Origin of the sequence: Parasphingopyxis sp. CP4, from assembly GCF_013378055.1 — a bacterium.
Classification (GTDB): domain Bacteria; phylum Pseudomonadota; class Alphaproteobacteria; order Sphingomonadales; family Sphingomonadaceae; genus Parasphingopyxis.
In genome coordinates this window covers 1,022,692-1,079,124 of sequence record NZ_CP051130.1, presented here as the reverse complement: position 1 = coordinate 1,079,124, position 56,433 = coordinate 1,022,692, and the positions used below count along the sequence as shown (strand labels likewise).

The following is a 56,433-nucleotide window of genomic DNA, read 5'->3' as shown; positions in this document are numbered from 1 at the left end:
CTTGACTGGATGGTCGAAGAACCAAGCATGTCGAAAGCGAAGATCAAGATCCTGCTCAACCTCGCATTGATCGCCGCCGATGCACTGGTGCGCGGCGGTACCTTGCTGGTCGGCGCAGAGGGCGGCGAAATCGTCGTGCGGGCCGAGGGAGACCGGATCGTCCTCGATCCCGAACTCAAAACGGCTTTGCTGGGCAAGACCGAAAGTGAATCGCTTACGCCGCGCGCTGCGGCGGCCTGGCTCGTCCATGTCCTGGTGAGCGAACGATCGGGCGAGGTGCAGGTCTCAGAACCCGAGGATAATGTCCTACTTTTCGGGGTAACCTTCGCCGCTTAGCGCGACCGGTAAACGACATCTTAACCAACAAAGCGCATCAGGGTCGTCTGGCGACTTTCCTGGATGGGCTTGATGGACGAACTTCTCGCTGAATTCATTGCAGAAACCCGAGAAATGCTCGGCACGATTTCGGGCGAAATCGTCGCATGGGAAGCCGATCCGACAGATACCGAGCGCCTCGATGCGGTTTTTCGCTTCGTTCACACCGTCAAAGGCAGCTGCGGATTTCTGGATCTACCGCACATCATGCGGATCAGCCATGAAGCAGAGACAGTCCTTTCGGAGCTCCGCAACGGCAAACGCGAGCCTACCTCTCAGCTGGTCGGCGCGATCCTCGCGATCATCGATCGCATTGGCGATATGGCAGACGCGCTCGAACGCGGCGAGGAAACAGACACGGCAATTGATGACGCATTGATTGGTGCGCTGAACGGCAGCTCCAGCTCGATTGAGGTGAACCCGATTGAAGCTGAGGCACCGCAAACCGAGGTATCGGAAGTCAAGAATCCGGCCCGCAGCATCCGGGTGCCGCTCGAGCTGCTCGATCGATTGATGGGCGGTGTTTCCGATCTGGTGCTCGCAAGGAACGAACTGTCGCGCCAGATCCGTCGCGCACAAGGCGATGACCAGATCGACACGGCCTTTGATCGCATGTCTACATGCGTCGCAGAGATGCGCGACGCGATCACCTGGGCCCGTATGCAGCGGATCGAGAGCTTGTTTGCGGCTCTACCGCGCCTGGTTCGCGATCTCTCCGAAGAATTGGGCAAGTCGGTGACGCTGGAAATTGACGGGACGGATGTCGAGCTTGATCGCGAAATGATCGAGATGCTGCGTGACCCGCTGACCCATATAGTCCGTAACGCGCTTGATCACGGTATCGAGGCGCCAGATGAGCGCGCCGCCGCAAACAAGACCGATGAGGGCGTGCTGCGCATCGCTGCGCGCCAGTCCGGTAATCAGATTCAGATCAGCATCAGCGACGATGGTCGCGGCATCGACCCTGAGAAACTCAAAGAGCGAGCGATCAAAACCGGCACGCTGGCGCGCGAAGACATTCGATCCATGACGGACAACCAGTTGCTGGATCTCGTCTTCCAGCCCGGTCTGTCGACTGCAGATACGGTCAGCACGATTTCCGGACGCGGTGTTGGCATGGACATCGTCCGTTCCAATGTCGAACGGATCGGCGGCACAATCGAGGTTGAAAGCGAGCTGGGCCAGGGGACCAGCTTGTCCATGCTCGTCCCGCTGACACTCACCATCATTCCGGCATTGGTGTTTGGCATTGGTGAACAGCGCTACGCAATTCCACGCTCCAGCATCGAAGAGATTGTATCCCTCAAGAAAGATCGCGCGCGCCTTGAAGAACTGGGTGGAACGATGATCGCCCGGGTGCGTGATGCGCGCCTGCCGGCAGTCCGATTGGCCGAAATATTCGACATCGATAGCGCGGTAGGCGAAGCGAGCCAGGATCAGCATCTCATTATCGTTCGATCCAGTCGCCGCGAACGTTTTGCGATCATGGTTTCAGCGGTTTTTGATCATGAGGAACTGGTTGTGAAACCAGCCGCTCCGGGCATCATGGGTACCGGGGTTTATGCCGGCACAACCTTGCCGGACAACGGATTGCCTCTGCTTCTGCTCGATATCGCAGGGATCGCGTCGATCGCTGGTCTGCGACTGTCGCAAGCGTCACTGGCAACCGAGGACGAGAGCGCAGCACCCGAGAAAATTGAGCGTCCCGACGCGCTGGTCTTTATGGATCTCGATGGTCGGCGCCGGGCGGTGCGAATGGCATTGGTCGAGCGGATCATCGATGCCGATGTGTCCAGCATAGACGAACGGGCCGGCCTGCTTCGCCTGGTGAAAGATGGTGAAACCATTCCCGTTGTGGCCAGCGCACCTTTGCCAGAGAGTGGCATGGTTCGCCTCCTACGTCTGAGCGATGGCACCAACGCGATTACCTATGCCATTGCACCTGGCGCGGCTGACGTTGTGCCGCTGCCCGTTACGTTCGAGCCAGCAGCCCGACCCGGGCGTATCGCCGGTGTTGCCGCTCAAGGGGACGAAGCGGTCGAGCTAATTGATGCCCATTATCTATTTGCCGAATTTGCCGGGGGAGCACCGCGTCAGGAAACCAAGCCGCGCTGCGTTGTCGTCGGCGGCGACGATCACTGGCGGCATGAATTGCTCGCCCCGCTGATCGAGATGGCCGGCTATGAAGTCAGTTTCGACGCAGATGAAACGGCAACCTTGGTAATCGATGCCAGCGAAGCCGATGCGGTGTCCAGCAAACAGGCGGACAATGTCGTCCGCTTATCCTCCGATCCTTCGCCCGGCGCTGGTCGCCTCTACCGCTATGATCGCGCGGCGATTGCTGACGCACTGCAAAAGGCAAGGGGGTAACAATGGATCGTTTGTACCTGATTGCGGAGGCGGGTGGAGAGCATTTCGCAATACCCGCAGAAGCTGTGGAATCTGTGGTTACCGCATCAGATGTGGTTCCAGTTCCGCTGGCGGATCCAATGATCGCCGGTGTCTCCGCGCTGCGCAGCAAAGTCATCACGGTCGTTGATACCGTCGCAGCTATTGAAGGCGGTAGTGCTGCCGTCGCTGCAGGATCTTCGCTTGTTGTCGTGAAGATCGAGGATTTTCTGTACGGACTGGCAGTTGATGATGTGCATGATGTCGTTGATTTTTCGGCCGACCCGGAACGGCTCGGCGCGTCTTTCGCACCCGGATGGCAACGTGTTTCAACAGGCGTAATCGAAATTGAAGATCGCACAATTGTCGTCATTGATCCCGGGGCGCTGCTGACCACTCCCGAGGTGGCGGCGGCCTAATATGAAAATGACCAAAATCGCCATTAACGTGCCGGTTACCGGGCGCTGCTATCCTTGTTGTGGGGGTAAAACGCCGGGAGAGGTCGCTTGAAGAAATGCCTGATCGTTGATGATTCAAAGGTCATCCGCAAGGTTGCCTGCCACATGCTGGAAACATTGGATTTTTCGGTTGCCGAAGCAGAGGATGGCAGCCAAGCGCTTGAGCATGTTCAAGGGGAATCACCGGACATCGTCCTGCTCGACTGGAACATGCCGGTCATGGATGGAATGGAATTTTTGCATGCGCTGCGCGAATTGAAATTAGCCACGCAGCCAAAAGTCATTTTCTGCACAACAGAGAATGATGTCGGCCAGATCCGCCGGGCCATGGATGCCGGCGCCGACGAATATATCATGAAACCATTCGATCGCGAGACGCTCAAAGGCAAGATCGAACTCGTAGAATCAGGTAGCGACTGTGGCCAGCCGGCCTGATCATCCAGCATCCGCGGAACGGGTGCGCAGCGACAAACGCAACGTCCTGATCGTCGACGATTCCGCCGTCGCACGCCTGATCATGCAGCGTGTCATCAGCGAGACCGAACAGTTTCGCGTCGGCGGACATGCCGGCAGCGCGGAAGACGCCTTGCGCCAGCTCCAGACCAAACAAGTCGACCTCGTCGTTCTCGATATTGAAATGCCGGGAATGAATGGCATTGAAGCGATTCCGCATATCATCCGCCAAAGCAATAATACGCCGATCCTGATCGTTTCGTCTCATGCTCGCGAGGGCGCGGAATCGTCGGTACGCGCGATGGCAATGGGCGCAAGTGACATCGCCCTGAAACCAAGCGGTCCTGATGAAAATGCCAAGTTTGCCGAGACTTTGCAGCGGAAAATGATCCGGCTGACCGAAGCGCGCCGCGTGCATCCAATTGCCGGCGAGCGAGTGGCGAAACGGGCCCATGTTCAGCCAGTGCCGGTTAAAAGCTTCGAGCGTCCGATCCAATGCCTGGCAATTGGTGCGTCAACCGGCGGAATCCACGCGCTGTCACAATTTTTCAAAGAACTACCGCGCGATGTGGCAGTCCCGATCTTCGTCACGCAGCACCTTCCGGCAGATTTCATTGTCTATTTTGCCCGCCAACTTGCCAGCATTTCCGGTCGCAAGGCCGTGCCCGCCTTCGATGGACAGCTGGTTACGGGCGATGAAATAATGATCGCGCCTGGCGATGCCCATCTCACTGTCGAACAGATTGATGGTCAGTTACGGGTGATCTTTGATCACGCGCCCGCTCCCCATGGATATTGCCCGTCTGTCGATCCGATGCTTTCCAGCGTTGCGCAGGTTTATGGCGAAGGCGCCATCGGCGTGGTGCTCACCGGCATGGGTCGCGATGGTGCGCTTGGCACGGCCGAGCTCGCCAAATTGGGGGGCGAGATTCTTGTGCAAGATCCCGACAGTTCGGTAATTTGGGGTATGCCGGGCGCAGTGGCCAATCAGGGCATCGCCAACCTTGTCGCACCCCCAATCACTATCGCCCAACACATTGCGGAACGCGCCCGGAACTTCGGATGCAGTTGACAGATTCTGCCCTTAAAGTCCTGTCCGCGCTGCTCGAGGCACGCACCGGTCAACGCTTGTCCGTTGGTCGCCAATGGCGAATTGAAATTGCCTTGGTACCAGTATTGAAACGACACGGTATCAGCGATTGTGATGCCCTGGTTAGCCAGCTTAGTGCGTCGACTGGATCATTGTTGGCCGATGAAACAGTGGACGCCTTGTTGAACAATGAAACCTATTTTTTCCGCGATCAGGCCGCTTTCGCCAAACTACCGCAGCTCATGGAAACAATTGCGCGAGGTCGAACGAAGGACCGCAAAATCCGTGTGTGGAGCGCTGGGTGTTCAACCGGGCAGGAAATTTATTCTCTGGCCATGCAATTTTGTGAGAATGAGGCGTTGTGGAATGGCTGGACGATCGACCTGCTCGGAACCGATATCTCGCGCACGGCAATAGATCAGGCGCGAGAAGGCAATTACAGTCAATTCGAGATTCAACGCGGACTTTCGACCCGCCACATGCTGCGCTGGTTCGAACAGCGTGATGATCGCTGGATTATTGATGATCGCCTGCGCCAGATGGTCAATTTCCGTCGTCATAATGTACTCGATACGCCGCCGCTCGGGCCTTTTGACCTGGTTCTGTGTCGCAACGTGCTTCTTTATTTCCCTGCTGAGAATCGAAGCCGGGCGCTCGCCAATGCTGCCAGGATACTGGCTCCGGACGGGGCGCTTATGCTTGGGGCTGGAGAGACGGTGCTCGGCTATACAGATGCGTTTGAGATCCTTCCGGGCGTTAGCTCTGTGTATCGCTTGGCGCCCGCAACATCACAAACAAATCACAAGGCTGCGTAAGGCTGGCTATTGACCTTGCCGCCGGTTTTGACCGTATTGGCGCACAGAGGTATTTCAATTTGGGATGCCGGATCGCGATGAGGCAAAACTGGTGACGATCGTCGAAACGCCATCGCCGAACTTCAATGACCGCACATTGCCGGTGTCGATGCTGGTCATGCACTATACGGGTATGGTGGATGGGGCTTCGGCTATCCGACGCCTGACAAGTTCGAATGCCGGTGTGTCCGCCCATTATGTCGTAAACGAGGACGGAACGGTGTTGCGCCTTGTCGATGAAGGCAAGCGCGCCTGGCACGCCGGGGTTTCCTATTGGCGCGGGATCACGGATGTGAACTCGGCGAGCATCGGCATCGAAATCGTCAATCCCGGCCATGAGTTTGGCTATCGGCCATTTCCGGCCGACCAGGTGGCCGCAGTTGTTCGCCTCACCGACGAAATTCGCAAGCGGCACGATATTCCGCGCGCCAATGTCGTTGGCCATTCGGATGTCGCACCCTCGCGCAAACAGGATCCTGGCGAGCTGTTTCCATGGGACAAGCTGGCTCGGCTCGGTCACGCCCTGGCAGTTCCCAAGAATGCGACGGTTGATCCGGGCTGGACGGATAGCGCCTTTCTCGTCGCGCTGGAGCGATTCGGATACGATATTGAAGACAAGCTGGCGGTGGTCGTTGCCTTCCAACGCCGGTTTCGACCCGAGCTGATTGACGGAACGATCGATGGCCAGTCCCGCGCCATTCTTTTCCGACTGCTCTTGGATCGCGAGCAAGGCGAGGCTAGATAGGGTGCGCCAGAGGGCCGGGCGGCCGCGGGATAGCAATATCGCGAGGAAAGTCCGGGCTCCATGGACCCACGGTGCCGGATAATGTCCGGCGGGGGCGACCCCAGGGAAAGTGCCACAGAGAGCAGGTCACCCAAGGCTTCGGCCAGAAAGCTTAGGCTTGGTGAAAAGTGAAAGGGTGCGGTAAGAGCGCACCGCGCGCGCCAGCAATGGCCGCGGCACGGCAAACCCCACCGGGAGCAAGACCGAATAGGAATGGCGCATGGGCATGGGTCTTGCCCGTCATTCGGGTTGGTTGCTTGAGGGCGGGAGCAATCCCGTCCCTAGAGGAATGGTCGCACAGGCGGAGTGATCCGCTGGACAGAACCCGGCTTACAGGCCCTCTGGCAGATTATTGAGTGATCTGGGGCACAACGGCCAAACCGCGCCTTTGCTTTACGAATCGAGCATTTTCGTTCACATAAGCCACTGCAGAATAAGGGGGAGGTAATATGAGCTTTATTGATCGCGCAAAAAACATCCTTTTGTCGCCGAAGGATGAATGGAAAAAGATCGACGAAGAAGAAACGACAGCCGGAGCGTTGTTTACTGGATACGCGGTCATTCTCGCGCTGATCCCGGTAATCGGAACCTTGCTGGCAGTTGCCCTGTCGATCGGGGCCTATCGGTATCTTGGGTTCAACTATTTTTTGGTCACAGCGCTCGCTGGCTATGTGATCGGCCTTGGGATTCTCTACCTCATGGGAATCATCGCCAACGCATTGGCACCAAGTTTTGATGGCGAGAAAAGTGACACTTCAGCAATGAAGCTCGTCGTTTACTCGGCTACGCCTGGTTGGATTGCTGGGTTCTTCAACTTCATCCCAGGCATTGGCTTTCTGATCAGCCTTATCGGGTTCGGCTATTCGGCCTATCTTCTGTATCTTGGTAGCCAAGCCACAGTGAAGGTTCCGGAAAACAAGGCGGTAGGTTACACGGCGGTCACGATCATTATCTGGATCGTGCTCTCGATCATCGTTACTGCGGTCATTATCGGTGCGATTGTGTCGGCGTTCATCGGAACCGCGGCACTCACCGGAGCCGCTGCATACCGTTAGAGCGAAAACAGCGCATGAAAATTGTGGCGGGTCATGCCTTTGGCATGGCCCGTTGCTGTTTGAGGCGTTAGAATAGAGACTTATGGCAGGTGCACGTCGATCCAATGACTGGGGTTTTCCCCGCTGGCGCGGTTATGAATCGTCGCGCGATACCGTCGAGGTGCGCCTGTGCGATCGCCACGGATGCGAAGAACCCGGAGACTGTCCGGCACCCAAAGCGCCAAACAGCCCGGAACGCTGGTATTTCTGCGCCAAGCATGCCGGCGAATATAATCGCAACTATAATTATTTCGAAGGCCTGACCAAGGAACAGCGCGAACAACGCACCCATGACGAACAGCGCGATGCGAGCGGGTTTGGACAGGCATCCCATTATGGCTGGGGTGGCCCGGGTGACGGAACGCGCAGCGCCGATGAAATGCGCGCGTTGGAGATATTCGAGCTCGACAGCGATGCCGATTTCAAAGCGGTGAAAAAAGCGTGGCGCGCGCTTGCCAAAGAAAACCATCCTGACGTCAAGCCGGATGACGCCGAGGCTGCAAAGCGATTCCAAGCAGGGCAGGCAGCGTTTGATGTCTTGCGGGTCGCCGAAGAGCGGCGTGAGTGGAAGGGGCCAGACTCCAAGTCCTAGTGGAGCGGTCCGCCCATTACATATTCAGGAATAGCGCTCTGCAGTTTCGCGGATCAGCGCGATCATATTCGGTATTCCCTGAGTCCGGTTTGAGCTCAGCTGGTTCTTCAGGTCGAATGCCGTCAGCGCCTCTTCGATATCAACCGCGCTGATATTCTGGGCCGAACGATCCTGGACCGTCAGCAAGACCAGCGCGATGATTCCTTTGGTAATGGCCGCATTGCTATCTGCCAGGAAATGCAGTCGGCCATCATCGAGTTGTGTCGGGTAGACCCAGACGGCCGCCGAACATCCGCGCACGAGCGTGGCATCGGTTTTCAGCGCATCGGGCATATCCTCCAGCGACTGACCGAGATCGATCAGCAGGCGGTAGCGATCGTCGCTGTCGAGGAATTCATATTCGTCGCGGACATCGTCCAGGGAGGGGAGCTTGGTCATGGCCGCCATGTAGGGGCTGTTCGGCCGGTCGTCACCCCGGCATATTCGCCGGGGCCCCCTCGGGTGGAGTTTCTGGCCGGTCCGAGAAGATTCCGCGGGGCAAGCGGAATGACGAAACGTTAGAGTTCGATGCCAGCGGCAATTGCTTCGAGCTTGCGGACCCGTTCCTTGAGATCAGCGACTTCAATTCGCGATCCTGTTGTCGGCGCCGGCACATCTCCGGAGAGGGCAGCTTGCTGCTGCAGCTCAAGCCGTTTCAGCTCCAGCCAACCGCGCCAGCCTCTGAGGGCCGCGTAGCTTACGATTATCATCCCGATCAATCCGGAAGCCGCAACGGCTAATGTCGGTATCTGATCCTGCATGATTATACCTTTCTTTCCTGAACCTTATCTTCTTCTTGTTAGCCGTGCGTCTTGTCGCGCAGTGCTTCGATTTCCTGTTCGAGGCGGTTGCCCTTGTCGGTCGCGATCCGCTCAAGAACCGCTATCCGATCTTTGAGCTGTCCGATCTCCTGGACCATCCGGTCAGCATCGGGATTGACGAGGTGGCGTGTGTTGCCGTCTTCATCTTCGACGATGCCGTGTTGCGCTCGATATTTGGCGCGCATCACTCCTGAGACTGCGGTGATCAGCACGATTAGGACCACCATGATGGCGACTGTCTCTGGCATGTAATTCCTCCCTGAACCTTTCCGTTTCTAATTTAGCGGCTTGTCGCGCAGATTTTCGATCTGATCGCTGAGATTGTTCGACTGATCCGTGAGGATCCGTTCCAGCGTGGCAACGCGCTGTTCAAGCCGTTCCGTCTTGGCGACATATTGAGCCGCTTTTTCCGCTGTCTCATGCGACGTCATTTCCATTTGCGCCTGCTTGAACTTCGTCCAGCGATCAAAAGCGATGTAGCCGAAGACAATCGATACTGGCATCACGACGACCATGAAGAGAATGGCGAGTGTGTTGAAATCCATTGTTTCAGTCCCTTCCTAGCTCGCCTGCTTGTCGCGCAGAGCGTTGATTTCCTGATCGAGGTTGTAACCGCTGTCGGTGACAATGCGTTCGACGGTAGCGAGGCGATCCTTGAAATCGGCTAGCTCGTCACGCAGTTGCGTGTTTTCCTGACTGAGCAGCTTAATTTCTTCCTTCGATTCACGATCAATCTGAGGTTGTACAGGCTGTCCCCAGGTGCTTTCGAGCGGATAGCCATGTTTGATCCGCATCCAGGTGGTGACTACCCAGCCGACCACGCCAAGCGCCACGACAACGGCAATCATTGGGGCAACGTCAGCCAAGAATTGTGCGCGTTCCGGATCCATTATTTTTCCTCCTGTTTAGCCGTGTCACGGAGATTTTCGATTTCATCCGCAAGCCGTGTGCTGCCATCTGTTGCGATCCGTTCGAGAACAGAGATCCGTTCTTCCAGTCGACCAATCTTGCCCTGCAACTCACCATTCTCATTGGAGAGAAGTTCGATCTTGCGATCATTTTCGGGATCCTTGCGCTGGGTCGAGCCGCCCCACTCATTTTCGAGCGGATAGCCGTGCTTGGCACGGATGGCAGTGGTGATGATCCAGGCGAGGAAACTCATTCCAATAATCGCCAGAACAAAGACCGGACTTCCCCAATTCATACGTAATTTCCTCCCTGAACCTTCTTGCCTGAACCTGTGTCGTGCGCCTTAGCGAAGCGCATCGATCTCCTGGGCCAGACGGGTATTCTTGCTTGTGACCATCAATTCGACATCGGCGAGGCGACGATCAACATCACGGAAACGCGAGCGGATCTCGTTCACAGAACGCCGCGGATTGGCCCGCGTGCCTTGCCAGAATTTTTCTTCTTCCTTGTTCTCGTAAAGGCCGAGCGGTTTGGACGGAGCCAACCAGGCGACGATGAAGTAAACGAGGAACAGCGGTGGGAAGAAGAACAAAGCGGTGACCATGAACCCGATCCGGGTCCAGAGCGTGTCGATGCCCGTATAGTCTGCGACACCGGAACAAACGCCGAGGAACTTCGAATTCTGTTTGTCGAGGTAAAATTTCGTGCGGCGATCATGCATGGTTCGGTCTCCTATTCGTCTTGTCGTTACCGCCGGCGCTCAGCGCGGGCCGTGTCTTTTTCTGGCATCAGCCCTTCCAGGCGATCTTCCATCTGGTCTTCAATCCGGGGCTCGTCGCGGATGCTACGTTCCTGCGCCCATTCCGGGTTATCGGCGGCCATGATCCGTTCGATCGTGTTCATCCGATCATCCAGTCGGCGCGCAGTGTCATAAAGTTCATCCAGCAGATCTTCATCTTCCCGGGTGATTGATCCGGCACGCTTCCATTGGGTGGAATAGTGAAGGATCAGCCAGGGGAGCCCGATGAAGAGCATCCCGACGACGCCGATGGGTACAAGGATATCTTCCATGGTTTAGGCTTCCTTGGTTTCTGAAGGTTTCTTGTTGGCCTTTTTCATGGCCGCGAGCTCGGCTTCGACCTTGTCGCCGGCTTCCAGGTCTTCGATTTCCTGTTCAAGCGTCTTCGGCTGGCCGTTGCCTAACGCAAGTGAATCTGCGCGGCCCTCAGCCATATCTACGTGACGCTCCAGCATTTCGAACCGTGAAAAGGCATCCTGAACCCGGTCGCCATTATAAAGATCGCGCAGTTTGATCTGGTTTTCTGCGGTCTCGAGGCGGGCCGAAATATTGTTCTGGCGGCTGCGTGCTTCCCGCAGTTTGCCCTGAAGTTTGGCGATGTCCTGCTCATAGGCTTTGAGCGATTCATCGAGAATTTCGATTTCGCCGTTGAGGCGGTCAGCCATGTCGCTGGCCTTCTGTTTCTCAACCAGCGCCTGTTTGGCCAGGTCTTCGCGATCCTTGGAGAGAGCAAGCTCAGCTTTGTCTTTCCAGCTTTCCTGCAGCTGTTCGAGCTTCACAATGGAGCGCTTCATCTCTTTCTGATCGGCAATCGTGCGTGCCGCAGAGGCGCGAACTTCAACCAGTGTTTCCTCCATTTCGAGGATGATCATCCGGACCATTTTGGCCGGATCTTCAGCCTTGTCGAGAATGTCGGTGACATTGGCGGCGACTATGTCGCGGGTGCGGGAGAAAATTCCCATGGTAGCTACTCCTAATGTCCCTCTTTAGTTTTGAGCCGGGAAGGGGGAGGGGCTGCCACCTTCCCGGCTTATCTCTATGGCCTAGGCAATACGGCCGGTAACAATAATCATGCCGTCCTGATCCGATTGCAGCTGGACGGGCTGAGCTGTGGTTTCTGCCGGTACTGGACCGACTGTGCCGAGGACGCAGATGCCAGTGACGGCGAGAGCGGCCATTGCGGCGATGATATTCTTGCTGACTTCCCTTGCATTCGTCATCTCTGGTCTCCTGAACCTTGGCCCACGCTGTGGGTGTGAATTTCGCGTTCCGATCTTTTGATCGTTAACGTCCTATTCATAGCAGGGACCGTGCCAAATTTGGAAAAGATAATAAAAACAGTAGTTTGAGCCAAAAAGCATCTATTTCGTGCAGGTGCATATTGCCATTCTTTGGTATTTTACGCTAAAGAGTGGGAATGGAACGCGAAAGCCAATTTGTGGGAGAATCCGGCGCTTTTCTCGATGCTGTCGAGATGGCGAGCCGGGCTGCCGAACTAGATCGCCCTGTCCTCGTAATTGGAGAGCGGGGGACCGGCAAGGAGCTGATTGCCGAACGGCTGCACAGGCTAAGCCGGAGATGGGAAGGGCCCTTGATTACGTTGAACTGCGCGGCCTTGCCTGAAACGTTGATCGAGGCCGAGCTGTTCGGCCATGAAGCGGGTGCCTTTACCGGGGCAACGCGAGCCCGCGCCGGTGCCTTTGAAGAGGCCGATGGCGGGACCTTGTTTCTTGATGAACTGGCGACAATGTCGGCCGCGGCCCAGGAACGGCTGCTTCGCGCTGTAGAATATGGTGAAGTAACGCGCATCGGATCGAACAAACCGCTGCAGGTCGATGCCCGCATTGTCGCGGCTACGAATGAGAATCTGCCGAACCTTGTTGAGCAAAACCGATTCCGGGCCGATCTGCTCGACAGATTGTCGTTCGAGGTTGTTACGCTCCCGCCGCTGCGGGTCCGCGAAAGCGACATATTGATCCTGGCCGACTATTTCGGGCGGCGCATGGGTGTCGAACTGGATTGGCCGGCCTGGCCGGGCTTTGGTGACGATGCGGTTGCTGCTCTTATGGCGCATGATTGGCCGGGCAATGTTCGCGAGCTGCGCAACGTGGTCGAACGGGCTGTGTATCGTTGGGACCGGCATGAGGAGCCGGTCAATAGTATTCAGCTCGATCCGTTTGATTCTCCCTGGCAGATTCCCGCTGCGCCAGAATCTGAAGCTCCGACGCCGAGCGCTGCGCCAGCCCTCCAATCAGAAGCGGAAAAACCGATCGTGTCCGATTTCAAGGGCGCGGTAGAAAGCTATGAAAAAGAGATACTTGAAGGTGCGTTGGAGCGATCGCGCTACAATCAGCGCCAGACGGCCAAGGCATTGGGGCTCAGCTATGATCAGCTGCGTCATGCGCTGAAGCGCCACGACATGATCGGCTGACTCGCCAGTTTGGCGGAAATACGGTATGTTGAGGCAATTCAGAGGAGAATTGCCATGCGTCGATCTTCGCTAGTTGCAGGACTTGCCCTGATCACTCTTGCCAGCGGAAGTGCACATGCCACCATCTCGGTTTTCGGGAATACGACGGCACGCACCTGTTATGAATCTGCACTCAATGAGCGGTCTGGACCCAGTGACATCAGCACGTGCACGGAGGCCATCCAGGATCGGAACATCACCGGTCGCGATCGGGTAGCAAGCTATGTCAATCGTGGGATACTCCACGTCCAGAATGGAAATTTCGAACGGGCCATTGCCGATTATGATGAAGCAATTGAGCTCGATGAGAATGAGCCTGAAGCCTATCTCAACAAAGGTCTCGCACTGCTGCATCAGCGCGCAGCGATGACCGAAGTGGTGGCACTGCTGACCGCAGCCATTGAGAACGGAACCCGCGAACCTGCTTTGGCCTATTATGGTCGCGGTGTGGCTCATGAAATGAATGGCGATGTGTCGGCCGCCTATTTCGATATCCAACGGGCGAGTGACCTTGATCCGGACTGGGATGTCCCGGCCCGGGATTTGACCCGTTTCCGCGTGGTTGGCGGCCAAGGCGGCTAGAATCTAGGCTTTGCGTACTGCGGTTCGTCGTTAGATCCATGCCGTTCGGCGAATAGTAGGGCGGTATTGGGCAGCTTTTTGCGACGATGTCCTGGATTTGATGCATAGTTTGTAGAAGCAAAAGGAGGATGCCATGACCATGATGCTCAAACTTGCCGCAGGCGCGCTTGCAGTCACCACGATCGCTGGTGCGGCCAACGGTGCGGTGCTGGTTGCCGGAAACAGCTCAGCAGAAACATGCTATACGCTCGCTGCCCGCGAAGCGGATAATCGCGGTGCCTTGCGGCCATGTGATTTTGCCCTGCGCGAAGAAGCGCTGACGCGCGAAGATCGCATTGCCACCTATGTTAATCGTGGCATTATTCAGTTCCATCGTGGCCAATATGATCTTGCTCTGGCCGATTTCGACGAGGCGCTCGAAATGGATGCGGAACAGCCCGAAGCGATGCTCAACAAAGCGATCGTGCTGATGCGCCGTGACGAGCGCGGTGAAGAGGCTCTGCCTTACTTTACGCGCGCGCTTGAGCTGGGAACCCAATCCCCGGCCGTTGCCCATTATGGCCGCGGCCTTGCGCATCATCTGACGGGCGATCTTACGTCCGCCTATATTGACATTCTGACGGCAACAGAGCTGGCCCCGGAATGGGAAGCGCCGCGTAACGATCTCGATAATTATATTGTCGAACCAAATAGCTAAGCGGTTCAGACCCGCTCAATTAGCGTCGAAAAGGCCGTCCTGGTGAACGCTGGGGCGGTTTTTTCTTTTTGTGCAGGCTGAACATGATTTCTCAATATCCATGGTAGATATACTTGAACCGGCCCAGCGATATGGCCATGACGGTCAAGACCAAGAGGAGACAGTTCCATGGCGTTTGAATTGCCCGACCTTCCTTATGCAAAGGAAGCATTTGGCGAACTGATTTCGGCCAAAACTTTTGAGTTCCATCACGGCAAGCATCATCAAGGCTATGTGAACAAGACCAATGCCGCGATCGAAGGCGGTGATCTGGCAGAGGCAAAGCTTTCTGAAGTGATCCTTGCCGCCAAGGGTGCGGGCAATGGCGGGCTGTTCAACAATGCTGCCCAAGTGTGGAATCACAGTTTTTATTGGAAATGCTTGAGCCCCGAAAAGCAAAGGCCTTCAGGCGCACTGGCTGCGCATATTGAGGATTGTTTCGGATCGACCAGCGAGATGCTGGACGCGCTAAAGGCCGAGGCGCGCGGTCATTTCGCCAGTGGCTGGGCGTGGCTGATATTCAACGGCGACAAGCTTGAGATCACATCGCTCCACGATGCGGATACACCGGTTGCGTATGAGGGGATGAAACCTCTGTTTACGTTGGATGTGTGGGAACATGCCTATTATCTGGATTATCAGAATGGGCGAGGCGACTATATCGAAGCGATCCTGGAAAATGCCGTCAATTGGGAGTTCGTTGCCCAAAATCTCGATGGCGAGGGCGTATCGCGCGCGGACCAGGGCTAACGCTTAGCGCCCCGGCCACTCGGAACCATTATTCGTGGGCGTCAGGGATCGGCACATCGTCTTTGTCTTCGACATCCAGTCCATTTTTCAGCAGCATGGGTACGTTCGCGATCGCAAAGATCAATGTCAGCGGAATCGCGCCCCATAGCTTGAAACCAATCCAGAAATCCGTGCTGAAATTGCGCCACACGGCCTCGTTAAGCACTGCCATGCCGAGAAAGAAAATCGCCCAGTTTCGCGAAAGCAGGTTCCATCCCCGCTCCGTCAGCCCCGGATAGGCACTTCCCAGTAACGCCTGGAGCGTCGGCCGCTTAGTCAACAGTCCGCCGATTAGCAGCAGCGCGATAAAGACGTAGTAGATGGTCGGCTTGATCTTGATGAATGTCTCATCGCGCAGGAGCAAAGTTACCCCTCCGAAGATCAGCACCATTGCGCCGGAAAAGAGCAGCATGGGCGAAATCTTGCCGACCTTGGTCCAAGAATAAATCATTGCCGCCATCATCGCGGCCATGAAGGCAGCCGTGGCGTAGAATATGCTAAAAGGTGCCGGTGCGAGATAATTGACGACAAAGAAGACAAGCACCGGACCGAAATCCAACGCCATGCGCATACCCGAAGACAGCTCTTTATCCGCCGCTTTCTCTTTGTCACTCATACGCTACGCTCCATCAAACTCATCCGCGGCAGTAATCGCGCGGGCCACCGCTCTGGGATCAAACGGCCGCAAATCTTCCAAGGTCTCGCCAACGCCAATGGCATGGATCGGCAATCCGAATTTTTCAGCCGCAGCGACCAGAACACCGCCGCGCGCCGTGCCGTCCAGCTTTGTCATAACAAGCCCGGTGACATTGGCCACTTCTTTGAACACTTCGATCTGCGATAGGGCATTCTGGCCAGTCGTCGCATCGAGGACGAGAATTACGTTGTGCGGCGCCTGGTCATTTAACCGCCCAAGAACACGACGAATTTTGGATAGCTCATCCATCAGGTGACTCTTGTTTTGAAGCCGTCCGGCTGTATCGACAATCAACACATCCGTGCCGATTTCGGTGCCTTGCTTCACCCCCTCGAAGACCAGACTGGCCGCGTCACCACCTTCATCACCAGCTATAATCGGAACATCGAGCCGGTCGGCCCATATCTTTAGCTGGCCAATAGCGGCTGCGCGAAACGTATCGCCTGCCACGAGCATCACATTATAGTCATCCTCGAGGAACAGATGCCCTAACTTTGCGATGGTCGTGGTCTTGCCTGATCCGTTGACCCCAATCACCAGCATGACTTGCGGTCGCGGAAAGGCGTCGATCTCCAGCGGTACGGCCACCGGACGAAGGATCGCTTCAAGCTCTTCTGCGACGATTTCGCGGATATCCAGTTCCGACAGGTGTCTATCAAACCGACCTGATGCCAGCCGGTCGCGAACACGCGCTGCGACGGACGGGCCAAGATCAGAGGCAATCAGTGCCTCCTCAATCTCGTCCAGCGTCTCTTCGTCCAGTTTTTCCTTGGTGACCAATCCAGCAAGATTGCCGCCCAGCCGATCCGATGTGCGCTTGAAGCCGAAACGCAGCTTCTCGCCCCAGCCTTTTTGTTCGCTCACACTGGTTCCCCGACAAGTTTCCCGTTCTCGATACCGGTAATGCGACTGCGAACCGTTTGGCCGACTATTGCCTCACCGGTCACCGAAGCCTGGGAGATCATCACATCAGCGAAGTTTTCCCCATGGCCGTAACCGTCTTTGCGTTCGATCAGGACATTTTGCTCGGTCTTTACAAGCTGTTCCAGAAAGGCGGCCTTTTGACGCGCTGTGGCTTCACGCAGCCGCTCGGCGCGTGCTTTGCGCGCAGGCACGGGAACTTGCGGCATCTTCGCTGCTGGCGTCCCGCGGCGTGCCGAGTAAGGGAAGATATGACCGAATACGATCTGGCAATCATCGACGAGCGCTAAGGTATTGGCTGCCATCTCGTCACTTTCCGTGGGAAAGCCTGCGATAATATCGGCGCCAATCGCGATTTCGGGCCGTGCAGCCTTGAGGCGCGCAACCATCTCGACAGACTGCGCGCGGCTGTGGCGCCGTTTCATCCGCTTGAGGATCATGTCGTCTCCCGCTTGGAGCGATAGATGAAGGTGCGGCATGAAACGTGGCTCGCTCGTGATGATCTCAAACAGCCGATCATCAATTTCGATGGAATCGAGCGAAGACAGGCGGAGCCGTTGCAGATCTGGGACGCCATTCAGGATGCGCTCTACGAGTAGGCCAAGGCTTGGGCTTCCCGGCAGGTCCGGACCGTAGCTGGTGACATCGACGCCGGTTAGCACGACTTCCTGAAAGCCTTCATCAACCAGCGCCTTGATGCGCTCGACCACGAGACCCGCTGGGACAGATCGGCTATTCCCGCGGCCATAGGGGATCACGCAAAAGGTGCAGCGATGATCACAGCCATTTTGCACTTCGACAAAGGCGCGGGCGCGATCGGAAAAGCCGGTGACGAGATGCGGGGCGGTTTCGCGCACTGCCATGATATCTGAGACTAGTGAACGATCACTGGCGAAGCTCTCCGGCATCATCTTGTCACGATTGCCAAGCAACCGGCTGACCTCTGGCATTTCGGCGAAGGTTTCCGGTTCAGTCTGAACCGCGCAGCCGGTGACAACAATTTCTGCGTCTGGTCGCGCGCGCCGTGCCTTGCGGATTTGCTGGCGTGTCTTGCGCACGGCTTCAGCTGTAACAGCGCAGCTATTGACGATTACGAGATCGTCGCGGTCCGAAGCCATTGCGCGCATCGCCTCGCTCTCGGCAAAATTGAGCCGGCAACCAAGGGTTATGAGTTCTGGGCCGCTCATGCGAACGCCTCAATGTCGAATTCACCGGAAAAGACATGGGTCGCTGGGCCGGTCATCTGGATCGTACCGCCTGGAGACCAGCTGATGTGTAGATCGCCGCCTGGCAATTGTACGGTGGTTTCTCCATCGACAAGTTTGCGGCGGATAGCAGCGACCGTCGTTGCGCATGCTCCGGTGCCGCAGGCTCGCGTTAATCCGGCGCCGCGCTCCCATACTCTCAATGTGATGCTGTTATCAGCTTCAACAGTCGCGACATTTACGTTGACGCGCTCAGGAAACAGCGGATCGGTCTCGATCAATGGCCCGAGCCGTTCAAGATCAATCGCGGCGATATCATCGACAAAGAAGATGACATGGGGATTGCCGACATTGACGGCGACCGGGTTCTCCAACGATTCCCAGCCAACGGGCATGGCGAGCGTGTCCATCGCATAGGCGAGGGGGATCTTGTCCCAATCGAACTGCGGTTCGCCCATATCCAGTGTTGCGCCTTCATCTGTCAGGCTTCCAGATATAGGGCCGCCATTGGTGTCGATTGACGGTGTGTCACCCAAGAGCAGCGTTACACAGCGCGCTGCATTGCCACAGGCCTCCACTTCGCCACCATCTGCATTGAAAATACGCATACGCACATCAGCAATGTCTGACGGTTCCAGGACGATCAATTGATCACAACCAATGCCGGTGCGGCGATCGGCTATTTCGCGCGCCAGCATTTGCGTCATTGCAACAGGCTGCGTTCGTCCATCGATAATGACAAAGTCATTGCCGAGTCCGTGCATCTTGTGAAATGCCAAAGGTTCAGAAGTTTGACGCATGGCGCGCGATTTAGGGTTGGGAAGCCCCTGTGTCTACTTGAAGGCGTGATTATCGACCGCCCTGATCGGCGCTGGGCTATGCTGTCTTGCGCAGTTTACGAAGGTCATCAAGCGCTTCTTCGGCAACTTCTTCGGTCGGGCGAGGATTGAGCTTGTCCTGATCCGCCAGCAAACGCCGAGTTTGGCCAATCGCCATCGGCTTGCCGAAATGCCAGCCCTGCCCAGCCATGGAGCCGAGATTTTTAAGGCTCTCTTCAATCTGTTCGTTTTCGATGCCTTCCGCGGTCACAGGCAAGCCCAAGCTGGATCCAAGTCGCGTAATCGCATCAACGATCGCTGCGCTTTCATTGTCGTCATTGATCGACGTTACAAAGCTGCGATCAATCTTGATCCGGTCGAACGGCAGCGCTCTGAGATGGGCGAGGCTTGAATAGCCGGTGCCGAAATCGTCAAGGGCGACGCGAATGCCCTGGTTCTTGAGGCTGGAAATGATCGATTGCGCAATGCCCAGATTATCGAACAAGGCTGTTTCCGTAATCTCAATTTCCAGCCGGCTGGGCGGGAAATTGGTTTCGGTCAGCAGTTTGATGACCTTTTGCGCCAGCCAGGGATCCTTGAGCTGCGCCGGGGAAATATTGACCGACAACGTAAGATTTTGGTCCCAATCCCGGGCCTCGACAAAGGCCTGCGACATGACGCATTCGGACAGTTCGCCGATTAGTCCGCATTCTTCGGCCACCGGAATAAACTCGTCCGGCATGATGATGCCGCGCGTCGGATGTTCCCAACGAGCGAGCACTTCGAAACCATGCAGTTTGCCGGTCATCAGATCGATTTGCTGCTCATAATATGGTTTGAACTCACCGGCAGGAATGCCTTTGCGCATGCCAGCTTCAACGCGATTACGTTCCTCAAGCAGCCGCTCCATGCTGCCGTCGAACCATACGGCCCGGTTCTTGCCCTGATGCTTGGCCGCATACATGGCGATATCAGCGCGGCGCAGCAGCGTCTCAATACCGTTACAATCATGATCCGAACGGGCGATACCCACCGATGCACTCGTCTGGATGGATTGGTTCTCGATGTCGAACGGCAGCGATATGCGTTCGATAAGTTCATCCGCCACTGCATCGACAGCGGCCGGATTGGTTGGGTCAAATTGGAAAGCGGCCGCGAATTCGTCACCGCCAAGGCGTGCGCCAAGCGCCGAGCCGGGCAGGGCGCTCATAATCCGTTTGCCAACTTCGCGCAGCAATACGTCGCCGACATGATGGCCATTGAGGTCATTGATATATTTGAAACTGTCGAGATCAATGACGAACATTGCGACCACGCGATTGCGGTCCTTCGATCGACTGAGCATTGAAGCTGCCTCGGCGCTCAGCGCGCGGCGATTGAGAAATCCGGTGAGCGGGTCGCGCAGCGCAAGCATCCGTGCGCGCTTAGCTGCATCTTTGTGTGACCGGATCTGGACGCTCACTTCATTGTGATGGCGCCAGCCAATCAGGATCAGGGCGATATTGAGGATCAGTGCCACAGCCAGAACTGGGTCTCGGGTTGATGCGGTCCCGGCGATGATATTGGCGATCACTTCGCCACCAAGAGCAGCGAACATCACGATGGTTGTCACCGCAATCGAACCCGAAATCAGGGCGCGTGGCGTCCTCATCCCTTGGGTTGGTGCGTCGGATGGCTTGGCTACCCCAGCGAGAGTATCGCTATCGCCCATAATCTAAGTCCCCATTAACTACATGTCTCCATCGCACGAACGGAGTGAAGACCGGGTTAATTGCGCCGATTCCAGACTTTCCCTTGTAAATTGCGATTATGCGCAGTATTTGCGCCCCTCAGTTCCGCAAGGAATGCACTAAGCGCGCCCAAATGGCGTACGCTGGCCGGCGAGGTTTCGCCCGCCGGCGTTTTTTGCGTTATGCGTGGAATGGAAAGGAATTGAGCGATGTTCGACAATCTCAGCGACAGGCTTGGCGGCGTATTCGACCGTCTGAAAGGCCGCGGTGCGCTTAATGAGAGCGATGTTCGTGCAGCGATGCGCGAAGTACGCATTGCATTGCTTGAGGCCGATGTGGCGCTGCCAGTGGCCCGTGATTTTGTCGAAGGGGTCACGGAACAGGCGGTTGGCCAGCAAGTTCTCAAATCCGTTACGCCGGGGCAGCAGGTCGTCAAAATCGTCAATGACGCGCTGGTCGAGATGTTGGGCGCAGAAGCGTCTGAGCTCAATGTTGATGGTGCGCCGCCCAATGTCGTGATGATGGTTGGCCTTCAGGGGTCGGGTAAAACGACAACCACAGCCAAGATCGCCAAGCGCCTGACCGAAAAGGGACGCAAAAAGGTGCTGATGGCGTCGCTCGACGTTAATCGCCCGGCTGCCCAGGAACAGCTCGCTGTACTCGGCACGCAAACCGAAGTCGCAACGCTTCCGATTGTCGAAGGCCAGCAACCGGTCGATATCGCGAAACGCGCGCTGCAGGCCGCAAAGCTTCAGGGCTTTGACGTGGTCATGCTGGATACCGCGGGTCGTCTCCATGTCGATCAGCAGCTGATGGACGAAATGAAGGCGGTGTCCGATGCAGCGACGCCGGAAGAGATCCTCCTCGTTGTCGATGCGCTGACCGGCCAGGATGCCGTGAATGTCGCACAGAATTTCAGCGAGCAGGTGCCGCTTACCGGAACGGTGCTCACCCGGATGGATGGCGATGCCCGCGGTGGTGCGGCTCTCTCGATGCGCGCGGTCACTGGTACGCCGATTAAATTTGTCGGCGTCGGTGAAAAGCTTGACGAGATTGAGGAATTTCATCCCGAACGCGTTGCCGGCCGTATTCTCGGCATGGGCGATGTGGTCAGCCTCGTGGAACGCGCCGCAGAGACGGTGCAGAAGGACGAGGCCGAGGCATTCGCCGAGAAAATGGCCAAGGGCCAGTTCGACATGAACGACCTGCGCACCCAGCTCTCGCAGATGCAGCGCATGGGCGGGCTTGGCGCTTTGGCCGGCATGTTGCCCGGCATGAAGAAAGCGAAAGCTGCGATGGATCAGAGCGGCATGGATGACAAAGTGCTGGTTCACATGGATGCGATCATCAGCTCGATGACCAAGGACGAGCGCGCAAAACCCGGGCTGTTGAACGCGAAGCGCAAGCGGCGCGTCGCCATGGGCTCGGGGACGACCGTTCAGGAGGTCAACAAGCTCATCAAGATGCACAAGGAAATGTCATCAGCGATGAAGCGCATCAAGAAGATGGGCGGCCTTAAGGGATTGATGAAGATGTTCGGCGGCGGCGGACCAGATGGCCTGCCGCCCGGCGATGGCGGAATGCCGCCTGGCGGTGTGCCAGGTCTCCCTGGAATGCCAGGGCAGGGCGTTCCACCCGGACTCGATAAATTACTGAAACGCTAGAGTTATTTGAAACAGAACTGATTTTTGAAAGAAGGAAATATCAATGCCAGTAGCAATTCGGCTGTCGCGCGGTGGCGCAAAAAAGCGGCCCTACTACAAGATCGTCGTTACCGATTCTCGCAAGGCGCGGGACGGCAAGTTCATCGAACGTATCGGCAGCTATAATCCGCTGCTCGCCAAGGATAATCCTGATCGCGTGAAGCTCGATGAAGATCGCGCCAAGCATTGGCTTTCGGTCGGCGCCCAGCCGTCCGACCGCGTCCTGCGCTTCCTCGATGCCGCCGGTATCATGGAGCGTCAGCCGCGCAACAACCCGCAAAAAGCGGAACCGGGCGAAAAGGCCAAGGAACGCGTTGAAGAGCGTGCCGAGAAGGAAAAGGCTGCTGCAGAAGCCGCTGCTGCTCCGGCTGAAGAAGCCCCTGCTGAAGAAGCGCCCGCTGAAGAAGCACCGGCCGAAGAAGCAGCCGCTGAGGAAGCACCAGCAGAAGAAGCCAAGGCTGACGAAGCGCCCGCTGAAGAAGCTCCAGCTGAAGAAGCCAAGGCCGACGAAGCCCCGGCTGAGGAAGCGCCTGCTGAGGAAGCTGCTGCTGAAGAAGAAGCGCCTGCCGAAGACGCTGAGAAAGAAGAAGCCAAGAGCTAAGCCTTGGCCGAGAAGCGCATTACCCTCGCCGCCATTGCCGGAGCGCATGGCATTGGCGGTGAGGTGCGTCTCAAGCTCTTTTCCGAAAGCCTGGCCAGTTTCAAACGCTTCAAGGCGTTTGAGGCGGGTGGGCAATCGCTTACGCTCAAATCCGTGCGCGAAACCGGCAAGATGCCGATCGCCCGCTTTGCCGAAGTGACGGACCGCAACGCCGCCGAGGCCTTGCGCGGTACCGAGCTGACAGTTCCGCGCTCCGCCCTCCCGCCTTTGGAAGAGGGCGAATATTATCATGCGGACCTGTTGGGCCTGCCGTGCGTCAGCGAAGAGGGTGATCCGATCGGCGAAGTGGTCAATGTCGAAAATTTCGGCGCCGGTGACATAATCGAGATCAAACAGCCCGATGGATCCGATTTCATGGTACCGATACGGGCGATCACCGCATCGGATACTGAGATCATACTGGATAACGATTTCCTGCCATGACCTTCGCCGCCACCATCCTCACCCTGTACCCGGAAATGTTTCCCGGGCCGCTCGGTCATTCGATTGCCGGGCGGGCGCGGGATGAGGGGCTTTGGTCGCTCGAAACCCTGCAAATCCGCGATTTCGCGACTGACAAGCATCATACGGTGGATGATACACCAGCAGGCGGCGGTGCCGGCATGGTGATGAAGGCGGATGTGCTAGGCGCAGCAATCGATGCCGCGTTGGAACGCGAACCGAATGCGCCGGTACTGGCGATGTCACCACGCGGAACGCCGCTCTCCCAAGCGCGGGTGCGGGAGCTCTCAGCCGGTTCCGGGGTATCCATCCTGTGCGGGCGCTTTGAGGGTTTTGACGAGCGGATTTTCGAAGGGCGCCCGGTTGAGGAGGTCTCAATCGGCGATTATGTGCTCTCTGGTGGCGAAATCGGCGCTTTGGCGCTGTTAGACGCTTGCATAAGGCTGCTTCCCGGGGTAATGGGCGCGGCTTCAAGCGGTGATGAAGAAAGCTTCGAACAGGGGCTTCTTGAATATCCGCACTATACCCGGCCTGTTGAATGGGAAGGGCGCACGATCCCTGAAGTGTTGCGATCGGGGGATCATGCGAAAATCGCTTCGTGGCGGAAACGCCAGGCAGAAGCGATTACACGGTCACGGCGGCCGGATCTTTGGGAGCGCTACTCTGGCGCTTCGGATCAGTCGCCCTCTGGCGCGCAACGCGATAAAGCAAAGGACGAATGAGATGAATCTCATCGAACAGCTCGAGGCGGAAGCCATTGAGAGCATTACGACGGACAAGAAGCTCCCCGAATTCAAAGCGGGCGACACTGTTCGTGTGGGTGTGAAGGTTGTCGAAGGCACCCGAACCCGTATTCAGAATTTCGAAGGCGTGTGCATCGCGCGTACCAATCGCGGCATGGGATCGAGCTTCACGGTTCGCAAAATCTCGTTCGGCGAAGGCGTTGAGCGTGTATTCCCGCTGTACAGCCCGAATGTCGACAGCGTGACCGTGCTGAAGCGCGGCATCGTGCGTCGCGCCAAGCTTTACTATCTGCGTGGTCGCACCGGTAAGAGCGCGCGTATCGCCGAAGCCCGTGACGATCGCGAGAAAGAAACGATCAAGACCGAAGCGCCTGAAGCAGCGGAAACCGCTGAAAGCTAAGTCGCTCCGTCTTGCAAGACAGCAAAAGGGTCGCTCGATTGAGCGGCCCTTTTTCTTTGGGCCGAGCGCAGGCCCTATTCGCCTGCCGAAGTGCCGACCAATGTCGCGGGCCGCACATCGCGGATGGCCAGATAATAGTCGAAGCCGAAGATCAGGGCGCGTGATCCAGCGTCGATTTCAGTAGATCGGCGGATGAGTGGGCGCAGGGGCCGCAAATCAATCAACGCGAGCGGCCTGTCATCCAGAACATTGCCGATCAGCGAATCTTCCTCAAGCAGATAGGATTCGCACGGGGTTGTTTCGCCGGACCTCGGATCGCGCGCTTCGCCGCCCAGACAATCGATCATCACATTGACGACCTGGAAGGCGCGCGTACGCCCCCACTCGACAAGGAAGTTGCCGAGCGCTGGCACATTCGTGTTGCTCAGCCCGCGCATCATATGGCTGGCGCCGAACTTGAAATAGACGCGGGGAGCCTCGCCGTCGCGCGCTTCGGCCCGTTCAAATGCGCGCAGAAAATTGGCCTTCATATAGTTTTCGCGGGTGAGATTTGCGGAGTAGATCGCCCCGCCACGGCCGGTGAATGGCGCGTAGATTTCATTGGTCAGCAGTATCGCTTCAACGATTTCGAGCGCCTCGGCGTCTTGCCCGGTATCAAAGGCGGATCGCAATGCGGCGAACTCTTCGGGCGGCGTCATCCCGACAGCCATCTGGTTGGTCTGGGCAAGGCTGGTGAAGTCCGCGACTGCCGCGCGTTGCGCATCGGTGCGGCTGAGTTCGGCCAAGCGGGCCGCAAGCAATGGCCCGCCAGCGATAAACTCCTGATCGATGCCCCAGAAAATCTCCGAAGGTGCATCAGACAATCGCGCGGCATCTTCGACAATATCGAGATCTTCGGAGAAAAAGAGAAAGGGGATCACAAGACCGTTTCCCGGGGTTGCGATATAATCCCGCAGGGCCGTCGGACTTTCCGCCAGCATCGCTTCTGCTGAAGCCATGCCATAGGGCCCGACTTCCATCGCCATATAGTCATAACCTTGCGGGTCCAGCGCGCGATACAGGGCGCGTGAGACTTCGCCGATATCGGCCGTGGCATGCTGCTCGCCGACCAGGAAGAATTGGGCTTCCGATCCATCGGTAATCAGCTGATCCCAACCGGCACCGGATATGGATCCATCTGCATTGCGTGTGATCTCAAGGACATTTTCTTCGGCGGCTGCGCGCAGCGGATCGGGTTCGGTCTCAGATTGGGCGTGTCCGGCCGTGGTCGAGGCGAGAAGGATTGCAGCTATTGAAAGTCCCTTGAGCACGTAGTCGTCTCCCGCTGTATTATTTATATAATACAGTAGGCAAGGAAGGCTGATCGGGTCAAGAGAGAAGGGGAGTTTGTCCGGGCTATAAAAAGACTGGCTTGGCGAATGGTTGGACACACCCTAAATGGTGCGCCTGCTAACAAGGAAGTTTGGGATTATGGGTTATCGGGTTGCTGTTGTCGGAGCGACGGGGAATGTCGGGCGCGAAATGCTCGCCTGTCTTGCCGAACGTGAGTTTCCGGCAGACGAAATTGCCGCGGTCGCATCGTCGCGCTCGCACGGTATGGAAGTCGAATTCGGCGAAACCGAGCGCATGCTCAAATGCCAGAACATCGAACATTTCGATTTTTCCGAATGGGATATTGCGCTGTTTGCCGCGGGTTCCGGACCGGCTCAGGAATATGGCCCCAAGGCAGCCGAAGCCGGATGCACGGTCATCGACAATAGTTCGCTCTTCCGGATGGATCCGGATGTTCCGCTGATCGTACCGGAGGTAAATCCCGAGGCGATTGATGGCTATCGGGCGAAGAATATCATCGCCAATCCCAATTGTTCGACGGCGCAGCTCGTTGTGGCGCTGAAGCCGCTCCACGATGTCGCCAAGATCAAACGCGTCGTCGTGGCGACCTATCAGTCGACGTCCGGTGCCGGGAAATCGGGCATGGATGAGCTGTTCAAGCAATCGCGCGACATTTTTGTCGGCGATACGGCCGAGGCAGACAAATTCACCAAGCAGATCGCATTCAACGTCATTCCGCATATCGATGTCTTCCTGGAAGATGGATCGACCAAGGAAGAGTGGAAGATGATGGTCGAGACGAAGAAGATCCTCGATCCGAAGATCAAGCTCAGCGCTACCTGTGTTCGCGTGCCGGTCTTTGTCGGTCATGCCGAAGCGGTGAATATCGAATTTGAGGATGAACTCTCGGCCGAAGACGCGCAGGCAATTCTGCGCGAGGCACCGGGCATCATGCTCGTCGATAAGCGCGAAGATGGCGGGTATGTCACGCCGATCGAATGCGTCGGCGATGGCGCAACGTTCATCAGCCGCGTGCGCGACGATCCCACCGTCGATAACGGCCTGAGCTTGTGGTGTGTGTCGGACAATCTGCGCAAGGGCGCGGCGCTCAATGCGGTCCAGATCGCCGAACTGCTCGGTCGCCGGCACCTGAAAAAGGCTGCTTAGTCGAAAGCTACGTCATTGCGAGGCGGCCGAAAGCCGGTGCGGCAATCCAGAGCCGTAAACGCTATTGCCTGCCGCTCTGGATTGCTTCGCTACGCTCGCAATGACAATCTGCTACTCCGCTGGCTTCAATTCGCCGTCCGGTTCCTTGTCGACTGTCGCCGTTCCGGTCGGGGGTATCTTTTTGAGCAGCATTGCGGCGGGTACGGCGATGATGCAGCCCCACATGATAAGCCAGAAATTGTTGAGATAACCGATCATCAGCGCCTGGCGGTTGATCTCGGCATCAACCAGCATGGCGACTTGGCCGGCGGGCAGGTTAAGCCGTTCGAGGCCGAGCGAGGGTAGGGTGGATGGCGTGATATTGGCGCCGAGATCGGCATGACTGATCTGCTGCGCGCGCGCGACGTTACTCGCCGTGATCGAAATGCCGAGGGATGCACCGACATTGCGGGCGAGGTTCATGAGCGCTGCGCCTTCCGGCCGGAGGCTGATCGGGAGCGTCGCAAAGGCGATCACGTTCAGCGGTACGAAGATGAAGCCGATGCCGAGCCCCTGGATCACGCCGACCGTGAAGACCGGCCACCAGTCCATCTCGATCGACCAGCCGATCATCATATAGCAGGACCAGCCGCAGATCGCCCAACCCAGCGCGAGCAGGATGCGCGCGTCCATCATGTTCATCAGCCGCGCAGCCAGTGCCATGGCGATGATCACGCCGATGCCTCTGGGCGCGAGCAGCAGGCCGGCGGTGATCACCGGATAGTTGAGTACGCCTTGGAGGAGGGGCGCGATCAGCGCCATGATCGCGAAGACGACAATGCCGACAAGCAGCAGGTTCACCAGCGATGCGACAAGGTTGCGATCCCTGAATATCGCCGGTGAGAGCAGCGTATTGCGGCCGCCGATCATATGTACGGTGAACACCCAGAAGCCGATGATTATGCAACCAATCCCGATCCAGATTTCGGTGCTGTCGAGCCAGTCCAGGGTCTGGCCACGGTCGAGAACGAGCTGCAGCGCTGCAAGGCCAAGCGCAAACATCGAGAAGCCGAACAGATCGAAGCCGCGCCGATCGATCTTGCGGGTCGGCAGCAGGAACCAGAGCAATACGAGGATCAGCCCGCCCAGCGGTACGTTCACATAGAAGACCCAGCGCCAGCTATAGCTCTCGGTGATATAGCCACCGATCACCGGGCCGATGATCGGGCCGAGCACCGCACCCAGGCTCCAGATCGCCATTGCCTGGCCATGTTTATGCGAGGGGTTGATGTCGAGCATCGCGGTTTGCGAGATCGGGCCAATGAAGGCCGCGGCGATGCCCTGCAAGATGCGGAACAGAACCATCTGCTCCAGTGTCGTCGCCGCACCGCACAGCACCGACGCCACGATGAAGAAAGCGACCGCGCCCAGGAACAGGTTGCGCGATCCGATCCGGTCGGACAGCCAGCCGGTGATCGGGATAGCGACCGCGGTCGCGACGATGTAGCTGGTCAGCACCCAGGCAATGGAATCGATCGTCGCGCCGAGGCTCGTGCGCATATGCGGCAGTGCGACGTTGATGATCGTGGTGTCGATGATCTGCATCGTCATCGCCAGCATGATGGCGAAGGTCAGCAGCCCTTTATAGCGGACCTGGAGGAGAGCATCGTCCTCCGGCTCGGCGGTGCTATTGTCCGCCATCGTCGCGAATATCGACGCGTACTTCGGCGCTCAGCCCGGTGATCATTTGCCGTGCTGGCGTTCCGTCAATCTCGATACGGACCGGCACGCGCTGGGTGACTTTGACCCAATTGCCGGTCGCATTTTGCGGCGGCAGGATTGAGAATTCCGAGCCCGTGCCTGCGCCAATGCTGCCGACCCGGCCTTCAACCACAAGATCGGGATAGGCATCGAACGTTACTTCGGCTGGCTGGCCGACCCGCATATGATTGAGGTCGGTTTCCTTGAAATTGGCTTCGATCCAGGTCGCGTCGCGCGCGACAATGCTGACCACTGTCGTGCCGGAGCTCGCCATCTGGCCGATCTGCAGGCGATCAACCTCACTGATCGTTCCGCTCACTGGGGCTCGGATAACGGTGCGTTCGAGGTTGAGCTGCGCTTCTTCGCGCATCGCGCGGGCAGCGGCAATTGCCGGAAATTCGGATCGTGCACCACGGCTGCTGGCACTGCCGACTGCGGCACGTGCATCCTGCTGCGCCGCGCGCGCTGCGTTCAGTCGTGCGCGGGCTTCGGAAAGCTGGTTTTCAAATGACTCAACCCGTGCGCGGGTATTGAAACCGCGATCCATGAGTTCGCGTTCCCGCGCGAGATTGCGCTGGGCAAACTCCACATTGGCCTGGGCCGTCGAGATATCGACGCCGCTGGTCGAGACCGAGGTTTCGGCCTGTTCAAGCGCAAGCTGGGCGTCGCTGATATCGGCTTCGGCTTGCTGTACGGCGATCCGATAGGGTTCAGGATCGATCCGGAACAGGATGTCCCCAGCTTCAACCTGCTGGTTTTCTTCGACCATGACGGCAACGATCCGGCCGCCGACTTCCGGGCTGATTTCGACAATATTCTGCTGCACATAGGCATTGTCGGTCGACACATATCGACCCGATGTCATGTACCAATAGACGCCGAAACCGATGACCAAGGCGGGCACCAGCAGCATCATGAATAGCTTGAGCGGAGAACGTTTCTTCTCCGTCTCCACCCCGTCAGCCATTGTATCCGCGGTTATTTGCGGGTCTTGCTCGGCCACTATGCGACATCCTCTCAGACGAACCCGAAGAATCGCACAGAGTGTGCGCTTTGGCGAGACATAATTGGAAAATCGCCACCAAAGTGAGTCTTTTGAGTCACAGTGGCCCTGATGGCGAATAGCCATTATCACTAGGGCACAGCATTTCGACGAATTGACAGGAACTGCCCATATGACCCTGCATGCCGATCTTTATTGGTCTTTCCGCAGCCCTTACAGCTATTTGGCAACCGGGCGATATCGCCAATTGATGGTCGATTATGACCTCGAAATCGCGCTCAAGCCTGTCTATCCGCTGGCGATCCGCGAGCCGGATTTCTTCGAAAAAAACCACCCCAACTGGCTTGGCTATACATTCCAGGACATTTTTCGGGTCGCGCAGTTTGAAGGGATCCCGATGGGGCCGCCCAATCCCGATCCGATTGTCCAGGATATCGCGACCCGCAAGATTTCCGATGATCAGCCGTATATCTTCCGACTGCTGCGCGCGGGCCAGGCGGCTGCACGCAGGGGCAAGGGATTTGAATTTGCCGATGAGGTTTCGCAGCTCATCTGGGGTGGGACGCCAAATTGGCACGAGGGTGATCATCTCGCCAAGGCGGTTGAGCGCGCCGGGCTGGATTTAGCCGAGCTGGATGCCGAGGCAGAAGCGGAACCGGAAGAACTCGACGCCGAAATCGCTGCCAATCAAGAGGCGCTCGAAGCTGCCGGCCATTGGGGCGTCCCGACCCTGGTCTTCGATGGCGAGCCGTTTTTTGGCCAAGATCGGATCGAACTGGCCCTTTGGCGGATGAAACAGAAAGGCCTGACGGAACGATGAGCTTGGAAGGCGGATGCCTGTGTGGAGCGGTGCGTTATCGCATCGAGGAGGATTCACCGCCTTGCTATGCGTGCCACTGCACCGAATGTCAGACCCATAGTGGCAGTGCGTTCGTCCTTCAAATGCCTGTATTCGCAAATAAATTCATCATCGAAGGGAAGGTTGTTACCGCCGACCAAGATCTCCCAAATGGCCGGGTCAGTACCATCCATTGCTGCGCCACCTGCTTGGTACGCCTTTTTGCGAAAGTGACCGGTCGCGAGGGGTTGGTCACAGTTCGAGCAGGGACATTGGATAACAGCAAGACCCTCACTCCCGTCGCGCATATCTGGGTGCGGTCGAAACAAGAATGGCTAGAAATTCCGGATGGTCATCGGGTGTTCGAAAAGATGCCGAGCGAAGCCGACTGGTTCGAAATTCTCGATACGAAAAACAGGCTAGAAGCCGGATGAGCGAGGATACAAAAGGAGCTCGCAACGAGACATCCGTAGAAGGTGGCTGCATGTGCGGAAGGGTCCGTTACGCGGTCTCGATTACTGATAATGACGGCTATCTGTGCCATTGTCGCATGTGCCAGCGGGCAGGAGGCGGCTTGGCGATTGCCTTCAAGAATGTGCCCAAAGACAGTGTGACTTGGACGACGCCAGAACCCGATTATTATAAGAGCTCACCAATCGCGCGCCGCGGCCATTGCGCAGACTGCGGCACACCGCTGACATTCGATTATCCGGATAGCGAGCATATCGATCTGACGATCGGATCCTTTGATGATCCCATCCGCTTCACGCCGACGCATCATTTCGGCGCTGAGAATATTCACGAAGCCTGGCTCGACACCCGCGCGCTGCCGCGCAAGCGCACCGATGAATATGAGCCGCTCGTCAAACGCTGGAAGGACACAATTGGCAAACTCCCCGAATAACCTGCCGATCCACCATTATGAGAGCGAGGACGGTTACGCGCTCGCCTATCGCGAGATGGGGGAAGGGCGACCGTTGCTGTTGCTGCACGGCTTTTTCTCCAACGCGCATACAAACTGGATCCGATACGGCCATGCCGAGATGCTGGTTGCACAGGGCTATCGCGTCATCATGCCGGATTTGCGCGCTCATGGAGACAGCGCCAAGCCGCACGATCCAGCCGCCTATCCGGCCGACATATTGGCGCGCGACAGCCTTGGGCTGATCGCGCACCTTGGTCTCACCGATTATGATCTCGGCGGATATTCGCTTGGCGCGCGGACTGTTGTCCGCATGCACGTGCTTGGTGCCCGGCCGGCGCGACTTATCATTTCCGGCATGGGGCTATCAGGGCTGACCAGTCTTGCCAGTCGTGCCGATCATTTCCGGCATATCCTGACCAATCTCGGCAATCATCCGAAACATTCGCCCGAATGGATGGCCGAAGCCTTTCTGAAGACCACAAAGGGCGATCCCGAAGCATTGCTCCAGGTCTTGAACGTCTTCACCAACACGCCCGAGGATGCGCTCCGCGAGATCACAATGCCGACCCTGGTCCTGGCCGGCGAAGAAGATGAAGATAATGGCAGTCATGCGGATCTGACGGCTGTGCTCCCCAATGCGATGCACGTTCAAGTGCCCGGCGGTCATATGAGCTGCATTGTGAAGCCCGATTTCGGTGCGGCATTGGCGAATTGGCTGGGCGAGGTTGTCTAGCCGTTAGCCCTCCCCATCAAGGGGAGGGGAGTCGCGTTCCTCCATAACCCTTCATGCTGAACTCGTTTCAGCATCCACCCATCAGATCGCACCGACTGTGCCAATGGCGCGGTGGACCCTGAAACAAGTTCAGGGTGACGAAACAGGCTTGCGGGTCGATTTGCCGCTTTGTGCTCCGGCGCAATGCCGGAGCCCAGTCCCGCACCAACCGCATAACGTATCTCTACCAGCGCTAGGCTCCGGCCTGCGCCGGAGCACAATGCACCCTCAATCCACATCCGTTATTGCGAGGAGCCGTTAGGCGACGTGGCAATCCAGAGCCGCATGTACTGAGTCTATCCGCTCGGGATTGCTTCGCTGTGCTCGCAATGACGAGCGCGAACGAGCCCCGCCAACCCCCTCGATGGCGAGATCTTTCGACCAACGGCCTTGACCCGTGTCCGGTGCCTTGGTCAAACGCGCAGCATATATGTTCAGAGGGGAATGAGCTCATGAAAATCTTTGGAAAGCTTGGCGCGTCGGTGCTGGCGGTTGGCACTGTCCTGGCTGCATCACCGGCACTGGCCGATAATCATGCGGGCGAAAGTGTCGAACGCACGCCGGAGGCTGCGCAAGCCTTTGTTGCAGAGGCCAATCAGGAATTGCTCGATCTGTTTGATATTGCGGCTCGCGCTGCCTGGGTGAATTCCACCTATCTCAACACGGATACCGATCGGTTAAACACCTATTTCGGGACCCAGATTACCGAGATGCTGGTCCGTCTTGCCAATGAGTCTGCCCGTTGGGCCGAAGTCGATGGTCTCGACTATGGCACCAGCCGCCAACTCGATCAGATGCGCTCTGGTATCGGTATGCCCGCACCGACCCGCGATGGCGCTGCCGCTGAGCTCAACGAGATCGCAACCGCGCTGAGCACCGCCTATTCGACAGGCCGTGCGACGATGAATGGCGAAGAGATCAACGGCAATGAAGCCGAAGCTCGGATGGGCTCGGTGCGCGATCCGTCGCTACTCGCCGAGATGTGGACGAGCTGGCACAATGATGCCGCCGATATGCGCGATCAATATTCGCGGATTGTTACCATCGCCAACGAAGGTGCCACCGAACTTGGCTATGACAATGTCGGCGATCTGTGGCGATCCGGCTATGATATGAGTCCGGATGAATTTGCCGCGCTGACCGAGCGTCTGTGGAACGAGACCCGGCCGCTCTACGAACAGCTGCATTGCTATGTGCGCGCTGAGCTGAACGAGGAATATGGCGACGAGGTGCAGGGTGAAACCGGCCCGATCCGTGCTGATCTGCTTGGCAATATGTGGGCTCAGGAATGGGGCAATATCTACGATATCGTGGCGCCGGAAGGTGCTGGCGATGTCGGATATGACCTGACGGCATTGCTGGAAGCCGCCGACTACACACCGGAACAGATTGTCCGTCAGGGCGAAGGCTTTTTCAGCTCGCTTGGCTTTGATCCGTTACCTGAAACCTTCTGGGAACGCTCACAGATTACCGAACCGCGCGATCGTAATGTGGTGTGCCATGCGAGCGCATGGAACCTCGACAATGTCGATGATCTGCGGATCAAGATGTGCACGCGCGTCAATGCCGATGACTTTGTCACCGTGCATCATGAGCTCGGTCATAACTATTATCAGCGCGCCTATAACCAGCAGCCGATGATCTTCCGGAACAGCGCCAATGACGGATTCCACGAAGCGATTGGCGATATGATCGCCTTGAGCGTGACGCCGGAATATCTGGTGCAGGTTGGTCTGTTGGATGAAGCCAATGTGCCGGGCGCCGATCGGGATACCGGCCTGTTGCTTCGCCAGGCGATGGACAAGGTAGCCTTCCTGCCATTCGGCTTGCTGATCGATCGCTGGCGCTGGGGTGTGTTCGACGGTTCGATCACGCCGGACAATTACAACGCCGCATGGAATGAAATGCGTCTTCGCTATCAGGGGATCACCCCGCCAACCGAGCGAAGCGAAGAGAATTTCGATCCCGGTGCAAAATATCATGTGCCGAACAATGTGTCCTACACGCGCTATTTCCTCGCGCGGATCCTGCAGTTCCAATTCTACCAAGCCGCCTGTGAACAGGCCGGTTGGGATGGCCCGCTGCACCGCTGTTCCTTCTACGGGAATGAGGAAGTCGGCGAGCGTTTGAACGCGATGCTCGAAATGGGATCGTCACGGCCTTGGCCCGAAGCGCTGGAAGCCTTTACCGGCACCCGCGAAATGTCGGCCGAACCGCTGCTTGCTTACTTCCAGCCGCTGCAGAGCTGGCTCGAAGAGCAGAATGAAGGGCGTCAGTGCGGCTGGTAAACGCGCGATAATATCCGCGTCCCGCGCCGTCGCTTATGACGGTCGGGATGCGGATCATCGCGGTCTTAGTGTTCTACCGTAAGGGCTGGCGGTCTAGCCTTCCTTGTTGGCCTTGCGCTTGTCGTACATTTTCTTGCCGACAACCGCGCCTGCTGCTGCGGCGGCAACACCGCCGACGGCTGCAGCCGTTTTGATCGGGTGTTTCTTCACCGTTTCGGTGGCGGCCTTTGCGCCATCTGCCACTTTGGACTTGGCGGCTTTCGCGCCGCTCGAAACCTTGGCGGCGGCATCCTTCGCTCCGCTGCTGACTTTGGCGGCAGCACCCTTGGCCGTTTCACCGGCTTTCTCGGACACGGATTTCGCCGTCTCGGCCAGTTTTTCGGTTTTGGTCACTTGGGTGGCTTCGTCAGTCATGATTTTCGATCTCCTTCAGGCCCATCGGGCCGGCGGCGTGCGGGGTGCAAAGCGTAGCAATAGTCGCAGGCCCCTGAAACAAGGCTGAACGACATTGGTGAAAACTATCCTATCGAAAGGGCGGTTCGTCGAAGGCGCGCAGCTTTCGACTATGAAGCCGGGTGCCAAAGCCGCGCAGTTCGTCAACGGCGGCGATGCCGATCTGGATATGCTCGCTCACCGCCTGATCGTAGAAGAGGTTCGCCTGGCCCGGCAGTTTGAGCTCGCCATGAAGCGGTTTGTCCGAGACGCAGAGCAGCGTCCCATAGGGCACACGATAGCGATAGCCCTGGGCCGCGATGGTCGCGGATTCCATATCGATGGCGACGGCGCGGGAGAGCGAGAAGCGCAGCGCTGACTGGCTGTAGCGCAGCTCCCAATTGCGATCATCGGTGGTGACCAGCGTGCCCGTCCGCATCCGGCGCTTGAGCGCATCGGCCTCTTCGCCCGTCACACCGCGTGCGGCGGTCTCCAGCGCCTGCTGCACTTCCGCGATTGGCGGGATCGGGATTTCGGGCGGGAGCACCGCGTTCAGCACATTGTCGTCGCGCAGATAGGCATGGGCGAGCACATAATCGCCGATCCGCTGGCTCGGTCGTAACCCGCCGCAATGGCCGATCATCAGCCAGGCTTCGGGGCGCAGAACCGCAAGATGATCGGTGATCGTCTTCGCATTGCTTGGCCCGACGCCGATATTGACGATCGTGATCCCGGCCCGGCCTTTGGCGGTCAGGTGATAGGCCGGCATCTGGTGCTTGCGCGCTGCCGCTGCGGTTTCGAGCGCCGCCGGATCGGCATGGTCCGCGGTCAGTTCGACGCCGCCCGCACCGGATAATGTCAGATAACGATCGCCGCTCTTGAGTTGTTCGCAACCCCATTGCACGAACTCGTCGACATAGCGCTGATAGTTGGTGAACAGGATATAGCGCTGGACATGTTCCGGCGGCGTGCCCGTGTAATGGCGCAGCCGGGCCAGGCTGAAATCGGTGCGCAGCGCATCGAACAGCGCGAGCGGGCGATATTTGGCAAGGCTATCGTCCCAGGTCCCGTCGGCCAGCTCATCGCCGATATGCGAAAGCTCGGTCGCCGGGAAATGACGCGCCAGTTCCTCGGCACGCAGCTCGCCCAGCTCGATCCCGCTGCCGTCCAGCACATAGGGAAAGGGGATATCCTGATGACTTGGTCCCACTTCGACACTGACCGGATAGTCGGTCATCAGGATGCCGAGCTGATCGGCAAGATAATTGCGGAACATTTCCGGCCGCGTCACGGTGATCGCATAGGTTCCTTCTTCGCCGAGCCGGCCAAAAGACCGCGGCGGGCGATCGCCGAGCGCGCCCGAACCGTCATAACTCAGCCGGATCTCCGGATAGGCAAAGCCGCCCGTCGCCCGGACCTTTTGGTCGGGCAGGGAACCATCATCAATATAGGCGCGCAGGGCCGCACGCAGCCGGTCTATGCTCTCACCATAATGCAGGTCGAGCGCATCAATGACCTTGGTAACGGCCGCGTTTGTTTCGGCCTCAGTCAAGCTGTGCCAGCATATGCTCTGCGGAGCTGACCTTGTATTCGCCCGGTGCTTCGACGTTGAGCTTTTCAACCACGCCATCATTGACGATCATCGAGAAACGCTGGCCGCGTTTGCCCATGCCAAATCCGGTTCCGTCCATGGTCAGGCCAACGGCTTCCACAAAATCGCCATTGCCGTCGGCGAGTGCGGTGACCTGGTCAGCGTCCTTGGTCCATTCGCCCATCACAAAAGCGTCGTTGACCGCGGTCGTCGCAATCTCATCGATGCCCTTGGCTTTCAGTTCATCGGCCTTTTCGACATAGCTTGGCAGATGCTTGGCGGAGCAAGTTGGCGTGAATGCGCCCGGTACCGAGAATAGGGCGACGCGGCGGCCACCAAAGAACTGGCCATGGTCCACAGGCTGCGGGCCATTTTCCGTCATTGTCACAAAACCGGTCTGGGGAAGCGTATCGCCTTCGCTAATCGTCATTTGAATCTCCTGTTGCTCAGGGGGATATTGGTATTTGTTGCTCGTGATCAACCATGAAACTTTGCGGACGTCCAGCGCTATTCGCCGCAAAAAGCCGTCTCGCCATCCTTATCATTGCCCGCCATCGGCTAACACGGCTATTGCAGGAACCCGAGTCTTGGGCGGGGTGTTTCTGCCAAGGGAGAGTGAAATGCGTATCATGATTGTCGCCCTGATGGCCCTGCTGTTGAGCGGTTGCATCGCCCGCACAGCGGTAGATGTCGTGACCGCACCCGTGCGTGCCGTTGGCCAGGTGGCCGATTGGGCCACCACGAGCCAGGACGAAGCCGATCGCAATCGCGGGCGCGAAATCCGCGAGGAAGAAGAAGAGCTTGGCCGTGATTGGCGCGAATGTATGGAAGATAATGAGCGCGAATATTGCGACGACCTTTATTACAACCGCTCCCGCTACCAGCCGCCGGAAGAGGACTAAGGCGGACCGCACACAAATCCTTACGAAAGGATCACGTTAATTGGGTTATTTCATTCTTGTCGGTGCTATTCAGCTGGTGACTGTCATTCACGTCATCCGCACCGATCGGCCCAAACTCTGGATTCTGGGAATCATGATAGCGCCCTTATTGGGCAGTCTTGCCTATTTCTTGCTTGAGGTTCTGCCAGGCATGCGCGGAAACCGGCATGTGCGCTATGCCGAGAAGAAAGCGCTGGAAAAGATCGATCCGGAGCGCGAGCTTCGCCAAGCGCGGGAACAGCTAGAGATAACGGACAGCTTGGCAAATCGGACCCGTCTTGCGGATGCCCTGGCAAAAATTGGGGATCACGCAGGTGCGATCGAGCATTATGAGCATATATTATCCGGGCCGCATGGACGGGAAGACAAGTTGCTGGTTCGGTATGCGTCTGCCTTGTTTGAGAATGGGAATGCGCAAAAAGCGCTCGATCTGTTCGATGAGATTGAACCGGTCGAGCAAGTCAGTACGCAGGACCGCCGATGGTTGCTCAAGGCACGCATCCTCGAACATCTTGATCGCAACGAAGAGGCGGCAGACCTGTTTGCCGATATTGTGACCCGGCTGGCTGGAATAGAAGCGCGCGGCCGCTATGCGGGCCTGCTCCTCAAAATGGGCCGGAACGATGAGGCCAAAGCGCAGCTTGATGAAATTCTGCACAATAGCCGGCAGATGGACCGGACCCAGATTGGCGACGACAAACCTATCCTCGATTGGGTAAGAACGACACAAAGGGAGCTGAGCCGCTGACCAACGAAACGCCGCCCTTCTATTCGGGCCAGCTATTGCTCGCCTTGCCGGGCATGGGCGATCCGCGGTTCGAACGCGCGGTGATTGCGATGTGCGCGCATGACGAAGAAGGCGCGCTCGGCATTGGGGTGGGCGATGTGATCGCTAATGTCGGGTTTCACAGCTTGCTCAAACAGCTTGATATCGAGGTCGGCGAAGCTCCCGATGTGCCGGTCCATATGGGCGGGCCGGTCGAGCCGCAGCGCGGCTTCATCCTGCACAGCCTGGATTGGGGCGGCGAAGACAGTGTCCAAGTCGGTGACAAATGGGGGCTCACCGGCACCTTGGATATCCTGCGGGCAATCTCAGAAGGGAAGGGGCCGAAACACTGGCTCTCGGCGCTGGGCTATGCGGGCTGGTCTGCCGGCCAGCTCGACGAGGAAATGACCCGCCATGGATGGTTCACCGCCGATGGCGACAGTGAGATATTGTTCGAAACCGAAGCCGAAGACCGCTGGGCAGCCAGCTATCGCAAGTCCGGCGTCGATCCGGCGCTGCTCGCCCATGATGCGGGGCATGCCTGAGCGTCTCCAGCTCCGCATATAAAGAATTCTTTATATTCCATTTGCAATCGCGGCACCGGCTCGGTAAATGAGCGCTCATAACGGTCGCCGGTCTTGTCGCGCGGCCTTTCTTTTTGATGGATAGACGCCCCAACAGGAGCCCGTAATGGCCGATCAGGACTATATTATTGCTGATATCTCGCTTGCCGAATTCGGCCGGCGCGAACTCGATATCGCTGAAACCGAAATGCCAGGCCTGATGGCCACGCGCGAAGAATATGGCGAAGAAAAACCACTTAATGGCGCACGCATTGCCGGCTGCCTGCATATGACGATCCAGACGGCTGCGTTGATTGAAACGCTGACCGCGCTGGGTGCGGACGTTCGCTGGGCGTCGTGCAACATCTATTCCACCCAGGATCATGCCGCTGCCGTAATCGCAGCCTCCGGCGTTCCTGTATTCGCCAAGAAAGGCGAAACGCTCGCTGAATATTGGGAATATGTCGATCATATTTTCCAGTGGGGCGATGAGCCGTGCAACATGATCCTCGACGATGGCGGCGATGCCACCATGTATATTATCTGGGGTGCACGGGTTGAAGACGGCGAAGAATTGCCGGCTCCGACCAATGAAGAAGAAGAGGAAATGCAGAAGGTGCTGAAGAAGCGCCTTGCGGATACTCCGGGTTTCTTCACCAAGACGCGCGATGCGATCAAAGGCGTTTCGGAAGAAACGACGACCGGTGTGCACCGCCTTTATGAACTGGCACGCGAACACAAATTGCCATTCCCGGCAATCAACGTGAATGACAGCGTAACCAAGTCGAAGTTCGACAATAAATATGGCTGTAAGGAATCGCTCGTCGACGGCATTCGTCGCGGTACCGATGTGATGATGGCCGGCAAGACGGCATGCGTCGCCGGTTATGGCGATGTCGGCAAGGGATCGGCGGCCTCACTGAGCGGCGCTGGTGCCCGTGTGATCGTCACTGAAATCGATCCGATCTGTGCGCTGCAGGCCGCAATGGACGGTTTTGAAGTTGTGACGATGGAAGAGGCCGCACCGCGCGCCGACATCTTCGTCACCGCCACCGGCAACAAGGATGTCATCACCATCGAGCATATGCGCGCGATGAAAGACATGGCGATCGTCGGCAATATTGGCCATTTCGACAATGAAATTCAGGTCGGCAATCTCGCCAATCTCGAACATGTCGAAGTGAAACCGCAGGTTGATATGTACACCTTCCCGGACGGCAAGCGGATGTTGCTGCTGTCCCAGGGTCGTCTGCTCAATCTCGGTAACGCCACTGGCCATCCAAGCTTTGTGATGTCGGCCAGCTTCACCAACCAGGTGCTGGCGCAGATCGAACTGTTCAACAATCACGGCACCTATGGCCACCAGGTCTATGTGCTGCCCAAGCATCTCGACGAGAAGGTGGCGAAACTCCATCTCGACAAGCTGGGCGTCCAGCTGAGCGAGCTTTCGAAAGAACAGGCCGATTATATTGGCGTGGAATCGCATGGCCCGTTCAAGACGGATCAGTATCGCTACTAGCAAATCGGCCATTTTGGCTCTTGAGGGCGTCCATCCAGAACCGGATGGGCGCCCTTTTTGCATTGAATTTGCTCAGATAACGACAAATCGACGCGTTCATTCGACGAACTGGTGAAAAATCCTATTGATATGTTGTCACATACCGTTTAGCTCCGCCGCATGAACAACGCACACACGCTATCGGCCAAGGCCGTATTGGCGGCTGGCGCCGCATTTCTTGCGGTTCCTGCCATCGCTCAGGACACAAACGAACAGTCTTCGGGCGATGATTTTCATGGTGATGCAACCGCCGGGATCGTCGTTACGGCGCGCTTTGTTGAAGAGCTGGATTTGATTGCCGGTACGTCAACGCTATCGGGCCAGGCTCTCGATCAGAGTATCCGGCCGCAGATCGGCGATACGCTGACCGCGCTGCCAGGTGTGTCGGCAACCTCCTTTACGCCAGGCGCATCGCGCCCGGTGCTCCGTGGTTTCCAGGGTGAACGCATCCGCGTGCTCACCGATGGTATCGGAGCCATCGATGCGTCGAACACCTCGGCCGACCATGCCGTGACGATTGATCCGATTACGGCCTATCGTATCGAAGTGTTGCGCGGTCCGGCTGCCTTGCTCTTTGGTAGCCAGGCCATTGGTGGTGCAGTCAATGTATTTGATCGCCGCATTCCGATCGAAGTGCCGGATGAGCCTGTGCATATTGATGCCGTCACCTCCTACGGTTCGGCTGCCGATGAGCGGAGCATCGCCGGTGGTGTAGACCTGCCACTGACCTCCAAGCTGGTGCTGCATGTCGATGGCAGCTACCGCGAGAGCAACGATCTGGACATTTCCGGCTTTACACTGTCACCAGCCTTGCGTGCCGAACAGCTCGAAATTGTGGCCGAAGAAACCGAAGAAGGTAACCTGGACGAAGCGGCTGAGGCCCTCGAACTCGCCAACTTGGCCGGCACTGTACCGAATAGCGCGACCGAGACCTGGACCGCGGGTGCAGGCCTGGCGTTAATCGACAGCTGGGGCAGCATCGGCGCCTCGATCAGCTTCTTCGATACCAATTATGGCATTCCGGCACGTCCGGGTGCTGAACATCATCACGAAGAAGGCGAAGAAGAGGGCGAAGAAGAAGAGGAAGAAGAAGGCCCAGTCACCATCGATCTCGAACAGGTTCGCTTGGACCTGCGTGGCGAGATCATCACTGGCGGCGGTTTCTTTGAGAGTATTCGCGTTCGCCTCGGCTATTCCGACTATACCCATACCGAATTTGAGGGTGATGAGGTCGGTACCTTGTTCTTTGTCGAAGGACTTGAAGGCCGATTAGAGCTGGTTCAAGCGGATCAGGACGGCTGGCGCGGAGTTATCGGCGGCCAGATGTATGTCCGCGATTTCAATGCGATCGGTGCAGAAGCCTTTGTACCGCGCAACGACACCGAACAGGTCGGCATTTTCACGCTGCAGGAATTCACCTTTGGCCAGCTGGGTGTGGAAGCAGCGGCGCGGTTCGAACATACCAGCGTGTCTGCGCCCGATCTTGCGATTGACCGGAGCTTCAACTCCTTCTCGATTGCCGGCGGCCTGCATTATAATTTCGAGGAAGATCTCCGTATCGGCCTGAACCTGTCGCGCGCGGAACGTGCCCCATCGGCTGAAGAACTGTTTTCCAACGGCCCGCATATCGCGACCCAGGCATTTGAGATCGGCAATCCCAATTTCAACACTGAGAAGAGCCTCGGCCTGGAAGCCTATGTCCGCGGTGATATTGGTGGGGTAAATTTTGCGCTCACCGGCTTTGCCAACTGGTTTGACGATTTCATCTTTGATGCGGCCACTGGCGCGGAAGAAGATGATCTCCCGGTCTTCCAATATTTTCAAAGTGACGCGAGCTATTATGGCTTTGAGGCCGAGATTTCGGCGACGATCGCCGAAGTCGGCTCGGTCAGCATCAATGCCGATGCGGTTGCCGATTATGTCCGTGCGACCATCGACAATGGCGGTGGGCCGGTTCCCCGGATCCCACCGTTCCGGGTCCGTGGCGGTATCGAAGCAACATCGGATGCTTTTGATGTGCGCGGCGAAATCGAATGGGCGGCCGAGCAGAATCGCGTTGCAGCTTTTGAAACAACGACGGATGACTTCACCTTCGTGAACGCGTCTGTGGCCTGGCGACCTTGGGGTCGCGCAGCGGGTACGTCGCTATTCGCGTCGGTGAACAATATCTTCGACGTTAATGCGCGGCGCCATGCCTCCTTCACCAAGGATTTCGTGCCGCTGGCCGGCCGCGACTTCCGGGTCGGTGCACGCTTCAGCTTCTAAGGCGCTATCTGCGGCAAAAAAATTGAGCGATCACTCCCAGCCCGGGGGTGATCGCATCTTCCCGAACCCCCGTTTGAGGGTCTAGAAGCGCTGTCATGATCCGGGGCACGCGCGCGCTATGATTACCATCTCGACGACCGCTGCTGTCGTAACGGGCATGCTGCTTGCAGCCTGGCTCGGCGTGGCTGTGTGGGCGACGGTGCTGGGCTTGCGCCGGAAAGCAGCGGGCGAACGCGCGGCTGCGGCAGCGCGGCGTGGCGGGCTGCTGTTGGAAAATACCCCGGCCGTGTTCATGCTGGTCGACGCCAAGGGCCGCATAAATGCTGGCCCAGGCCTCGAAGAATGGTTGGGTCTTTCATCACCACCAAAGCGCCTGATCGAGTTCAAAGACCTGCTTGGCGAAGATCGCTTCGACAGTTTTTCCGATACCGTGATCACCGCTTGCCGCACCGCCAAATCCTTTGGCATGGAATTGCGTGTCACCGGTTCAGATCGCATCCTGTTTTCACAAGGTGGTCCCGCGCCAGATGAACTCGGCGGCAATCAAGCCTCGATGATCTGGATATTTGACGCGACAGAAACCCGCAGCGAGATCCTCGCCTTGTCGAGCCGCGCTGATCAAGCCCATGAAGCCTTGAATGCTTTATCAGCCCTTATCGAAGCCGCCCCATTTCCGATGTGGCACCGAGCCCCGGATCTAAGGCTAACGCTCGTAAATAAGGCCTATGTCCGCGCCGTCGAAGCGGAAAACTCAGCCGAAGCTATTAGCCGCGGCCTGGAACTGATTGACATGCCAGGCAAGGATAGTGCGCGCGCTGTGGCCGCTCGCGTTCGCGAGGATGGTGAGCCCCATTCGCGGACTGTACCGGCGACCATCCGTGGCGAACGGCGGATGATGCAGATCGTCGACGTACCACTCGGTGAGGTGGGTGTTGCCGGCTATTCCATCGATGTTGACCAGCTTGAGGGTGCTCGGGCCGAGCTGGCGCGCTTTGCCAGGGCGCAGCGCGACATGCTCGATCTGCTATCGGCCGGCGTTGCACAATTCGACCTCGACAGGACACTTATTTTCTCGAATCAACCCTTCCAACGAATATTCGAGATGAAGAACGAGTGGCTGACAGACAGGCCTGAGTTTGACCGTGTGCTAGATCGTATGCGGGAAGCAGACAGGGTCCCGGAAGTTAGGGATTTCCCTGAATGGAAAGCTGAACGACGCGATTGGTTTCTAGCTGCTGATGGGCCCGCTGAGGAAAATTGGTTGTTAGCGGATGGGACGCATTTGCGGGTCGTTGCGCAACCGTTGCCTGATGGCGGCTTGCTGCTGATTTTTGAAGATCGCACGGAGCAAGCTCAGCTCGCAAGTGCGCGCGACACGTTACTTCAGGTTCGGACGGCCACCTTCGACAATCTTTCCGAAGCAATAGGCGTGTTCGCTGCAGACGGTCGACTGCACATCTGGAATCGCCGTTTCCGAGAAGTTTGGGATCTGGATGAAGACATCCTTTCCAATCATCCTCGGGTTGATGAGCTTACTGATACAATTGCCGAACGGTTTCGCTCTGCAGGGAGCGCTGATGCGATTCAAACAGCCGTCCGATCAGCCACCGCCGAGCGGCAACAAGCCAGCGGCCGCTTATCTCTTCACGATGGGCGCTATTTTGACTTTGCGGCTGTCCCGCTGCCGGATGGGAACGCCTTGTTCACACTGCTCGACATCTCCGATAGCAAGCGAATAGAGGCGGCGCTCCTTGAACGGAATGAAGCGCTGGAAGCTGGTGATCGACTTAAGACTGCCTTTGTTTCGAATATCAGTTATGAGCTGCGCACGCCCCTGACTTCAATCGCCGGTTTCGCAGAGATGCTCGACGGCGGCTATGCCGGTGACCTTCCTGAACAAGCCGCTGAATATGTGAAGTCGATCCTTGATTCCGTCGCGACGCTGCGGGTGCAGATCGACGAGGTTCTGGATCTGACACAAGGCGAGGCGGAAGACCTGCCAATGGCGAAAGAGGAGGTCGATCTACAATTGCTATGCGAGGAAGCAGCAGCGGACGCCCGGGTTAGAGCGGCGGCCCGGCACCATGAGTTTGTCGCGGAAATCGACTGGTCCGTGGGGAGCGTGATCGGCGATGCCCGTCGGCTGCGCCAATCCCTTGACCACTTACTTCGCAATGCGATCCGATACACCCCGGAGGGCGGACGAGTTTTGTTGCATGCCGAGGGCTCTACCGGTGAGGCCCGAATAACCGTTTCAGACAATGGTGTCGGCATCACCGAAGAGGATCGGGCTCGAGTATTTGACCGTTTTCATCGTGGTTCGGGCGAACAGCAATCCCGAGCTTTGGGACTTGGATTACCGCTGACGAAACAGTTCGTCGAAGCTCATGCGGGAACATTGGAACTCAATAGCGAACCGGGCGAGGGGACGTTTGTAACAATCGCTCTACCCCGCGAAGGTCAGCAGTAACGATGCCGGACGCGATACCGCTCGAAGACGAAGAAGCGACGGTCGCATTTGGTGCATCAATTGCACCGACCCTGCGGCAGGGAGATGCGGTTGCGCTGTTTGGCGATCTGGGCGCTGGAAAGACGACGCTTGCTCGTGGAATTCTTCAGGGCCTGGGCCTAAATAGTGAGGCGCCAAGCCCAACCTTTGCGATTGTGCAACCATATGACGCTCCCGAAACACGGATCCCGGTATGGCATGTCGATCTGTATCGTCTTGAGGATCCAGACGAAGCGTTGGAGCTGGGTTTAGATGAAGCACGTCGTGAAGTGGCGATGCTGATTGAGTGGCCTGAGCGACTTGGCGCAAATCTCTGGAACGACACGTTGCGCCTCTATTTGAACATTGAATCGCAGGGAGAAGGGCGACCTGCCGCACGGTCCTTGACAGCGACGGTTCCGCCCGCTTGGGAGACCCGATGGCCACCAGCATGAAAAACCCCGAGTCTGCTCCAGAATTTCTCCAAGCCAATGGCTGGGGAGATGGGGCGCTGCTACCGCTCGCCGGCGATGCTTCCTTTCGGCGCTATTTCCGAGTCGTCGCTCCCGGTCGAACCGCAGTGTTGATGCATGCTCCGGCAGACAAGGAAGATAGCCAGCCCTTTATCGACGTCGCAGATCATCTGAATCGGCTCGGGTTTGCCGCACCGAAGATCATGGCGAGCAATCTTGAGGAAGGTCTTATCCTGCTGGAAGATTTCGGTGACGCTCGCATGCGCGAAGTTGTCGATGCAGCGCCTGAAAGTGAAGCGCGAATTTACCGGGATGCAGTAACCCTGTTGGGCGTGCTTCACCGTTCTGGCGCAGGTGATCTGCCAAGCTACACGATGGACGAGTATCTCCGCGAGGCCCGATTGTTTACTGAATGGTACGCCCCGGCGCTCGATTTGACTGTCGACGAAGCCGGATTTGATGCCGCATGGCACAAGGTGCTGGGTCCGGTCGTAGAACAGTCCGATCCTGTGACTGTCTTGCGGGACTATCATGCCGAGAATCTGATGCTGCTTGAGGGGCGACATGGAATTGGATCGCTTGGTTTGCTGGATTTCCAGGACGCACTAGCCGGTCATCCAGCTTATGATCTGGTTTCGCTTTTGCAAGATGCGCGTCGCGACGTGTCGCGGGAACTCGAGGAAAACATGATAACGCACTATCGGGTAACCAATCCCGTCGTGACAGGGCCAGAGTTTGACGCCGCCTATGCCATTCTCGGAGCGCAGCGAAACGTGAAGATCCTGGGTATTTTCACCAGGCTTTGGAAGCGCGATGGAAAATCGCGCTACCTTTCCTATCAGGCGCGGGTGTGGAAATATCTTGAACGGGATTTGAGGCACCCGGCACTTGCACCGGTGACAGCATGGTTTTCATCCAATGTTCCAAGCGGAAAACGGTCTGATGCTTGGCAAGGAGGCTCGCCACGATGAACAAATTCAGTGCGCCGTTAGCCATCCGTCCGGCCACTGAAGGCCCGAATGTCGACACGGCCATGGTAATGGCAGCAGGCCTCGGCAAGAGGATGCGACCGCTGACAGCGACAACGCCCAAACCGCTTATTCAGGTGAAAGGTCGAGCCCTGCTTGATCATGTTCTGGACCGACTTCGCGATGCTGGCGTGTCAAAAGCTATCATTAACGTTCACTATCTGGCGGATGCGGTCGAAGCCCATTTGGCGCGACGAGATGGTGATGTCGGCATCACCGTATCTGACGAACGGTCCGAGCTGCTCGAAACAGGCGGCGGTGTCACCAAGGCTTTGCCTTTAATTGATGCAGACCCCTTCTTCGTCATGAACTCTGACGTCCTGTGGGTCGATGGTCCGACCGACACACTGCGCCTCCTTGCGGCGCGTTGGGATCCGGACAAGATGGACGCATTATTGTTACTGGTTCCTCAGGCCCATGCGCACTGCCACAAAGGCCGTGGCGATTTTCACATGGATAGCCTCGGTCGGCTCACCCGTCGGAATCGCGGCAAAATCGCGCCATTCGTTTACTCGGGCATTCAACTGGTTTCGAAGCGATTGTTTGTTGATCCGCCAGCTGGTCCGTTCTCGACAAATATCCTCTGGGATAGAGCCATTGAACAGGGTCGAGTATTCGGCTTGGCCCACCAGGGCCTATGGTTCGATATCGGCACGCCGCCTGCAATAAAGAAGGCTGAGGCCCTTCTGTTGGATGGCTAAGGCCGTCCACCCAAACATTTTTACAATCCCGCCCCATCGGGCCTTTTCGGACGCGCTCGCGGCCGGCCTTTTGCGGATGCATGGGAAAGATCCCCTCGGGTTAGCGGGCGGCATCATTCTGGTACCAACCAATCGCACAGCACGTGCGATTCAGGATGCCTTTGTTCGCCGGTCGTCGGCTGGATTGGTATTGCCCCGTCTTGTACCAATCGGCGATCCGGAAATTGTCGAGACATTGGGCAGCGCGCTCGATCCTATCGGCATCTGTGCTGATATCCCGCCGGCAGTCGCGCCGCTTGAACGGACCATGCGGCTTGCAACAATTGTTCAGCGAACCCGCGAAAGATTGGGCGAGCCCGTTGACGCTGGCGAAGCGGTTCGGTTGGCGCGCGATCTAGCGACGACGCTCGATCAGCTGTTGATCGAAAAAGTGAATCCCGAGGCATTGGCCGATGGCGTCGAGGGAGAGCTTGCCGAACACTGGAAAGTCTCGCTTGACCAGCTCGAGATGATATTGACCGAATGGCCGGCCGAACTACTCAAGCTTGGTAAGATCGACATGGCCGAACGGCGTAATCGACTACTCGATCATATGGCGGAGCGTTGGCGGATTAGCCCGCCTGATGGATTTGTCGTTGCGGCTGGTATTGCGTCAACGTCACCGTCTGTTGCCCAAGTCCTGCGTACTGTTGCCCGAATGGAGCAGGGTAGCGTTGTGCTGCCGGGTTTAGACACAGTGATGCCGGACTGTGAATGGGAGGCACTGGGACCTCATGACCGTGATCCACAGTCCGGCTTCAGAAAACGTTCGATTGAGACCCATCCGCAATTCGCGCTAAAACTGTTGCTGGATCGCGTTGGAGTAGCGCGTGACGAAGTTAGGCCTTGGCGTTGGGGCGGTGGACATGACTCTCCCGCTGTTCGGACACGCGCGATCAGCAATGTGATGGCGCCCGCAAATTTCACCGGCAAATGGAATGATCTTCCACCTCGCGAACGTCGACTTTCAGGGGTCCGAGGGCTGGAATTGGCTACCCCGCGCGAAGAAGCGCAAGTCATTGCAATTGCGATGCGAGAGGTGCTTGAGACGCCCGGGCGCACGGCCGCACTGGTCACGCCTGATCGTGCTTTGGCTCGAAGAGTATCAGCCCACTTGCGCCGCTGGGGAGTCGAGGCAGATGATTCCGCCGGGCGTCCCTTGTCGGAGCAACCGCCTGGAACATTACTAGTTGCGCTGGCAACGGCCGCGGCCGACCGATTTGCTCCCATTTCACTGCTGGCCTTGTTGAAGCATCCCCTTGTTCAGGCCGGAGACGGCCGCGGCACATGGCTCAACGATGTGCGGCAACTTGATATAGCTTTGCGAGGTCCTCGACCCCGGGCAGGGCTTGAAGGCGTCAGCGAGCATCTTCGATCCATGACCGCCCAGGCGCGCGATCGAGAGCGCGAAGCGTTATTGTCAGTTCAGCGATGGTGGGACGACACAGCTGATCTGCTGCGCCCGCTGCAAGGTGCAGCACAAGCCAGCGCGACATTGTCCGCGCTCATTGCCGCAATACGCGATGCCGCAAGCAGACTGGCTGGAGATGTCGTTTGGTCTGGCCCAACCGGGCGCGAAGCCGCGCGGTTTATTGCCGATTGTGAGATGCAATCCGCTCTTGGTCCGGCAGCTGCGGAGATTTCCGATATGGCACCGCTGCTGACCCACTTGATGGGTGATATCGCAGTCCGCCCGCCACAGGGTGGTCATCCGCGCCTTTCCATCTGGGGGGTTCTCGAAGCGCGGCTGCAGCAGGCGGATTTAATGATCCTTGGAGGCTTGAACGAAGGCATTTGGCCCAATCTTCCGGCACCAGACCCCTGGCTCGCTCCGCGCTTACGCGCTGAGCTGGAACTGCCGGGCCTGGAACGGCGTATCGGGTTAGCTGCCCATGATTTTGCCAGTGCCTTGGGTGGTCGTCAGGTTTTAGTGACGCGGGCGCGCAGGGATGCGAGCGCACCCGCAATTGCCTCGCGCTTCTGGTTGCGCCTTGAAGCCATGACAGGAGGCCTAACGCGCGCTCCGCGATTCAAGGCATGGGGCACATCTATTGATCATGCCGATCACCAGACACAATCGGCTGCGCGGCCGGCTCCCGCTCCACCCATGGCTGACCGTCCGAAGCAGATATCAGTCACCAAGGTTGATCGGCTTAAGGCCGACCCCTTCGCTTTCTACGCGCAGACCATGTTGCGACTGTCCGCGCTCGATCCGCTCGATTCAGATCCGAGCCCTGCATGGCGGGGGTCAGCTGTGCATCAGATATTGGAAGACTGGTTCCGCGAAGATGATTGCGACCCGGACAAGTTAATAGCGCGGGCGGAAGCGCTTCTCGATGCGAGCGATGCGCATCCATTGATGCGCGCCATGTGGCGACCGCGACTGACCGAACCGATCCGCTGGATTGGTGAGCGGGTCCGGGCTCAGATAGCAGCGGGTCGAATTCCCGTGGCCGCGGAGGCCGATGGCAAAACCGAGATTTCCGGCGTTGTGCTGACCGGAAAAGTCGATCGCATCGACACTCTGCCAGATAGCAGCCTTGCGATAGTTGACTATAAAACCGGCCAGCCTCCGAGCCCAGCAGCCGTCGAAGCGGGCTTCGCGATGCAGCTTGGCTTGCTGGGACTATTGGCAGATCGCGGTGCGTTTGCAGGGATCGATGGCAGCGCCGCTCTCTTTGAGTACTGGTCCCTTGGAAAAGATGGCGATGGCTTTGGTTATGTCAAAGAACCATTTCGTAAACGCGGTGACGCTGAGATCACCGCCGAGAACTTCGTCGCACATGCAGCCTCGGTGTTCGCCGATGCTGCCGAGCTGTGGTTGATCGGTGACGAGCCTTTCACCGCAAAACTCCATCCCGAATATGCGCCCTATGGTGATTATGATCAGCTGATGCGGTTGCAAGAATGGTATGGGCGCAGTGATGGGTAAACGCCTATCTCCGCTCTATCCGCTGACCGATGAACAGCGCGACGCTTCAGACCCAGCCGAACTTGCCTGGCTGTCGGCTTCTGCTGGCACAGGAAAAACCCAGGTGCTCACAGCGCGGGTCATGCGGTTGCTGTTGTCGGGTGTCGATCCAGCCGCGATCTTGTGTCTGACCTTCACCAAGGCCGGCGCCGCAGAAATGGCGGATCGGATTCATGCGCGTTTGGCGCATTGGGTTCGGCTGAAAAATCCCGTCTTGGCTCAAGAGTTGATGGCGCTTGGGGAGGCGCATGATCCCGATTCCGTCGCCGAGGCTCGCAAATTATTTGCCCGGGTGCTCGATGCGACAGGCGGTGGATTGAGAATACAGACTATCCATGCCTTCGCGCAGAGCCTGTTGGCCGCATTTCCGGCCGAAGCACGAATAGTACCCGGATTCCGACCGATCGAAGGGCGCGAACAATCGCTCCTGATCCGGGATACATTGGCGGCAATGCTCGTCAGCGCCGAAGAAGGTGGTGACACGGACCTGATATCCGATGTCCAACATCTCAGTCGCCGAATGGGCGAGGAGGGGGCCGAGAATTTTCTCCGTCATTGCGCTCACAACTTTGAAGCATTGGCCGCCGTTGGCCCCCCAGAGCTGTTTAATGACGTATTGCGCCGCGGCTTCGACTTGCCGGCCGGTGATGTGGATCAGGCCATCATTGAAACGTGTTCCGATACTGCGTTTGATATCGACGCGCTGAGCAAGATCGCAGATGCAAATTCTCAATGGGGGACCAAAACCGGCCTTGCTGGAGCGCAAACCATATCGACCTGGCTCGCCGCAGATGCCGAACAGCGATCCGTGATGCTCTCGGATCTTCGCAATGTTTGGGCGACAAAGCAGGGAGATCTCAGAAAGTTCAGTCAGAAACTGATCGATAACGCGCCCGACTATCCTGAAATTTGTGCGTCGTTAGACGAGCAAGTTGGCGCCATGTTGGCCATGCGCATCAAGGCCGAGTTTTCCCAATTCGCTGGTGCCGCACTTCGCTCCGGCCGGCGTTTTGCAGAGGATTATGCCGTAGCCAAGCGCCGGCGGGGCGCTCTCGATTTCAATGACATGATCACCATTGTCCGGTTTCTACTCACCCAGGACGGCATTGGAGAGTGGGTGCGCTACAAGCTGGACCAAAGCATCGATCATATTCTGGTTGATGAGGCGCAAGATACAAACAGTGCGCAATGGTCCATCATCGAAGGCTTGAGCGCCGAGTTTTTCGAGCTGGATCCTGACAGCGCAGATGCTGTGCACAGGACGATCTTTGCCGTAGGTGACTTCAAGCAGGCGATCTTCGGTTTCCAGGGCACAAACCCGCAGGCGTTTACAGATGCGCGGACACGATTTGCACAGCATATCGAAGAGCGGCAACGGGCGCTCCAAAATCTTAGTTTGGATAAGAGCTACCGGTCTTCGGCGCCGATCCTCGAACTCGTCGATGCGGTGCTGAAAAATGTCGGAGCGGATGCGATCGGCCTGCCGGACGCACTTCGGAGTCATGTTTCTGCGCATGCGGGACGCCCCGGCCAGGTCAGCATTTTCAAGCCAGTGCGGGGCGAGACGCTGGATGAGGTTGATGCAGGTGAAGAGGGGTGGCTAGCCGATGCCAAGCTCGCCTTGGCGCGAAAAATTGCCCAGCAGGTGAAGCGCTGGATTGCCGACGGGCCCGATCAAATCTGGGTTTCCGGCAAAGGGCGTCCGTTGCGGCCGGAAGACGTGCTGATTCTGATGCGGAGCCGCGGCGAGCTTGCCTCATTGCTCGTGGCGCGCTTGCATGAAGAGGCGGTCCCCGTGGCCGGCGTCGATCGGCTCATGCTTACCGACCCATTGGTCGTGCAAGACTTGCTAGCGACATTGCGGTTTGTCCTGCAGCCCGAGGACGATCTGAATCTTGCAAATTTGCTCGTTTCGCCGTTGATTGGTTGGTCGCAGGATCAGCTCTACGCTCTATCCTTTGGCAGAAAATCTGGGCTTTGGAGTGTGTTGCGTGATGCAGCGCAACAAAAAGGTCAGGCGATCGATGGTGCAGCTGCGACCGTGCAATTGTTGCAGGAACTGTTGGATCGTGCGGATTTCATCACCCCCTATCAGTTGCTCGAACATATTCTCTCCGGGCCACTGCAAGGTCGTCAGAATCTTCTCTCCCGTCTTGGAGAAGAGGCCCGTGATCCGATTGATGAGCTGTTGAACACGGCATTGGTGTTTGAAACCGAAAACTCGCCATCGCTTCAGCATTTTCTTGATTGGTTTGATCGCGGTGACGCGGAGATCAAACGAGATCCTGCGGCCCCGCTAGATGCCGTCCGAGTCATGACGGTGCACGGCGCCAAAGGCCTGCAGGCGCCATTGGTAATCCTCGCCGATGCGACCTTCGATCCCAATCTTGCGCGCAGTTCGAGTGTTGATTTCCAACTTGCAGAAAATCTGCCTGCGGTTCCATTGCCGCGACCTAGGAAGGTCGAGCAGGTCGATATGCTTGCCGATGCCGTCGAGCGTCAGCAGCTGGCAGATCGCGAAGAACATTGGCGGCTGTTGTATGTCGCGCTGACGCGGGCTGAAGAACAATTGGTGGTCGCTGGGTCACTGGGCCCACGTAACAAAGACGGCGCTCCGCAAGACAGCTGGTACAATGCTGTCGAGCAAGCAATGCAAACGCTTGATCGAGAATGGGAAGACGATGCTCACTGGTCCGGCGTGATGCGGTTTGAGGGACACCAGCCGGTTGATACGAAGCGTCGCCGTTCCGTTGCCAGCCGCTCAGTTCCGCCAGTTATCGCAAAACCCGGTTGGCTCGATATGCCGGCCCCCGACGAAGAATGTCCTCCGCGTCCGTTAGCACCATCGTCTTTGGCCGACGATAAAGTTCCCGATCCACCGCCAAGCGATGCAATGCGTTTCGCCGCCGAGAGGGGGCGGTTGCTTCATAGCTTGTTCGAACGCCTGCCGGACGTGGCGAAGCCCGATCGTACAGATGCAGCGCATCACTGGCTGGAGCGCAATGCGGGCATAGAAAACCAGACCATCCGGGATGAGATTGTCGGTCATGCACTCGCTATAGTGGAGAATGACGATTTCTCTGAGATATTCTCGTCCGATGCGCTCGCTGAAGCGCCGATTGCTGCGGTTGTTGGAGATATTGTTGTGTCAGGCACGGTCGACCGATTGCTGGTTGACGATGAGCGGGTGCAGGTCGTCGATTTCAAGACCGGCGGCTTTGTACCGTCTGGGCCAGACGCGGTTCCCGTGACGCATGTCCGCCAAATGGCAGCCTATGCTGCGGCATTGCGTGTGATCTTCCCCGAACGTGATATCGAAGCAAGCTTGCTATATACGTCTGGCCCGAAACTGATCAGCGTGTCCGCCGATCAACTCGAAGCGAACAAGCCGGGCTTGCCCCCCATGGAGCAAAGTTTGTCGCCGGGCGGTTGAGTGAAAGCCCGTGGCACCCTAAATGGCGACTAACCGATAAGGAGATAATGATCATGGCAACGAAGCCGGTAACCGATGGTAGTTTCGAACAGGACGTGCTGAATGCCGATGGGCCCGTGCTCGTCGATTTCTGGGCGGAATGGTGTGGCCCTTGTAAAATGATCGGCCCGGCGCTTGAAGAACTGTCGGACGAAATGGCCGGTCAGGTTACGATTGCCAAGATCAATATCGATGAGAATCCGGATGCAGCTGCCAAATATGGTGTGCGCAGTATCCCGACCATGCTGATCTTCAAGGGTGGCGAGAAACACGCTGAAAAAGTCGGCGCGGCGCCAAAGATGCAGCTCAAACAGTGGATTGAGAGCGCTGTCGCAGCCTAACTAGGCGAACAAAATTTCCGCAGCCTGCTCCCAGAGCTGCGGTGTGGCGGCCGAGAGTAGTCCCGGACGCTGATCAGTCGGAGAAAACGGCGTGCCATCAGGGCGCGCCGTTTTTCCGCCCGCTTCTGACAAAAACAAAGCGCCGGGTGCATGGTCCCAGGGCAGCACGCGTTCATAAAGCGAGATATCATTCACGCCGAGCGCCAGCCGGGGATATTGCTCGCCAGCGCAACGGGGAATGGCAACAATGTCGAGTTTGCCCGAAGCCCGCTCCTCCAACATTTTGCGGCGCTCAGCTGGCAAAAAATGCATGCCAAGAGCGGCAATTGGCATCGGGCCTTTGGTGGGTTCCGTTCGAACCCTTTCATCACCAACAAAGGCGCCGTGACCGCGATGGGCATGACACATGCGTTGCGTGACCGGATCATAAATCCAGCCAGCCTGGGCCTCGCCATCTTCCAACAAGGCGATCATGACGGCGAAGGGCGTCTTGCCTTCTGAGAAATTGGTTGTGCCGTCTACAGGGTCGACTAGCCAGGATAACCCGGCCCCGAGCGTGTCCAACAATGACGCGTCGGCCGCGGTTGCTTCCTCACCTACAATACGTGCTTCGGGCAGGATCCTGCTCAATTGCTCGGCGATCCGTTCCTCGCTTTCTTCGTCGGCAATTGTGACTATTTCTCCCGGCGATTTTTCAGAGATTTCATGCGCCGCGAGTGCCTGAAACCGTGGCATGATGATCTCACGTCCGACTTCGATCATTAGATCCGAAACCGCGCCGTGCAGGCTATGCATCGTCATGTGCGATAATCGGCGTTGATCGAGATATAGCCATGCGTCAGGTCGCACGTCCAAACGGTCGCTCGCCCGTCACCAATTCCCAGATCGATACCGATTTCGATTTCGTCGCCTGCTAGATGGGCGGCAACTGGCGTTTCGTCATAGCCTTCGACCGCCAATCCGTTTTGGGCCACTTGTGTGGCGCCGAAACGGATGCCCAGTGCATCGCGATCCGCCGGCTCTCCAGCTTTTCCAACCGCCATTACAACTCGACCCCAATTCGCGTCTTCGCCTGCAATGGCCGTTTTCACGAGCGGAGAATTAGCGACCGACAGGGCCACCCGCCGCGCGCTTTCGTCGCTCTCTGCGCCATCAACCTTGATTTCGATGAACTTCGTTGCGCCTTCTCCATCACGGACCACGAGTTGCGCAAGAGTGAGACAGACCTGATCGAGAGCAGCAACGAAACCATCAACACCGGCCTCATCAATGGCGGTGAGGGCGGCGTTCCCGGCTTTGCCCGTGGCGAACAGAAGCACCGTATCCGACGTCGATGTATCGCTATCAACGGTGATGCAATTGAATGTCTTGGCAGCGGACCGGGTCAGCATGTCTTGCAACAACGCACTGTCGATTGCTGCATCGGTGAAAATGAAGCCAAGCATTGTCGCCATATCGGGCGCGATCATACCCGAGCCTTTGACGATACCGCTGATCTGCACTGTTGTATCACCGATTACAGCGCTTGCCGTTGCACCCTTCGGAAATGTGTCGGTGGTGGAGATCGCCAGAGCCGCGTCCTCCCAGTTCGCGTTGCCCGCAGAGAAAGCAGCCTCGAGGCCCGCTTCTGCTTTGTCGATGGGCAGCGGCTCGCCTATGACTCCAGTCGACGCGATAAAGACTTCATTCGGTGTGCAGCCGAGATGATCGGATACTTTCGCAGTTATCGCCTCAACAGCCGCTCGTCCGCGATTACCTGTGAAAGCATTGGCATTGCCAGCATTGACGATCAGTGCGCGCGCCGTACCGGTCGATAGAGCGTCCCTGCACCATTCAACCTCGGGTGAAGGACAGCGCGATTGGGTGGTGACGCCGGCGACAACAGTTCCCGGATTCAGCTCAAAAAAGGTCAAATCGCAACGATCCCAGTGTTTGTATTGAGCGCGTGAGACGCGGATTGTCACACCGTCAATCGATGCCGGTTGGCGAAATTCAGCGGGGCTTAGGGGAGAGGCGGCAATTTCCATGACAAGGTTTCCGTGATTTTGGCTTGCCTTAACGCGTCACCATCCAATTGACTATCCTCCCCCCGATCCCTACATCGCGCGCCTAGGTTTTCGGGGATTTCAGGCCGTTTCACATGGCCCTCCCAACATAAATAGTCAGGAATGCCCATGTTTGGCGGTA

59 protein-coding genes, 1 other RNA gene and 1 pseudogene (2 of these 61 cut by a window edge) are annotated in these 56,433 nt (G+C 57.5%); 38 read left to right on the top strand and 23 right to left on the bottom strand.

All coding sequences use genetic code 11. The features are described from left to right. From HFP51_RS05155 to HFP51_RS05110, 10 genes are all read left to right on the top strand, one after another. On the top strand, positions 1-336 hold the 3' portion of the coding sequence (locus tag HFP51_RS05155) for a histidine phosphotransferase family protein (protein WP_176874676.1). It extends 294 nt beyond the left edge of the window; the window shows 336 of its 630 coding nt (coding positions 295-630); the start codon falls outside the window, past its left edge; its stop codon occupies positions 334-336. Between the two features lie 72 nt (positions 337-408). Beyond that, positions 409-2,745, top strand: coding sequence for a chemotaxis protein CheA (locus tag HFP51_RS05150; protein WP_176874675.1), 2,337 nt, complete (start codon positions 409-411; stop codon positions 2,743-2,745). A 2-nt stretch (positions 2,746-2,747) separates the two neighbouring features. Beyond that, positions 2,748-3,182 carry a chemotaxis protein CheW gene (locus HFP51_RS05145; protein WP_176874674.1) on the top strand — a complete coding sequence of 145 codons (435 nt, stop codon included), beginning with the start codon at positions 2,748-2,750 and terminating at the stop codon, positions 3,180-3,182. Positions 3,183-3,269: 87 nt separating this feature from the next. After that, positions 3,270-3,656: a response regulator gene (locus tag HFP51_RS05140; RefSeq protein ID WP_176874673.1), complete on the top strand. Its 387-nt coding sequence runs from the start codon at positions 3,270-3,272 to the stop codon at positions 3,654-3,656. Further along, positions 3,640-4,746, top strand: coding sequence for a chemotaxis-specific protein-glutamate methyltransferase CheB (gene cheB, locus HFP51_RS05135; RefSeq protein ID WP_176874672.1), 1,107 nt, complete (start codon positions 3,640-3,642; stop codon positions 4,744-4,746). Before HFP51_RS05140 ends, cheB begins: the two co-directional genes overlap by 17 nt. Then, the gene (locus tag HFP51_RS05130; protein WP_176874671.1) at positions 4,737-5,579 is read left to right on the top strand and encodes a protein-glutamate O-methyltransferase CheR; all 843 of its coding nucleotides are present in this window, start codon (positions 4,737-4,739) and stop codon (positions 5,577-5,579) included. Before cheB ends, HFP51_RS05130 begins: the two co-directional genes overlap by 10 nt. A gap of 64 nt (positions 5,580-5,643) precedes the next feature. Next, positions 5,644-6,363 (top strand): N-acetylmuramoyl-L-alanine amidase, encoded by a 720-nt coding sequence (locus HFP51_RS05125; protein WP_176874670.1) that lies wholly within the window; start codon positions 5,644-5,646, stop codon positions 6,361-6,363. A 6-nt stretch (positions 6,364-6,369) separates the two neighbouring features. Next, positions 6,370-6,751: RNase P RNA component class A (rnpB, locus tag HFP51_RS05120), an RNA gene on the top strand. Between the two features lie 100 nt (positions 6,752-6,851). Further along, complete coding sequence (locus HFP51_RS05115; RefSeq protein ID WP_176874669.1) at positions 6,852-7,457, top strand: Yip1 family protein; 606 nt, start codon at positions 6,852-6,854, stop codon at positions 7,455-7,457. Positions 7,458-7,539: 82 nt separating this feature from the next. Next, positions 7,540-8,088, top strand: coding sequence for a J domain-containing protein (locus HFP51_RS05110; protein WP_176874668.1), 549 nt, complete (start codon positions 7,540-7,542; stop codon positions 8,086-8,088). Positions 8,089-8,112: 24 nt separating this feature from the next. Here the strand turns inward: HFP51_RS05110 and HFP51_RS05105 are convergent, their stop codons facing one another. The 10 genes from HFP51_RS05105 to HFP51_RS05060 form a co-directional block, all read right to left on the bottom strand. Then, positions 8,113-8,535, bottom strand: coding sequence for a SufE family protein (locus HFP51_RS05105; protein WP_370462941.1), 423 nt, complete (start codon positions 8,533-8,535; stop codon positions 8,113-8,115). A 110-nt stretch (positions 8,536-8,645) separates the two neighbouring features. Continuing rightward, a complete protein-coding gene (locus tag HFP51_RS05100) occupies positions 8,646-8,888 on the bottom strand; it encodes a hypothetical protein (RefSeq protein ID WP_176874666.1) in 243 nt (80 codons plus the stop codon). Between the two features lie 38 nt (positions 8,889-8,926). Next, the gene (locus HFP51_RS05095) at positions 8,927-9,196 is read right to left on the bottom strand and encodes a hypothetical protein (RefSeq protein ID WP_255454888.1); all 270 of its coding nucleotides are present in this window, start codon (positions 9,194-9,196) and stop codon (positions 8,927-8,929) included. Between the two features lie 27 nt (positions 9,197-9,223). Further along, complete coding sequence (locus HFP51_RS05090) at positions 9,224-9,493, bottom strand: hypothetical protein (protein ID WP_176874665.1); 270 nt, start codon at positions 9,491-9,493, stop codon at positions 9,224-9,226. A gap of 15 nt (positions 9,494-9,508) precedes the next feature. After that, on the bottom strand, positions 9,509-9,838 hold the full coding sequence (locus HFP51_RS05085; RefSeq protein ID WP_176874664.1) for a hypothetical protein: 330 nt from the start codon (positions 9,836-9,838) through the stop codon (positions 9,509-9,511). Continuing rightward, entirely contained in the window at positions 9,838-10,152 is a 315-nt protein-coding gene (locus HFP51_RS05080) for a hypothetical protein (RefSeq protein WP_176874663.1), read from the bottom strand. Before HFP51_RS05080 ends, HFP51_RS05085 begins: the two co-directional genes overlap by 1 nt. 48 nt (positions 10,153-10,200) lie before the next feature. Then, the gene (pspC, locus tag HFP51_RS05075) at positions 10,201-10,578 is read right to left on the bottom strand and encodes an envelope stress response membrane protein PspC (RefSeq protein WP_176874662.1); all 378 of its coding nucleotides are present in this window, start codon (positions 10,576-10,578) and stop codon (positions 10,201-10,203) included. 26 nt (positions 10,579-10,604) lie between these two features. After that, positions 10,605-10,928: an envelope stress response membrane protein PspB gene (pspB, locus tag HFP51_RS05070; RefSeq protein ID WP_176874661.1), complete on the bottom strand. Its 324-nt coding sequence runs from the start codon at positions 10,926-10,928 to the stop codon at positions 10,605-10,607. A 3-nt stretch (positions 10,929-10,931) separates the two neighbouring features. Further along, positions 10,932-11,618 (bottom strand): phage shock protein PspA, encoded by a 687-nt coding sequence (gene pspA, locus HFP51_RS05065; protein ID WP_176874660.1) that lies wholly within the window; start codon positions 11,616-11,618, stop codon positions 10,932-10,934. An 81-nt stretch (positions 11,619-11,699) separates the two neighbouring features. Next, positions 11,700-11,876 (bottom strand): hypothetical protein, encoded by a 177-nt coding sequence (locus HFP51_RS05060; RefSeq protein ID WP_176874659.1) that lies wholly within the window; start codon positions 11,874-11,876, stop codon positions 11,700-11,702. Between the two features lie 197 nt (positions 11,877-12,073). On the opposite strand from HFP51_RS05060, the gene pspF reads away from it, so the two are divergent. From pspF to HFP51_RS05040, 4 genes are all read left to right on the top strand, one after another. Continuing rightward, positions 12,074-13,087 carry a phage shock protein operon transcriptional activator gene (gene pspF / locus HFP51_RS05055; RefSeq protein ID WP_176874658.1) on the top strand — a complete coding sequence of 338 codons (1,014 nt, stop codon included), beginning with the start codon at positions 12,074-12,076 and terminating at the stop codon, positions 13,085-13,087. 54 nt (positions 13,088-13,141) lie between these two features. Further along, on the top strand, positions 13,142-13,708 hold the full coding sequence (locus HFP51_RS05050) for a tetratricopeptide repeat protein (RefSeq protein WP_176874657.1): 567 nt from the start codon (positions 13,142-13,144) through the stop codon (positions 13,706-13,708). Between the two features lie 133 nt (positions 13,709-13,841). Further along, positions 13,842-14,405, top strand: coding sequence for a tetratricopeptide repeat protein (locus tag HFP51_RS05045; RefSeq protein ID WP_176874656.1), 564 nt, complete (start codon positions 13,842-13,844; stop codon positions 14,403-14,405). Between the two features lie 168 nt (positions 14,406-14,573). Next, complete coding sequence (locus tag HFP51_RS05040; protein WP_176874655.1) at positions 14,574-15,194, top strand: superoxide dismutase; 621 nt, start codon at positions 14,574-14,576, stop codon at positions 15,192-15,194. A 28-nt stretch (positions 15,195-15,222) separates the two neighbouring features. Here HFP51_RS05040 and HFP51_RS05035 read toward each other — a convergent pair whose 3' ends face one another. The 5 genes from HFP51_RS05035 to HFP51_RS05015 all read right to left on the bottom strand — a co-directional run bounded on the left by HFP51_RS05035 (position 15,223) and on the right by HFP51_RS05015 (position 20,585). After that, complete coding sequence (locus HFP51_RS05035; protein WP_176874654.1) at positions 15,223-15,849, bottom strand: septation protein A; 627 nt, start codon at positions 15,847-15,849, stop codon at positions 15,223-15,225. Between the two features lie 3 nt (positions 15,850-15,852). Continuing rightward, positions 15,853-16,794 carry a signal recognition particle-docking protein FtsY gene (gene ftsY / locus HFP51_RS05030; protein ID WP_176874653.1) on the bottom strand — a complete coding sequence of 314 codons (942 nt, stop codon included), beginning with the start codon at positions 16,792-16,794 and terminating at the stop codon, positions 15,853-15,855. Beyond that, on the bottom strand, positions 16,791-18,038 hold the full coding sequence (gene mtaB, locus HFP51_RS05025) for a tRNA (N(6)-L-threonylcarbamoyladenosine(37)-C(2))-methylthiotransferase MtaB (protein WP_176874652.1): 1,248 nt from the start codon (positions 18,036-18,038) through the stop codon (positions 16,791-16,793). Before mtaB ends, ftsY begins: the two co-directional genes overlap by 4 nt. Beyond that, entirely contained in the window at positions 18,035-18,856 is an 822-nt protein-coding gene (gene dapF, locus HFP51_RS05020; protein ID WP_176874651.1) for a diaminopimelate epimerase, read from the bottom strand. Before dapF ends, mtaB begins: the two co-directional genes overlap by 4 nt. Before the next feature lie 76 nt (positions 18,857-18,932). Continuing rightward, positions 18,933-20,585, bottom strand: coding sequence for a bifunctional diguanylate cyclase/phosphodiesterase (locus HFP51_RS05015; protein ID WP_176874650.1), 1,653 nt, complete (start codon positions 20,583-20,585; stop codon positions 18,933-18,935). A 228-nt stretch (positions 20,586-20,813) separates the two neighbouring features. On the opposite strand from HFP51_RS05015, the gene ffh reads away from it, so the two are divergent. From ffh to rplS, 5 genes and pseudogenes are all read left to right on the top strand, one after another. Continuing rightward, the gene (gene ffh, locus HFP51_RS05010; protein ID WP_176874649.1) at positions 20,814-22,268 is read left to right on the top strand and encodes a signal recognition particle protein; all 1,455 of its coding nucleotides are present in this window, start codon (positions 20,814-20,816) and stop codon (positions 22,266-22,268) included. Between the two features lie 43 nt (positions 22,269-22,311). Beyond that, positions 22,312-22,746: pseudogene (gene rpsP / locus HFP51_RS05005) on the top strand (30S ribosomal protein S16); the annotation flags it as partial. A 165-nt stretch (positions 22,747-22,911) separates the two neighbouring features. Further along, positions 22,912-23,391: a ribosome maturation factor RimM gene (rimM, locus tag HFP51_RS05000; protein ID WP_176874647.1), complete on the top strand. Its 480-nt coding sequence runs from the start codon at positions 22,912-22,914 to the stop codon at positions 23,389-23,391. Next, positions 23,388-24,131 carry a tRNA (guanosine(37)-N1)-methyltransferase TrmD gene (trmD, locus tag HFP51_RS04995; RefSeq protein WP_176874646.1) on the top strand — a complete coding sequence of 248 codons (744 nt, stop codon included), beginning with the start codon at positions 23,388-23,390 and terminating at the stop codon, positions 24,129-24,131. The genes rimM and trmD overlap by 4 nt, the downstream gene beginning before the upstream one ends. 1 nt (position 24,132) lies before the next feature. Then, positions 24,133-24,552 (top strand): 50S ribosomal protein L19, encoded by a 420-nt coding sequence (gene rplS, locus HFP51_RS04990; protein WP_304622209.1) that lies wholly within the window; start codon positions 24,133-24,135, stop codon positions 24,550-24,552. Between the two features lie 74 nt (positions 24,553-24,626). Here rplS and HFP51_RS04985 read toward each other — a convergent pair whose 3' ends face one another. After that, the gene (locus HFP51_RS04985; RefSeq protein WP_176874645.1) at positions 24,627-25,862 is read right to left on the bottom strand and encodes a hypothetical protein; all 1,236 of its coding nucleotides are present in this window, start codon (positions 25,860-25,862) and stop codon (positions 24,627-24,629) included. A 160-nt stretch (positions 25,863-26,022) separates the two neighbouring features. Between HFP51_RS04985 and HFP51_RS04980 the strand changes: the two genes are divergently transcribed. Then, entirely contained in the window at positions 26,023-27,051 is a 1,029-nt protein-coding gene (locus HFP51_RS04980) for an aspartate-semialdehyde dehydrogenase (protein ID WP_176874644.1), read from the top strand. Between the two features lie 111 nt (positions 27,052-27,162). Here HFP51_RS04980 and HFP51_RS04975 read toward each other — a convergent pair whose 3' ends face one another. Both HFP51_RS04975 and HFP51_RS04970 read right to left on the bottom strand, forming a co-directional pair. Beyond that, positions 27,163-28,731 carry an MDR family MFS transporter gene (locus tag HFP51_RS04975; RefSeq protein WP_176874643.1) on the bottom strand — a complete coding sequence of 523 codons (1,569 nt, stop codon included), beginning with the start codon at positions 28,729-28,731 and terminating at the stop codon, positions 27,163-27,165. After that, positions 28,718-29,794, bottom strand: coding sequence for an HlyD family secretion protein (locus HFP51_RS04970; protein ID WP_255454881.1), 1,077 nt, complete (start codon positions 29,792-29,794; stop codon positions 28,718-28,720). Before HFP51_RS04970 ends, HFP51_RS04975 begins: the two co-directional genes overlap by 14 nt. Before the next feature lie 172 nt (positions 29,795-29,966). Here HFP51_RS04970 and HFP51_RS04965 point away from each other — a divergent pair, with 172 nt between their 5' ends. From HFP51_RS04965 to HFP51_RS04945, 5 genes are all read left to right on the top strand, one after another. Next, positions 29,967-30,614 carry a 2-hydroxychromene-2-carboxylate isomerase gene (locus tag HFP51_RS04965; protein WP_176874642.1) on the top strand — a complete coding sequence of 216 codons (648 nt, stop codon included), beginning with the start codon at positions 29,967-29,969 and terminating at the stop codon, positions 30,612-30,614. Beyond that, positions 30,611-31,066, top strand: a complete 456-nt coding sequence (locus tag HFP51_RS04960) for a GFA family protein (protein WP_176874641.1) — start codon at positions 30,611-30,613, stop codon at positions 31,064-31,066. Before HFP51_RS04965 ends, HFP51_RS04960 begins: the two co-directional genes overlap by 4 nt. Beyond that, entirely contained in the window at positions 31,063-31,536 is a 474-nt protein-coding gene (locus HFP51_RS04955; protein WP_176874640.1) for a GFA family protein, read from the top strand. The genes HFP51_RS04960 and HFP51_RS04955 overlap by 4 nt, the downstream gene beginning before the upstream one ends. Then, complete coding sequence (locus HFP51_RS04950) at positions 31,517-32,290, top strand: alpha/beta fold hydrolase (RefSeq protein WP_255454878.1); 774 nt, start codon at positions 31,517-31,519, stop codon at positions 32,288-32,290. The genes HFP51_RS04955 and HFP51_RS04950 overlap by 20 nt, the downstream gene beginning before the upstream one ends. A gap of 491 nt (positions 32,291-32,781) precedes the next feature. Then, positions 32,782-34,617, top strand: coding sequence for a M2 family metallopeptidase (locus tag HFP51_RS04945; protein WP_176874638.1), 1,836 nt, complete (start codon positions 32,782-32,784; stop codon positions 34,615-34,617). 93 nt (positions 34,618-34,710) lie between these two features. On the opposite strand, the gene HFP51_RS04940 is transcribed toward HFP51_RS04945, so the two are convergent. The 3 genes from HFP51_RS04940 to HFP51_RS04930 all read right to left on the bottom strand — a co-directional run bounded on the left by HFP51_RS04940 (position 34,711) and on the right by HFP51_RS04930 (position 37,070). Then, a complete protein-coding gene (locus HFP51_RS04940; protein ID WP_176874637.1) occupies positions 34,711-35,031 on the bottom strand; it encodes a hypothetical protein in 321 nt (106 codons plus the stop codon). Between the two features lie 109 nt (positions 35,032-35,140). Then, a complete protein-coding gene (locus HFP51_RS04935) occupies positions 35,141-36,601 on the bottom strand; it encodes an AMP nucleosidase (RefSeq protein WP_370462940.1) in 1,461 nt (486 codons plus the stop codon). Continuing rightward, the gene (locus HFP51_RS04930; RefSeq protein WP_176874636.1) at positions 36,594-37,070 is read right to left on the bottom strand and encodes a peroxiredoxin; all 477 of its coding nucleotides are present in this window, start codon (positions 37,068-37,070) and stop codon (positions 36,594-36,596) included. Before HFP51_RS04930 ends, HFP51_RS04935 begins: the two co-directional genes overlap by 8 nt. A gap of 190 nt (positions 37,071-37,260) precedes the next feature. Here HFP51_RS04930 and HFP51_RS04925 point away from each other — a divergent pair, with 190 nt between their 5' ends. The 12 genes from HFP51_RS04925 (at position 37,261) to trxA (ending at position 54,246) form a co-directional block, all read left to right on the top strand. After that, positions 37,261-37,542 (top strand): hypothetical protein, encoded by a 282-nt coding sequence (locus HFP51_RS04925; RefSeq protein WP_176874635.1) that lies wholly within the window; start codon positions 37,261-37,263, stop codon positions 37,540-37,542. A 40-nt stretch (positions 37,543-37,582) separates the two neighbouring features. Further along, a complete protein-coding gene (locus tag HFP51_RS04920; RefSeq protein ID WP_176874634.1) occupies positions 37,583-38,329 on the top strand; it encodes a hypothetical protein in 747 nt (248 codons plus the stop codon). Between the two features lie 53 nt (positions 38,330-38,382). Continuing rightward, positions 38,383-38,892 carry a YqgE/AlgH family protein gene (locus HFP51_RS04915; RefSeq protein ID WP_176876550.1) on the top strand — a complete coding sequence of 170 codons (510 nt, stop codon included), beginning with the start codon at positions 38,383-38,385 and terminating at the stop codon, positions 38,890-38,892. Positions 38,893-39,037: 145 nt separating this feature from the next. Then, complete coding sequence (ahcY, locus tag HFP51_RS04910) at positions 39,038-40,429, top strand: adenosylhomocysteinase (protein WP_176874633.1); 1,392 nt, start codon at positions 39,038-39,040, stop codon at positions 40,427-40,429. A gap of 159 nt (positions 40,430-40,588) precedes the next feature. Continuing rightward, positions 40,589-42,733, top strand: a complete 2,145-nt coding sequence (locus HFP51_RS04905; RefSeq protein WP_176874632.1) for a TonB-dependent receptor — start codon at positions 40,589-40,591, stop codon at positions 42,731-42,733. A gap of 118 nt (positions 42,734-42,851) precedes the next feature. Next, positions 42,852-45,203 carry a PAS domain-containing sensor histidine kinase gene (locus tag HFP51_RS04900; RefSeq protein ID WP_176874631.1) on the top strand — a complete coding sequence of 784 codons (2,352 nt, stop codon included), beginning with the start codon at positions 42,852-42,854 and terminating at the stop codon, positions 45,201-45,203. 2 nt (positions 45,204-45,205) lie between these two features. Then, positions 45,206-45,676: a tRNA (adenosine(37)-N6)-threonylcarbamoyltransferase complex ATPase subunit type 1 TsaE gene (gene tsaE, locus HFP51_RS04895; protein ID WP_176874630.1), complete on the top strand. Its 471-nt coding sequence runs from the start codon at positions 45,206-45,208 to the stop codon at positions 45,674-45,676. Next, a complete protein-coding gene (locus HFP51_RS04890) occupies positions 45,661-46,665 on the top strand; it encodes an aminoglycoside phosphotransferase family protein (RefSeq protein ID WP_370462939.1) in 1,005 nt (334 codons plus the stop codon). Before tsaE ends, HFP51_RS04890 begins: the two co-directional genes overlap by 16 nt. After that, positions 46,662-47,423, top strand: a complete 762-nt coding sequence (locus HFP51_RS04885) for a nucleotidyltransferase family protein (protein ID WP_176874629.1) — start codon at positions 46,662-46,664, stop codon at positions 47,421-47,423. Before HFP51_RS04890 ends, HFP51_RS04885 begins: the two co-directional genes overlap by 4 nt. Beyond that, entirely contained in the window at positions 47,416-50,394 is a 2,979-nt protein-coding gene (addB, locus tag HFP51_RS04880) for a double-strand break repair protein AddB (RefSeq protein WP_176874628.1), read from the top strand. The genes HFP51_RS04885 and addB overlap by 8 nt, the downstream gene beginning before the upstream one ends. Next, positions 50,387-53,866 (top strand): double-strand break repair helicase AddA, encoded by a 3,480-nt coding sequence (gene addA / locus HFP51_RS04875; RefSeq protein WP_255454876.1) that lies wholly within the window; start codon positions 50,387-50,389, stop codon positions 53,864-53,866. The genes addB and addA overlap by 8 nt, the downstream gene beginning before the upstream one ends. A gap of 53 nt (positions 53,867-53,919) precedes the next feature. Then, positions 53,920-54,246, top strand: coding sequence for a thioredoxin TrxA (gene trxA, locus HFP51_RS04870; protein ID WP_176874626.1), 327 nt, complete (start codon positions 53,920-53,922; stop codon positions 54,244-54,246). Here the strand turns inward: trxA and HFP51_RS04865 are convergent, their stop codons facing one another. Together HFP51_RS04865 and argJ are read right to left on the bottom strand one after the other, a co-directional pair. Then, on the bottom strand, positions 54,247-55,041 hold the full coding sequence (locus tag HFP51_RS04865; protein ID WP_176876548.1) for an inositol monophosphatase family protein: 795 nt from the start codon (positions 55,039-55,041) through the stop codon (positions 54,247-54,249). It lies immediately after the preceding gene. A 2-nt stretch (positions 55,042-55,043) separates the two neighbouring features. Then, positions 55,044-56,273, bottom strand: a complete 1,230-nt coding sequence (gene argJ / locus HFP51_RS04860) for a bifunctional glutamate N-acetyltransferase/amino-acid acetyltransferase ArgJ (protein WP_176874625.1) — start codon at positions 56,271-56,273, stop codon at positions 55,044-55,046. Between the two features lie 147 nt (positions 56,274-56,420). Between argJ and secA the strand changes: the two genes are divergently transcribed. Next, on the top strand, positions 56,421-56,433 hold the beginning of the coding sequence (gene secA, locus HFP51_RS04855; protein WP_176876547.1) for a preprotein translocase subunit SecA. 2,729 nt of this gene lie beyond the right edge of the window; 13 of the gene's 2,742 nt are visible here — the first part of the coding sequence; the start codon lies at positions 56,421-56,423; its stop codon lies beyond the right edge, outside the window.

Coding starts and splice junctions, on each gene's coding strand:
- HFP51_RS05150 (WP_176874675.1), top strand. CDS start 409: ATGGACGAACTTCTCGCTGAATTCATTGCAGAAACCCGAGAAATGCTC.
- HFP51_RS05145 (WP_176874674.1), top strand. CDS start 2,748: ATGGATCGTTTGTACCTGATTGCGGAGGCGGGTGGAGAGCATTTCGCA.
- HFP51_RS05130 (WP_176874671.1), top strand. CDS start 4,737: ATGCAGTTGACAGATTCTGCCCTTAAAGTCCTGTCCGCGCTGCTCGAG.
- HFP51_RS05125 (WP_176874670.1), top strand. CDS start 5,644: ATGCCGGATCGCGATGAGGCAAAACTGGTGACGATCGTCGAAACGCCA.
- HFP51_RS05115 (WP_176874669.1), top strand. CDS start 6,852: ATGAGCTTTATTGATCGCGCAAAAAACATCCTTTTGTCGCCGAAGGAT.
- HFP51_RS05110 (WP_176874668.1), top strand. CDS start 7,540: ATGGCAGGTGCACGTCGATCCAATGACTGGGGTTTTCCCCGCTGGCGC.
- HFP51_RS05105 (WP_370462941.1), bottom strand. CDS start 8,535: ATGGCGGCCATGACCAAGCTCCCCTCCCTGGACGATGTCCGCGACGAA.
- HFP51_RS05100 (WP_176874666.1), bottom strand. CDS start 8,888: ATGCAGGATCAGATACCGACATTAGCCGTTGCGGCTTCCGGATTGATC.
- HFP51_RS05095 (WP_255454888.1), bottom strand. CDS start 9,196: ATGCCAGAGACAGTCGCCATCATGGTGGTCCTAATCGTGCTGATCACC.
- HFP51_RS05090 (WP_176874665.1), bottom strand. CDS start 9,493: ATGGATTTCAACACACTCGCCATTCTCTTCATGGTCGTCGTGATGCCA.
- HFP51_RS05085 (WP_176874664.1), bottom strand. CDS start 9,838: ATGGATCCGGAACGCGCACAATTCTTGGCTGACGTTGCCCCAATGATT.
- HFP51_RS05080 (WP_176874663.1), bottom strand. CDS start 10,152: ATGAATTGGGGAAGTCCGGTCTTTGTTCTGGCGATTATTGGAATGAGT.
- pspC (WP_176874662.1), bottom strand. CDS start 10,578: ATGCATGATCGCCGCACGAAATTTTACCTCGACAAACAGAATTCGAAG.
- pspB (WP_176874661.1), bottom strand. CDS start 10,928: ATGGAAGATATCCTTGTACCCATCGGCGTCGTCGGGATGCTCTTCATC.
- pspA (WP_176874660.1), bottom strand. CDS start 11,618: ATGGGAATTTTCTCCCGCACCCGCGACATAGTCGCCGCCAATGTCACC.
- HFP51_RS05060 (WP_176874659.1), bottom strand. CDS start 11,876: ATGACGAATGCAAGGGAAGTCAGCAAGAATATCATCGCCGCAATGGCC.
- pspF (WP_176874658.1), top strand. CDS start 12,074: ATGGAACGCGAAAGCCAATTTGTGGGAGAATCCGGCGCTTTTCTCGAT.
- HFP51_RS05050 (WP_176874657.1), top strand. CDS start 13,142: ATGCGTCGATCTTCGCTAGTTGCAGGACTTGCCCTGATCACTCTTGCC.
- HFP51_RS05045 (WP_176874656.1), top strand. CDS start 13,842: ATGACCATGATGCTCAAACTTGCCGCAGGCGCGCTTGCAGTCACCACG.
- HFP51_RS05040 (WP_176874655.1), top strand. CDS start 14,574: ATGGCGTTTGAATTGCCCGACCTTCCTTATGCAAAGGAAGCATTTGGC.
- HFP51_RS05035 (WP_176874654.1), bottom strand. CDS start 15,849: ATGAGTGACAAAGAGAAAGCGGCGGATAAAGAGCTGTCTTCGGGTATG.
- mtaB (WP_176874652.1), bottom strand. CDS start 18,038: ATGAGCGGCCCAGAACTCATAACCCTTGGTTGCCGGCTCAATTTTGCC.
- dapF (WP_176874651.1), bottom strand. CDS start 18,856: ATGCGTCAAACTTCTGAACCTTTGGCATTTCACAAGATGCACGGACTC.
- HFP51_RS05015 (WP_176874650.1), bottom strand. CDS start 20,585: ATGGGCGATAGCGATACTCTCGCTGGGGTAGCCAAGCCATCCGACGCA.
- ffh (WP_176874649.1), top strand. CDS start 20,814: ATGTTCGACAATCTCAGCGACAGGCTTGGCGGCGTATTCGACCGTCTG.
- trmD (WP_176874646.1), top strand. CDS start 23,388: ATGACCTTCGCCGCCACCATCCTCACCCTGTACCCGGAAATGTTTCCC.
- rplS (WP_304622209.1), top strand. CDS start 24,133: ATGAATCTCATCGAACAGCTCGAGGCGGAAGCCATTGAGAGCATTACG.
- HFP51_RS04980 (WP_176874644.1), top strand. CDS start 26,023: ATGGGTTATCGGGTTGCTGTTGTCGGAGCGACGGGGAATGTCGGGCGC.
- HFP51_RS04975 (WP_176874643.1), bottom strand. CDS start 28,731: ATGGCGGACAATAGCACCGCCGAGCCGGAGGACGATGCTCTCCTCCAG.
- HFP51_RS04965 (WP_176874642.1), top strand. CDS start 29,967: ATGACCCTGCATGCCGATCTTTATTGGTCTTTCCGCAGCCCTTACAGC.
- HFP51_RS04960 (WP_176874641.1), top strand. CDS start 30,611: ATGAGCTTGGAAGGCGGATGCCTGTGTGGAGCGGTGCGTTATCGCATC.
- HFP51_RS04955 (WP_176874640.1), top strand. CDS start 31,063: ATGAGCGAGGATACAAAAGGAGCTCGCAACGAGACATCCGTAGAAGGT.
- HFP51_RS04945 (WP_176874638.1), top strand. CDS start 32,782: ATGAAAATCTTTGGAAAGCTTGGCGCGTCGGTGCTGGCGGTTGGCACT.
- HFP51_RS04940 (WP_176874637.1), bottom strand. CDS start 35,031: ATGACTGACGAAGCCACCCAAGTGACCAAAACCGAAAAACTGGCCGAG.
- HFP51_RS04930 (WP_176874636.1), bottom strand. CDS start 37,070: ATGACGATTAGCGAAGGCGATACGCTTCCCCAGACCGGTTTTGTGACA.
- HFP51_RS04925 (WP_176874635.1), top strand. CDS start 37,261: ATGCGTATCATGATTGTCGCCCTGATGGCCCTGCTGTTGAGCGGTTGC.
- HFP51_RS04915 (WP_176876550.1), top strand. CDS start 38,383: ATGGGCGATCCGCGGTTCGAACGCGCGGTGATTGCGATGTGCGCGCAT.
- ahcY (WP_176874633.1), top strand. CDS start 39,038: ATGGCCGATCAGGACTATATTATTGCTGATATCTCGCTTGCCGAATTC.
- HFP51_RS04905 (WP_176874632.1), top strand. CDS start 40,589: ATGAACAACGCACACACGCTATCGGCCAAGGCCGTATTGGCGGCTGGC.
- HFP51_RS04900 (WP_176874631.1), top strand. CDS start 42,852: ATGATTACCATCTCGACGACCGCTGCTGTCGTAACGGGCATGCTGCTT.
- tsaE (WP_176874630.1), top strand. CDS start 45,206: ATGCCGGACGCGATACCGCTCGAAGACGAAGAAGCGACGGTCGCATTT.
- HFP51_RS04890 (WP_370462939.1), top strand. CDS start 45,661: ATGGCCACCAGCATGAAAAACCCCGAGTCTGCTCCAGAATTTCTCCAA.
- HFP51_RS04885 (WP_176874629.1), top strand. CDS start 46,662: ATGAACAAATTCAGTGCGCCGTTAGCCATCCGTCCGGCCACTGAAGGC.
- addB (WP_176874628.1), top strand. CDS start 47,416: ATGGCTAAGGCCGTCCACCCAAACATTTTTACAATCCCGCCCCATCGG.
- addA (WP_255454876.1), top strand. CDS start 50,387: ATGGGTAAACGCCTATCTCCGCTCTATCCGCTGACCGATGAACAGCGC.
- trxA (WP_176874626.1), top strand. CDS start 53,920: ATGGCAACGAAGCCGGTAACCGATGGTAGTTTCGAACAGGACGTGCTG.
- HFP51_RS04865 (WP_176876548.1), bottom strand. CDS start 55,041: ATGCATAGCCTGCACGGCGCGGTTTCGGATCTAATGATCGAAGTCGGA.
- argJ (WP_176874625.1), bottom strand. CDS start 56,273: ATGGAAATTGCCGCCTCTCCCCTAAGCCCCGCTGAATTTCGCCAACCG.